Source organism: Rhizobium sp. P1_E6 (genome assembly GCF_056405875.1).
In genome coordinates this window covers 1-40,398 of the sequence record NZ_JBFUBG010000057.1, presented here as the reverse complement: position 1 = coordinate 40,398, position 40,398 = coordinate 1, and the positions used below count along the sequence as shown (strand labels likewise).

Genomic DNA, 40,398 nt, shown 5'->3' with positions numbered 1-40,398 from the left:
GTTTAAGCCTTTATCCGTTTCATTTCGGGGTCATAAAGCGGCTTCAACGAGATCTTGCAGGGCACCCGTTTGCGGGCGACATCCAGCTCATAAGTGCCGGACAGGACGAAATCCTCCGTCACCCCGTCAGGGTTACGGACATAGCCGTAACCGATCGGCTTGCCGATGGTGTAGCCAAAGCCGCCGCTGGAGAGCCAGCCAACGCGCTTGTCGTCGCGATAGATGGTTTCACGTCCGAGCAGGACGATATCAGGGTCATCGGGTACGAAGCAGGCAAGTATCTTCTTCACGCCACCTTCAAGCTGACGTTCGATCGCTTCACGACCCTTGAAGGGCATGTTCTTCCGCGTCTTCACCGCCCAACCGAGACCAGCTTCAACAGGCGTGTGATCGGGGCCGATGTCGGAACCCCAGGCGCGATAACCCTTTTCCAGGCGGCAGCTCTCGATGGCGCGGTAACCAGCGTTGACGAGGCCGAACTGTCCGTCCGTCGCCATCAGTGCGTCATAGACTGTGGTCGCATACTCGATCGGCACATGCAGTTCGTAACCGAGTTCGCCGACATAAGTGATGCGCAGCGCCCGGACGGGGCAGCCGGCAATGCCGATAGTCTTGACGCGACCGAAGGGGAAGGCGGCGTTTGAGACGTCGCTGGTCGTGACCTTCTCCAGAATGGAACGGGAATTCGGCCCCATCAGCGAGAGCACGGTATAGGCGGAGGTAACGTCAACGAGTTCGGCGTGGAGACCGTCGGGGATGTTGCGCGAGATCCAGTCGAAATCATGCGTGGCAAAACCGGTGCCTGTGACGATGTAATATTCGTTTTCGGCGATGCGGGCGCAGGTGAGGTCGCATTCGATGCCGCCCTTGTCGTTCAGCATCTGCGTGTAGATCAGCGAACCGACGGGCTTTGCAACATCGTTGGCGGCAAGCCAAGACAGCGCCGCTTCGGCATCCCTGCCCTTCAGCACGAATTTGGCAAAGGAGGTCTGGTCGAAAATGACGGCCGCCTCGCGCACCGCCTTGTGTTCGCGGCCGACGGCATCGAACCAGTTCTGGCGGCCATAGGTATAGATATCCCGGGGCTCTTCGTTGGCGAAAAGATCGGCAAACCAGTTCGGCCGCTCCCAGCCAAGTTTCTCGCCGAAGCACGCGCCCTGCGCCTTCAGCCTCTCGTAAAGCGGCGACTTCCGGCAAGGGCGGCCGCTTGCATATTCCTCAAAGGGGAATGCCGGCGTGTAGTGTTTGCCATAGGCCTCGAGCGTGCGGGTGCGGACCCAGTCCGTATCGAAGTGCGGGCGGCCGAAGCGGCGGATATCGACCGGCCAGAGATCATAGGGCGGCTCGCCCTTCGTGACCCATTCGGCGAGCGCCATACCGGCACCACCGGCCGATGCGATGCCGAATGCATTGAAGCCGGCACCGACGAAGAAGTTCTTCAATTCCGGTGCCTCGCCGAGGATGAAATTGCCGTCGGGTGTGAAACTCTCCGGCCCGTTCAGAAGCTGCTTGATGCCGGCATTTTCGAGCGCCGGCACACGGCCGAGCGCCTGTTCCATGATCTGCTCGAAATGGTCGAAATTACTGTCAAGGAGGGTGTAGTGGAAACCCTCAGGAATGCCGTCCAGGGCCCAGCCAATCGGATTCGGCTCATAACCGCCCATGACGATGCCGCCGACCTCCTCCTTGTAGTAGGTCAGGCGATCGGGATCGCGCAGCGTCGGCAGATTGGAGGGCACGCCGAAGGATTCGGTGATGATGTATTGATGCTCGACTGACACCAACGGCACGTTGACGCCGAAGCGGCTGGCGAAGCTGCGCGTCCATTGGCCGGCGCAGACCACGACGCGCTCGCATTCGATGCGGCCTTGCGCGGTAATGACGGCGCGGATCCTGCCCTTGTCGATTTCGAGATCGAGAACTTCGGTATCCTCGAAGATCGTCGCGCCAGCCATGCGGGCGCCCCTGGCGAGAGCTTGTGTGATGTCAGACGGATTGGCCTGGCCATCCGTCGGCAAGTAAGCAGCACCAACGAGATCGTCTGTTGTCATCAGTGGCCACAGATCGAAAGCTTCCTGCGGGCTCAGGATATGCATTTCGAGGCCGAAGGATTGGGCAGTCGTCGCCTGGCGTTTGACCTCTGTCCAACGCTCCTGATTGCAGGCCAGCCGCAAGCCGCCATTCATCTTCCAGCCTGTGCCGAGGCCTGTCTCGGCTTCCAGCTTCTTGTAGAGATCGACGGAGTACCCGAGAAGCTGGGTGATATTGGCGCTGGTGCGCAACTGGCCGACGAGGCCCGCGGCGTGGAACGTGGTGCCTGATGTCAGCTTCTTGCGTTCCAGGAGCACTGTATCGGTCCAGCCGAGTTTTGCCAGATGATAGGCGGTGGAGCAGCCGATGATGCCGCCGCCGATGACCACGGCCTTTGCCGTCTTCGGTAATTCCTTCGTCATTCAATGATCCTGTTCAAATGCCCGATAGGCGCGCTCAAAACGGCTAAGATTTTCGGCCGTATAGGTTGCGTAGTCGAAATCGATGGCCGAATGGATTTCGGAAATCATGCTCCAAAGCGTCTCGCGCAGCAGCGAGGCGCATTTCATAGCCTGGTAGCGGCGGCGCAGATCATCCGTCAGCGGTCGCTCGAAATAGGTCTCCAGCATGAGCCACTCCGCCTCCCCGGAAAACTCGCTGTTGGAGGCGAGACCACCGAGATCGAAGAGCGGCGTGTTGAAGCCGGCATAGTCCCAGTCAATCAGCCAGAGCCGTTTGCCATCATCCAGGAAATTGGCAGCGAGCAGGTCGTTATGACCGAAGGTGATCTCGAAAGGCCCCGCAGCTTCTTCGAGATACTCAGCTTTCCCCAGCAAGCCATCCAGCAATGGCGCATAAATGCTGTTTGCTGCCTTCAGGTTTGCGACATAGTCGCGGATCACGTGGAAGACCCAGAAGATCATCGCCTGACCGCGAAAATGGCGGGCCATGTCGTAGTGGCAGGTGCGGATCAACGGAATGAGACGAGCAAGCGTTTCCGGCTTGCTTACATCGCCGGGCGATAGCGGCGCGGCGTCGATGAAATCAAGAACCAGCACACCCGGCACGTGATGGATAACGGCAGGCGAGATGCCGGCCGCATGTGCGGCGCGGCTTGCGGCAAGCTCGTTCTGCCTGTTGATATGATGGACCGGAATATCGTTGCCCAGGCGGACGACCCGCCGCAGCGCACCATCTCTCACCAGGTAGTTCCGGTTGGTGAGGCCGCCGGTGATCGGGACTATGTCGATCGGGCCCTGCCAGATGCCAAGCGCATGAATCCTCTCTTCAGGCGTCACGCATATCCCCCTCGTAGCCCTCAAGGATGATGGGCTTGAGAGGGATCAGCTGTCAAGCTGCGGCCATTTCAGATCGTCTTGCCACTCGCGTCGAAAACGTGACAGCGGGCGGGATCGAAGGAGGCTTTCACGTTTGTGCCGCGCTCGACCTTCTGCTGGCCATCGAGCGCGATGGTCAGCGGCTGGTTGTCCGGCGTCGTGGCGTACAGCATCGTGGCGCCGCCGAGGTTTTCGACGAGATCGACATTGACGGTCGAAAGGGCAGTGCCGCCTTCCATCAGGGAGAGATGTTCCGGCCGGACGCCGAAGGTGACGTCCTGGCCCGGCTGACCTGCAAGCCGGCGGCCGAGTTCGATGGAGTTGCCGCAGACATTGATGGTCGAGCCGGCATCGCCAATGCGCTCGATTTTGGCGCTGAGAAAATTCATCTTCGGGCTGCCGATAAAGCCGGCGACAAAGCGGTTGGCAGGATTGTTGTAAAGATCGAGCGGGGCGCCGACCTGTTCGATGCGGCCTGAATTCAGCACGACGATCTTGTCGGCCATAGTCATGGCCTCCACCTGGTCGTGGGTGACGTAGATCATCGTGTTTCCAAGGCTGCGGTGCAGGCGGGAAATCTCCACGCGCATCTGTACTCGCAGTTCGGCATCAAGGTTGGACAGCGGCTCGTCGAAGAGGAAGATACGCGGCTCGCGCACGATGGCGCGGCCGATCGCAACGCGCTGGCGCTGGCCGCCTGATAGCGCTTTCGGCTTGCGTTCGAGMAGCTTCTCGATCTGCAGGATCTGTGCGGCGCGGCGCACTTTCGGCTCGATCTCGGCTTTCTTGTAGCCCGCGGTTTCCAGGCCGAAGGCAAGGTTCTTATAGACCGACATATGCGGATAAAGCGCATAGGACTGGAAGACCATGGCAATGCCGCGCTTTGCCGGCGCCACCTCGTTCATCCGTTCGTTGTCCAGGATCAGCGCACCGCCGGAAATCTCCTCGAGACCGGCGATCATGCGCAGCAGCGTGGACTTGCCGCAACCCGAAGGGCCGACGAAAACGGCGAATTCACCGGGCTCGATCGTCAGGTCGATGCCGTGGATGACATCCAGCTGGCCGTAACGCTTCTCGACCTTCTGAAGAACGACACTCGTTGCCATGTTCCGAAATCCCCTCTTATTTGGTTCTTGCACGCCAGTCGGCGTATTTCGGGCTGTCTGGACCGATCGGCAAGGCGACATCGGCGCCGCTATCGGAGGATTGATAGATGGCCGTGACCAGTTCCAGCGCGCGCCTTGCATCGGCGCTCGTCACCGGAAGCGACCCCTTGCCCATCAGGTAATCATGGAAACGCAGCATCTGCGTATTGAAGCGGAGCGGCACAGGTTGCCAATCGGCGATGACGGCATCAATCCTTGCCTGTACTTCGTCATCGGCAGCGATGATCTGCCAGGGGTCCTGGCCGGGCGCATAGGCTTCATGATTGCTTTCGAAGGTGATGTTCTCGAAGTGCAGCCTCAGCCGACTGATCTCGTTCTGCGAGCCGAGCGTGCAGGAGAGCGAAACAAAGGCGCCATTCTGCATCTGCAGGCTGACCGAGGCGCAATCTTCGACCTCGATCTCGTTGACGCGGGTCGCGACACGGCCGAAGACACGGGTGGCGGGACCGGCGAGATAAAAGAGCATGTCATGCAGATGGAGCGCGTGAGTGACGAGCACGCCGCCGAGTTCGGATGCCCATTTGCCGCGCCAGGGAACGGCGTAATATTCCGGCTTCCTGCGCCAGAAGGTTTCGACCGAACCCATGTAGAACTTGCCGGCGAGACCGGCATCGATGATGCGCTTGGCCTTTTCGACGCCATCGCCATACCGATACTGAAAGATCGGCATCAGCGTGCCCTTGGCGGTCTTTTCGGCCTCGATGATTTCGTCGGCGCCGGCGAGCGAGCCGGTAAGCGGCTTTTCGCAGACGACGTGCTTGCCGGCAGCCAAGGCCGCGATGACCTGCTCCTTGTGGATACCGGGGGGCGTGCAGATATCGATGATGTCGATACTGTCGTCGGCGAGCAGCTCAGCGAAGGAGGTGGTGCGCCGTTCGATGCCGAATTCGTCGCCGATCGACTTCAGGCGCTCCTCGTTCAGGTCGCAGATCGCTGCGACCTTGAACTTGTCCGGATGCGGCAGATAACCCTCGACGATGTGGGAGCGGCCGATACCGCAGCCGATGATCGCGACTGTCTTGATGCTCATGTCATTCTTTCCTGTCTGGCTTTCCTGTCCGATCCATCAACGCTTCATACCGGTCGTGGCGATGCCCTCGATCAGCAGGCGCTGGAAGAACAGGAAGAAGAAGAACACGGGCACGAGTGTCAGAGTCGACATGGCAAACAGTCCGCCCCAATCGGATGCGCTGGTGGAGTCCACGAAGGTGCGCAGGCCGAGCTGGATCGTGTAGGTGTTCATGTCGTTGAGGTAGATCAGCGGACCGAAGAAATCGTCCCAGGTCCAGATGAAGGAGAAGATGGCGGCCGTGGCCAGAACCGGCAGCGACAGCGGCAGCATGATCTTCCAGTAGATGCGCCAGGCACTGCAGCCGTCCATCATCGCGGCTTCATCGAGTTCGCGCGGGATGCCCCGGAAGAACTGCACCATGAGGAAGATGAAGAAGGCGTCGCTGGCCAGGAACTTTGGCACGACCAGCGGCAGGATGGTGTTGACCCAGCCGAGGTCGAGGAAGAGCACATATTGCGGGATCAGCGTCACGTGATAGGGGATCATCAGCGTGCCGAGCATGATCGCGAACCAGAAATTCCGGCCGGCAAAACGTAGCCGCGCGAAGGCGAAAGCCGTCAGCGAACAGGCAATGACATTGCCTGCCACGACCAGCAGCGAGATGACGAGCGAATTCCAGAAGAAACGGCCGAAGCTAATGTCGAGGCCGGTCCAGCCGCGCACATAGGAGGAGAAATCGACCGACGACGGGATGAGCGAGGTCGAGGAGAAGATCTCGTTCTCCGGCCTGACCGACGCCGATACCATCCATAGCAGCGGATAGAGCATCAGCAGAGAGGCGGCGATCAGCAGCGCATGGATGACGAGCGTTGCCGGCAGGCTGCGCTTGGTGATGTCAGATGGCGGCCTGGCCGCAGTGACGGAAGCGGTCATCTCAGTCATCGTAATGCACCCAGTAGCGCGAGGTCAGGAAGGAGAAGGCGGTGAAAATTGCAATGATCACCACGAGGATCCAGGCGAGTGCCGAGGCATAGCCCATGCGGAAATTGCCGAAGGCTTCCTGATAGAGATAGAGCGTGTAGAACAGCGTCGAATTGATCGGGCCGCCTGTGCCGCCGGAGATGATGAAGGCTGGCGTGAAGGCCTTGAAGGCATCGATCGTCTGGACGACGGCGTTGAAGAAGATCACCGGTGTCAGAAGCGGCAGGGTGATCTTGTAGAACTGGCGGAATTTCGAGGCGCCGTCGAGGCTGGCGGCCTCATACATATCCTGCGGGACCTGCCGCAGGCCGGCAAGGAAGATAATCATCGGCGAACCGAACTGCCAGACGGAGAGCGCGACCAGCGTGTAGATCGAATAGCTCGGATGCGAGATCCAGCTCGGGCCGACGATGCCAAAATGAGAGAGTGCAGCATTGACGAGGCCGTCGCTTGCAAAAAGCTGGCGCCACAACACAGCAATCGCCACGCTGCCGCCGAGAAGCGACGGAAGGTAGAAGATCGCACGGTAGACCGGCAGCCCGCGGATGCCCCGGTTCAGTGCGAGTGCGACGAGCAGTGCAAAGGTGAGCTTGAAAGGAACCGACAGCACGACGTAAGTCAGCGTGACGGTCATGGCCGAGGCGAATTTCGGATCGGCCGTGGCGATGCGCACGTAATTTGCCGCTCCTACCCATCCAGGCGCCCTCAACATGTCGAAGTCGGTGAAGGAGAGATAGAGCGAGATCAGGGCCGGGCCGAGCGTCAGGCCGAAGAAACCTACCAGCCAGGGGAGCAGAAAGAGATAGCCGGGAGCATTGGCATTCCACAGCCGCCGGAAGCGTCCGTCAGCCCGTACTCCCTGATATCTTTCAACAGTTACCGTCCCTGCGGACGTGCGCATCGCATTTGTCATATAAGATCAACCCCGCGCGAGAAGTCGCGTGATTTCGTCCACGAGCTGCTTGCCGGCATCGGCCGGAGTAAGCTGGCCGAAAGCGACCTGTTCAGAGATGGTGCGCAACACGACCTGGCCTTCACCAGCGCCGGTCGGCGGCGGGGGCGGAAGCGGGCCTGCGAGATCGCCAAGACCGCTGACATATTCGAGCGGGACCTTGCCGGTTTCATCGAGCGTGCCGGCAACGACGTCACGCATCGCCTTCGATTCCGGAATGCCCCGTTCGACATCGAGAATCTTGGCAGCATCAGGGTTCTTGACGAAAAAGTTGACGTAGTCGACAGCCTGATCGATCACCTTCGACTGGGCGGAGACCGAGAAGAACATCGAAGGCTTGCGGTAGTGGCCGCCCTTCGAGTCCGGCTTGATCCTCATGTAGTTGCTGAGCATCAGCTTGTCCTTGACCATCGCCTGATAGCCAACGAACTGGTTGGAGTGGGCGTAGTCGCAGGCAGCCTTGCCGACGGTCAGCGGGCTGGTGTCGATCGTATCCTTGTAGAGCGCCTGAATGTCGGGCGTTACGCAGGCTTTAGCTTCACGGAACTTGGCCCACATGTCGAACCATTCGGAAGCATCCTCGGCACCGAAAGCGATCTTCGAATCGGCCGTATACAGCGCCTTGCCGCGCTGGCGCAGGTAGTTTTCCAAGAGCGGCTCGCCGCCGCTGCCATCGGCAAAGCCGAAATAGCCCTTGCGCTTGCCGGCCTTGGTGATTTCGGCACCGATCTTGCCGAATTCTTCCCAAGTCGTCTTGTTGGTTGGTACGTCGATGCCGGCTTCCTGGAAGGCGACGGTATTGATGACTGTCGCTGCCGAATTTGCACCAAGGCTGACGCCGTAAAAGTGGCCGTCGACCTTGCCGCCTTCGATCTGTGCCGGATCGAAATCATCGATCTGCAGTTTCGATGGCATATAGGATTCCAGCGGGGCAAGCGCGCCGCGCCGAGCGTATTCGACGATGTAGCGATAATCCATCTGGATGATGTCGGGCGCGTTGCGGCCAGCCACCTGCGTGGCAAGGCGCGGCCAGTAATCGGCCCATCCGAGGAATTCGCCGGTAATCGAAACGCCGCTATTCTTGGCTTTGAAAAGGTCCGAGACCTTGTTGGTGCGGTCAGCGCGCGGCTGAGAGCCCCACCATATGAGGCGCAGGCGGTTTTCCTGCGCAAAAGCGCTGTTTCCGAGCGCTGACAGCGAAAGGAGCGTGGCTCCGCCCGCCATGAAATTACGTCTGTTTACACGAAAAGTCATATTGGTTTTCCTCCTCCCAACAAGAAGCGCCTCCACACGCTTCCGAATTAGCTATCTTGCAACAAATAACTAATTGGTTACAAGTTATGTTCAAAGCCTCCGGGCTGTCAAGCGGTGTTGGTGGTCCGGTTGCGCCTGCCAATTTGAGTTTTTACATTGTCCCGCTTTAGCCATATGAGCGCAACATGGGGAAAATAGGGGGAATCCAATGAACGACACCGGGGAGAGCGCAAAAAAGAAAATCAGGCGCCCATCCACCGAGCGCACCGCCCAACGCGATCCGGAGCGCACCCGCGCGGCCATTCTGGAAGCCGCTACGCGGGAATTTGCCGAAAACGGCATGGGGGGAGCACGTGTCGATGCCATCGCCGAGCGGGCCGGCACCAACAAGCGGATGCTTTACCACTATTTCGGCGACAAGGAGCAGCTCTATCTGCGCGTTCTCGAGGAGGCCTATGTCGGCATCCGCACCGCCGAGCGAGCGCTGAATATCGGCACCCGCAGCCCGGAGGAAGGCATTGGAGAGCTTGCGCTCTTTACCTGGCGCTACTTCCTGCAGCATCCGGAGTTTCTAAGCCTGCTTGGCACGGAAAACCTGCACCGCGCACGCTGGCTGCGCCAATCCGTTCGGCTCAAGGAGCTGCATTCGCATCTGATCGGCGAACTTTCGCAGGTGCTGGAAGAAGGCAAGAAGGCCGGTGTCTTCATCGAGAGCGCCGATCCGCTGCATGTCTATCTGACAATTGCCTCGCTCGGTTATTTCTATCTCTCCAATCAGTATACGCTTTCGACGATCTTCGGTCGGGACATCATGACGTCAGCCAATCTCGACGCCTGGGAACAGCAAATAGTCCACGTCACGCTCGCCTCGATAAAGCGCTGATTTTCAAAAAACCGAAATGGCTATTGACAGCAATATTCCACTTCTGCCATCAAGTAACTGTTTAGTTACCGGCACGGGAGGGCCGGGCTGACTGCCCACTCCCGACGCGGAAGAGCTCGCAGGGAGAGAACAAATGGCACGCTTGGGGATCATTTTGCACGGCGTCACCGGCCGTATGGGCTATAATCAGCACCTCGTTCGTTCGATCCTTGCCTTTCGCGATCAGGGCGGCATCACGCTGAAATCGGGCGAAAAACTGGAAATCGACCCCATTATCGTCGGCCGCAACGGCGCGAAGATGGAGGAGCTTGCCAAGAAGCATAACATCAAGCGCTGGTCGACGGACATCGACGCCGCGCTTGCCAATCCCGACGATACCGTCTTCTTTGATGCCGGCACGACGCTGATGCGCGCCGAGCTGCTGTCGAAGGCGCTCGACGCCGGCAAGCATGTCTACTGCGAAAAGCCGATTTCCGATGACCTGCAGGTGGCGCTCGACCTCGCCCGCAAGGCGCGCGCCTCCGGTCTGAAACATGGCGTGGTGCAGGACAAGCTCTTCCTGCCAGGCCTGCGCAAGCTGGCGCTGCTGCGCGATTCAGGCTTCTTCGGCAAGATCCTCTCCGTGCGCGGCGAATTCGGCTACTGGGTCTTCGAAGGTGACTGGGGCGTTCCGGCCCAGCGCCCCTCCTGGAATTACCGCAAGGCCGATGGCGGCGGCATCATCCTCGATATGCTGTGCCACTGGCGCTATGTGCTCGACAATCTCTTCGGCGAAGTGAAGTCCGTTTCCTGCCTGGGCGCTACGCATATTCCAAGCCGTATCGACGAACAGGGCAAGCCCTACGACTGCGACACCGACGATGCAGCCTATGCGACTTTCGAGCTGGAAGGCGGCGCGATCGCGCAGATCAACTCGTCCTGGGCGGTTCGCGTTCGCCGCGACGATCTCGTGACCTTCCAGGTCGACGGCACGCATGGTTCTGCCGTTGCCGGCCTGACGAAATGCTGGAGCCAACATCGCGTCAATACGCCGAAGCCGGTCTGGAACCCGGACCAGCCGCAGACGATCGACTTCTACAAGACCTGGGACGAAGTGYCGGATACGCAGGCCTTCGACAACGGCTTCAAGGCGCAGTGGGAAATGTTCATTCGCCACGTCGTCGAGGATGCTCCGTGGCCCTACGGCCTGGAAGCCGGCGCCAAGGGCGTGCAGCTTGCCGAACTCGGCCTGAAATCCTGGGCCGAGCGCCGCTGGCTCGATGTTCCCACGCTGGAGTTCTAAGCCGTGACGACGATCAATCTTCCCCTCGACGGCAAGATCGCTCCTTATACGCTGACCGGTGCGCCGATCGAGCTTAAGAAGCGGGACGCCAAGAGCTTCCCGCGCATCGCTTTCGCCGCCGCTCATGTGGTGGCCGATCCACTTGCCGACAATGATCCGTGGCTGACGCCGGCGATCGACTGGGAACGGACACTCGCTTTCCGCCATCGCCTGTGGGATCTCGGCCTTGGCGTCGCCGAAGCGATGGATACGGCCCAGCGCGGCATGGGCCTCGGCTGGCCGGAAGCCCGCGAGCTGATCCGTCGCGCGCTTGCCGAAGCGGCCGGCCGCAAGGACGCGCTGATTGCCTGTGGCGCCGGCACCGACCATCTGGCACCTGGCCCCGACGTGACAATCGACACGATCATCAGGGCTTACGAAGAGCAGATCGAGACGGTGGAAGCCGCCGGTGGTCGGATCATCCTGATGGCAAGCCGCGCGCTTGCCGCCGCCGCCAAGGGGCCCGACGACTATGTCAAGGTCTATGACCGGATCCTTCGCCAGGTAAAGGAACCTGTCGTCATCCACTGGCTCGGCGAAATGTTCGACCCGGCGCTTGCCGGATACTGGGGCAATGGCGACCATCTGAAGGCAATGGAAACCTGCCTGCAGGTGATCGAAGCCAATGCAACGAAGGTCGATGGCATCAAGATCTCGCTCCTGTCGAAGGAGAAGGAAGTGACGATGCGCCGGCAACTGCCGAAGAGCGTGCGCATGTATACCGGCGACGACTTCAACTACGCCGAACTGATCGCCGGCGACGAGCAGGGCCATTCGGATGCACTGCTCGGCATCTTCGACGCCATCGCGCCGGCAGCTTCCGCTGCGCTCGACGCACTCGGCCGCAAGAGTAACCACGAGTTCTTCGACCTGCTCGAGCCGACCGTTCCGCTGTCGCGCCATATCTTCAAGGCGCCCACCCGTTTCTACAAGACCGGTGTCGTTTTCCTCGCCTATCTCAATGGGTTGCAGGATCATTTCACGATGATCGGCGGCCAGCAGAGCACGCGTTCCCTGACACATCTGTCGGAGCTTTTCCGCCTGGCCGACAAGGCTCGGGTTCTTGCCGATCCGGAACTCGCAACCGCGCGCATGAAACAGGTGCTTGCCATCAACGGCGTTCACTGATCACCGGCACGGCAATGGGAGGGGAATGACATGCAGGTCGAGGGACTTTCGATCAACCTTGCGACGATCCGCGAGCAATGCGGCTTTGCCGAAGCCGTCGATATCTGCCTGAAACACGGCATCACTTCGATCGCGCCGTGGCGCGATCAGGTTGCCAAGGCAGGCCTCGACGAGGCGGTGAGGATCGTCAAGTCGAACGGTATCAAGCTGACGGGGCTCTGCCGTGGCGGCTTCTTTCCGGCCGCAAACGATGCCGACTGGCAGAAGAACCTCGACGACAACAGGCGCGCCATCGATGAGACGGCAGCGTTTTCTGCTGATTGCCTGGTGCTCGTCGTCGGCGGATTGCCAGGCAGCTCAAAGGATATCGTCGCGGCCCGTCAGATGGTGTTCGACGGCATTGCCGCCGTGCTGCCGCATGCGCAGGCTGCCGGTGTGAAGCTCGCCATCGAGCCGTTGCATCCGATGTATGCCGCCGATCGTGCCTGCGTGAATACGCTCGGCCAGGCGCTTGATATGTGCGAAGAGCTCGGCGAGGATGTCGGCGTCGCCGTCGATGTCTATCACGTCTGGTGGGATCCCGATCTTACCAATCAGATTGCCCGCGCCGGACGCTTGAAGCGTATCTTTGCCCATCACATCTGCGACTGGCTGGTGCCGACCAAGGACATGCTGCTTGACCGCGGCATGATGGGCGATGGCGTCATCGATCTCAAAGGCATAAGACGGATGGTGGAGGCTGCCGGCTTCTTCGGCGCGCAGGAGGTTGAAATCTTCTCGGCTGAGAATTGGTGGAAGCGCCCTGCCGACGAGGTGATTGCCACCTGCGTCGAGCGCTTCAGGAACTGCTGCCAGGTTTAATTTTAAAGTCCAATCGTTTCATCACGTATGAAGGAGGAATCATTCGATGGAGAAACGCCGTTTTGCCCTGATCGGCACCGGTAACCGCGGCACCACGATGTGGGGCAAGGATCTCTTGGCGGGCTGGCGCGAGCATGTCGACCTGACCGCAATCGTCGAGACGAATTCGCTGCGCGGCGAGCGTGCCCGCACCATGATCGGCAGTAATGCGCCGCTCTACGAAAACATCGATTCGATGCTGACAGAGCAAAAGCCGGATCTGGTCATCGTCTGCACGCCCGACCATACGCATGACGACATCGTCGTGCGTGCCTTGGAATCGGGCATCGACGTCATCACCGAAAAGCCGATGACCACTTCGGTGGAAAAGATTCGCCGGATTCTGGATGCCGAAAAGCGCACTGGCCGCCGGGTCGACGTCTCATTCAACTATCGCTATGCGCCGACGGCCGCCAAGATCAAGGAACTCTTGAATTCGGGGGAGATCGGCCGCGTCACCTCAGTCGATTTCCACTGGTATCTCAACACCAAGCATGGCGCCGATTATTTCCGCCGCTGGCATGCCTATACGGAAAATTCCGGCAGCCTCTTCGTTCATAAGGCGACACATCATTTCGACCTTCTGAACTGGTATCTCGACAGCGATCCTGATGCCGTGACCTCTTTTGCCGACCTGCAGAATTACGGCCGCAAGGGGCCTTTCCGCGGCCCGCGCTGCAAGCTCTGTCCGCATACGCAGGAATGCGACTACTATCTCGATCTCGAAAAGGATCCCTTCCTCGATACGCTCTATGAGGACCCCTCGAAGATCGATGGCTATTTCCGCGACGGCTGTGTCTTCCGTGAAGATATCGACATTCCCGATACGATGGTCGTTTCGCTCCGCTACCGAAACAATGTCCACGTCTCCTATTCGCTGAACACGTTCCAGCCGATCGAGGGACACCACCTGGCCTTCAACGGCACCAAGGGCCGCATCGAGATCCGCCAGTATGAGGCGCAGCCCTGGGAGGAGCCGCGGGAGGATACGATCCTGCTGATCCGCAACTTCCCGCATGGCAAGGAGGCGGTGGAGCGCATCACAGTGCCGCATTTCTCCGGCGGCCATTACGGCGGCGACGACCGAATGCGCAACATGATCTTCAAGCCCGACATGCAAGACAAGCTCGCGCAGCGGGCCGGCACGCGCGCCGGCGCCATGTCCGTGCTTTGCGGCATCGCGGCCCTGACAAGCTCGCGCACTGGCAAAGTCGTCAATATTTCCGACCTTATGCCGGAACTTGCCAATGACGGCTCGCCCAACTCGCTGAAGGCGTCATAAGACGCCTCAGGCGATGTTTTCGAGACTTTCGAGGGTGAGCCGGTAAAGCAGGGGTTCGCCCTGGATGAAGCGTTCAGCTTCGTCTGCCGCCATTTCACCGAGGCGGGTGCGCTCCAGGCCGACTGCGCCAGCAATATGCGGCGTCAGGAAGACATTCGGCAGATCGTAAAACGCCGATTCCGGTCCCGGTATCTCGGGATCGGTCACATCGATGATGGCGTCGATTCGTCCGGTTTTCAGCACATCAAGCAAGGCATCCTCATCGATCAGCACGCCACGCGCGGTATTGATCAGTGTTGCCCCATCCTTCATCAGCACCAGCTTTGCGGCATCGATCATATGCCGGGTGGAGGGTAGCGACGGGGCGTGAATGGAGACGATATCCGACTGGCGCAGGAGATCGTCGAGTTCGACCTTCCGGGTGCCCATGGCACGTGCCTGGTCCGGATCGACGGTCGGATCGAACAGCAGCACCTGATAGTCGAAGGGCATCAGCAGATCGATCACGCGGCGGCCGATGCGCGAAGCGCCGATGATGCCGACCGTGCGGCGATAATTGCCGATAGCCTGGCTCTGCATCGGATGCGTACGGTCGCGATTGCGATCACCGACATAGAGGTCACGGAAGCGGAAGACATGTTTGCCGGCAAAGATGATAGCGGCGAGCGTAAATTCGGCGACCGGTGCGGCATTGGCCTCAGCCGCGTGGCTGACGGCGATGCCGGCATCGAAAATCTCGGCATCGATAAGGCCTTTTACCGTCCCAGCCGCATGAACGACAAGTTTCAATTTCGGGGCAAGGGCCAGAACCTCACGGCCGACATAGGGCGCGCCCCATCCCGTGATCAGGATTTCCGCCTCGGAAAGCAGCCGTTTCGCCCGCTCGTCATCGAAGCGCTGGAGCGGTTCGGCATCAAGCAGGCGCCCAATACCATCCAGCCGGCGAAGAACCTCCTCGGGCAGCACATGCTCCGTGCGGGAAGGCTGCATGGCGAGGACGATGGCAGGACGGTTCATCGCATATGTCCCGGCGCTTCGATGGCGCTGACAGTGATGCCCTTTTCGCTGACCAGCTTTTGAAGGGTGGCGATATCAGGCGCTTTCGGCGGCGTGGTCCATGCCCCCGATACGGCAGCCGGATCGTTCAACGCCAATACGGCCGTGACCAGAACCGTTTCGCCCGCCGGAATCTCACCACGGAGTTGAGGCACGAGCGTCTTGGAAACGATCAAGTTGGTATTCGGCAGTGCCTTCTGGACAAGGCCGTTTCGCTTGATCGAAGAACCGAGGTCAACGATGCCGGTGAAATCCATTTCGCCGATCGCATGAGCAGAGCCTTCGGTCCCCGAAAGCGTGTCTGCATCGAGATCGCGCTTGGCAATCGCGAAGCCGCCTTCTGCCGTCTGCAGCGGGCGTGGTGTTGTGATGCGGTGAACGCGGATATGCCACGGGGCCGATGGCACGAGCCAGGTTTCGACCTTCACGTCCCTGAAAGCCGACCATCTGGAGTAAAGGATGTTGCCGGCGATCTTCGCTTCTTCATTGGTTTCGCGGACGCGGTAATGCAGGCCGTCATCACTGAAGGCGAGCGCGGAATCGAAGGCGCCAAGTGCGAAGGCTCGCTCGTCGGCCTCGACGCTAAACCCATAGCGGGCAGAATAGGCGAATTTTGCGTATTTCTCCGTGCCAAACCGCATCTGCAGGTTCTCCTGGCCGGAAGACAGCGCCACGACATCATCGCCGGCGCGCATGAGCACCATGCCCGGATGACGCTGCGGAACGACCTCGGGGGCTTGCTCAGGCGCCTTTTCTTCTGCCGTCCAGAAAGGGTGATCCTCGGCAATGGCAAGCGGCAGGAATGCCTTGAAGGCCCAGTAGGGAGAGCCGGCGGAATTATAGCTCTCCGACATCAGGAGGTTCGGATAGCCGAAGCCGATGGAGAGCACGCCGTCGTGGCTGGCAATCGGCTTGTCCCGCCACCAGCGCAGATGCTCGAGGCAGAGATGTTTGATCTCTCCCCAGGGCAGCGCCTCCAGATCGGCAAAGGCGAGCGCCGACCAGAACCCTGCGCATGCGAAACGATAGGTCAGGCTGCGGCCGAAGGGAATGGTGGCGCCGTCAGGCGCAAACCAGTGACGGAAATCCTTGGCGAACAGGACGGCGCGCTCGCGGTAGCGCTTGGCGTATTCATCGTCGACCAGCTTGGAATAGATCAGGCCATAGAAATGCATGGCAAAGGGAATGTAGTGGTCGATACGGCGAATATTGCCGTCGCGATACCAGCCGTCGCCGATGTAGAAGCCTTCCAGCTCTTCGAGATATTGCTTCGTCAGGCTACGGTCGAAATCGGCGCCGAGGCGGTCGAGGGCAATATCTACGAAGATGCGGAAGAATTTCCAGTTGTTGTCGGCATAGTCGAACTGCCGGACATGCTTGAAGTAAGCGACGATGTTCCCGCGGGCGCGTTTGTCGAGCGGCTCCCAGATCTTCTCTGGCACCAGCGCCAATGCAAAACCGAGGGCTGCCAGTTCCACCATACGCTGGTCGCGAGCGTTGACCGTACCCCAATATTCCGGATGGGACGGATCGCAGCCATTCGCGAGACCCTCGGCAAAGCGGTGCCAATGGGCGAAATCATTCTTGCCGGCGCCGAGCGGCGCAAGCCCCCAGAGCGGCCGCGCAAAACCTTCGAGATCGGCAGCGGCCCGGTCGAAATGAGCGCCGGCGCCGTCGAGCCGGACGCGAGCATTGCCATCCGAGAAGAAGGGAAGCAGCGGATCGAAGAGATCGTTGACGGCGCGGATCATATCAGACCGCGTCTTCAGCGGATTGCCTGCAAGCGGGTTGGCGCTGGCGGGATCATAGGTCATCGGCATCACTCACAGCTTGTCGGTATTGGGAACGGTGCCCCCAACGACAGGAATGACCGCCTGGCAGATGTGCCGGGCGGGAGCAGTCCTGTCGCGGTAGCGGGACATCATCAGGGAAACGGCCTCGCGGCCAAGCGCTGCGCGGTCGACGCGCATGGTGGAAAGCCGGGGATTGGTCATGACGGCGCAGGGAAGATCATCGAAGCCGACAATCGCAAAATCCTCGGGAACCCGAAGGCCCGCTTCCGTGACGGCTTCCAGCACGCCGACGGCGATGAAATCATTCATGCAAAAGGCCGCCGTATAACCCGGATCCTCCGCGAGCATTGCGACCGTTCGCTCATGTGCCTCGCGGCTGGCGCTGCCCTGGAAGGTCAATGGAACGAGGCGACCCTCGGCCCCGGGAACCGCGGCAATGGCCGCTTCGAAGCCGCGCACGCGTTCGCGGATCGTGTGGCGGTGCGAGCCGGTCAGATGCAGGATGCGGCGATGGCCGGCTTTCGTTAGCCGACTCGTCGCCTCGTAAGCGCCGAAGAAATTGGAAGGTGAAACGCCGTCGAGGCGCAGTCGCGGATCGGTGCCGTTGACGAGAACGGTGGGCATTCCGGTCTCTTCCAGCCACGCCCGTAACGTATCACTAGGATCGATGCCGACGAGGAAAAGCCCTTCGGCTTCAGCCGTCTGCATATATTCGCTGACCACGTCGGGCGTGGTGCGGTCCTCCCGCACGAGACGCACCTCAAAGGGCATGCCGGCTTCGGCCGCACCGGCGCGGAGGCCTTCCACAATGGACTCGTAGAAGACGCTCAGACCGCCCGTCGCCCCATCGCTCGCAATCAGGGCAAGCCCGCCGGCAACATTTTCCGACGTGACCTTCACCGGATAGCCGTGTTCGGCAGCGACTTTCAAAATATGCCGGCGCACACTTTCGCTGATGCCGGGCTCATTGGCGAGCACCCGCGAGACCGTTGAAACGGACACGCCAGCCAGGCTGGCAATATCGGCCTGGCGCGGCCGCCTGGTCTTGCTCTCATTCATTCTGATTTCATTCATGCGGCAAATATTATGCAAATTACGCAAATTTGCAAGATAATCATAATTTCTTGCAAAGAGAAATTTTTTGCGTACTCTAGCCGCCGGAACGCCTGGAAAGACCATTGGAGGATGGCACCGGGCATCAGACACAGGAGGAAATCATGCAGGTCAATCGCCGTTCATTCTTGATGGGAACCGCAGGCGCCGCGGCCGGCCTCGCCTTCGGCGCCGGCAGCTCGATCCCCGCATTCGCCGAGGATGCTTCGCTCCGCGCCATGTGGTGGGGCTCGAACGACCGCGCCAAACGCACGCTCGATGTCGCCAAGCTCTACCAGTCGAAGACGCCGGGCGTCAGCATCGTCGGTGAATCGCTGGCCGGTGATGGCTACTGGACGAAACTCGCAACGCAAATGGCCGGTCGCGCGATCGCCGACGTCTTCCAGCTTGAGCCGGGCACGATCTCGGACTATTCCAAGCGCGGCGCCTGCCTGGCGCTCGATGAGTTCGTGCCTTCGACGCTGAAGGTCGATAGCTTCGGCGCAGACATGCTGAAACTGACAACCGTCGACGGCAAGCTCTATGGCGTGGGCCTCGGCCTCAACTCCTTCGCGATGTTCTACGACACCGTGGAATTCGAAAAGGCCGGCATTCCGCTGCCGACACCCGATCTCACCTGGGATGAGTATGCCAAGCTCGCCGTAGAGCTCGGCAAATCCTCCAGCAAGAGCGGCCCCTACGCGGCACGTTACACCTATGTCTTCGACGCCTGGCTGCGCCAGCGTGGCAAGAGCCTCTATGACAAGGAAAGCCCAACCCTCGGCTTCACGGTCGATGACGCCAAGGAATGGTTCGATTACTGGGAGAAGCTGCGCAAGGCCGGCGGCACCGTTGCTGCCGACGTGCAGACACTGGACCAGAACAATATCGACACGAACTGCCTCACCCTCGGCAAATCGGCCATCAGCATGGCCTATTCCAACCAGATGGTCGGCTACCAGCTGATCATCAAGAACAAGCTCGGCATCGCCATGCTGCCACGCGAGAAGAAGGGTGGTCCGTCGGGTCATTATTATCGTCCGGGATTGATCTGGAGCGTCGGTGCCACGACGAAGCAGGGCGAGGCAGCTGCAAAATTCATCAGCTTCTTCGTCAACGATCCGGAAGCCGGCAAGATCCTCGGCGTGGAGCGCGGCGTGCCAATGTCGCCGGTGGTGCGGGAAGCCATTCTGCCGCAGCTCAACCCGACGGAGCAGGAAACCGTCAAATACATCAACCTGCTCAAGGACCAGGTTGGTGACTATCCCCGGCCGGCACCAATGGGTTCCACCGAATTCGACCAGCGCGTCCTTCGCCCGACCTGCGACGAACTCGCTTTCGAGCGCATCACGGTTGCCGATGCCGCGCAGCAGCTTGTCGAAACCGGCAAGGCCACCATCAAGGGCTAATCATAGCCCATATGAACGCGCGAGAAGGCCCGCCACCGGCGGGCCTTTCTTTTGGATTATACCGGCTCAGTTGCTCGCATCCTCTATAACGCGCCAGTTGGGTCTGCCGAGATTGAACGGCCAGGCGTGCACCTCGCGGTCATTGAAATAGACGACCTCCTGAAGCTCAGGAAAGTCGCTCTGTTTCATCGTCGCGGTCTCCATCCACGGCTTGATGTAGACGTCACCGCCCTCATAGCCGAGCTCGGCAACCCAGATGGGCTTGTGATACAAGGCGACAAGGTCGTAGCCAGGCTTCAATGCCTCGGTGAAGGTTCGCGGGCCGTTGTGAGCGATCTTGTCGTAGGCCTCCAGTCCGAAGACCGAGAGACCCACGAAATCCACGTAGGTGTCGCCGGGGTAGTAGGCATTGAGGCCGGGCTCTCCCTTGGGCGACCACATGAGCCTCGTACCGGGCGCTTCTTGCCGCACGATATCCATCATGCGCCTGTAGGCAGCGATATAGTCCGGAGGATTCCAGCCGGACCAGGAAAAGCGGCCGGATTTGTCTTCCATTTCCTGCCCCCAACGGACGATAACCGGGCTCTTCAACTCGGCGATCATTTTGGCAATCGCGCGCATGTTCGCATCGAAATCGCCGCGGAGCAGCTTTGCGCGAAGCTCCGTCGAGGTCAGCCGCCAGCCCACATCCCACGACCAGGGTTCCACCGTGATCAGCAGGTTGCGACCTCTCGCCAGCGCATAGGCATCCGCCAAGCGCAGCGTTTCGAGATCGACGTCTTCCCACGGAAGGAACAGGTGCTCCGTCGTTACGCTCTGCTGCGCGCCGAAATCGCCATGCGGATCGTAGGCACCGAACTTGATACCATCGGCGTGAATAGTGGGCCGCTTGTCGGTGATCGTCTGCGCACCCGCATTCATGACGGCGGTGGCGTTCTGCGCCTCGCTTCGATGCGAAAGATCGGCAACTCCAACCAGCAGCATTGCTATCGCTGCAGTCGAAATTCTCTTCGCCGGGGTTTTCATGATCCTATCCTCCGCCCTCCGGCTATTTGCCGGTCGCAAGAACCTGTTTCAGCTCCTTGGCTTTCAGGCTCACCGTATCTGCCGGAACCAGCTTCCGGAACTCATCGTCGGGTTTTGCGGAAGCGTGCCGGAACACGTACCAGTCCCCGTTCGGCTGACGCCGCTGATAGATCGTGTCGCCGATCTTGCGGTGGCCGAAGCAGGTACTGGCACGTGCCGCCCCCTCATTATTGGTCCAGGTAGCCCGCATGCACATCTGACCGAAATCGTCGACGAACCAGCGGCCTTCGGCGAAAGACTGCTTGCCGCCATCGTTGACCCAGGCGACGAAACGCCTGCCCTCGCCGATGAAACGGCCACCACCGGTATCCCAGGTCCAGGTCCTGTCGGCGTAGATCGCGTAGAGCTCGCCGGCGTTAAGCGGCGCCGGTGCTTTTTTCTGTTCCACTGCGAGTGCGCTCATCGGGAAGACAAGGCCGAGGCACAGAGCCAGCGCTCCTCCCGTCAATCGTGTTGCCATGCTCATTTTTTACCCTCCTCACGCATTTCTGCTCTCCCAAATACCCCTTCCCGTGCGGTCGGCTTCGGCAAGGCCGTGCCATTTGAGACGGAATTTCACGATCCTGGTTTTGCCGCCGCCAAGCCCCGCACCCGCCACGGCAAATTGTGACTGGGTGAAGGTAACGAAGGGCTGGCCGTGCGAAAGCGCTTCAAGGGCGTTCAGCCCATGATTGCCAAGCTGTGCGCCGCCGACAAGGCAGGCAACGAGACCACCGGCGGCGGCAAGCCTGAGCCCCTGCGACTGCGGCAAGAGCGGCTGGTTGTTCTCGATGGCGTGGCGGGCGACAATCAGAATTGCGAGCGACACGTAGATCAGCAGATTGATCGCCGCGAAGATCTGGAAGCCCCGTGCCCTGTCGCCGTCGACGGCAAAAGCCATGGCGGCAGCGCAGATGCCTGTCAGCGCGATGTAAGGTGCGATGATGCGCGCCGGTAGTTTGCGTTGTCCCTGATCACCCTTCGGGGTGATGCGGAAATCCACGAAGGAGCCGCTCATATGATCGCGCGCGGCAGCGAGGCTACCGGCAAGCGACCAGGGCCAGCGCAGGAGGACGAAGACCACCCCTTCCCAGCCGAAGAGTTTCGCATCGTATGGCCGGAATGTGCCTGACGCGCGCCAGAATATGGCGAATGCCGTCAGCAAGGTCGAAAGCGGCAACGAATGCAGCAGAAATTCCGGGTAGGTGACATTGACGAAGACATGACCCGTGAGCAGAGCTGCGACCGGCAGCAGGAACATCGCGGCCATGAAGGTCGAAAAGAGCGGATACCAGAGTTGCGAAAACACAAACTGGAACTTCAGCTTCAACGGCAGGCGGGCGACATGCCTGCGGGAATATTTCAGAAAAATAGTGACCAGGCTGCGCGACCACTGGAACTCCTGAACCACCAGATCGGTAAAGGTCGCCGGCCCGTCGCCATGGGCAATAGCATTGACCGCATGGACCCCGCGCCAGCCGCCGGCATTCATCATCAGCGTGGTCGAATGGTCTTCCGCAAGTTCGGGGCCGAGCCCACCGATCTCTCGCAGGGCAGCCGTGCGGACGGCATAATGGGAACCGATGCAGAGCGGCGCCCAACCATTGTTATAACCTGCCTGCAGCGAACCATGCAGGCTTGCTTCGGCGTAAAGCCTGCCGCGGGCAGCCCAGCTTTCCGCCGCGTTGGCATCGCAAATGCTAGGTGCGGAGACATAGCCGACTTCGGGATCGCAAAAGGGCCGCAGGACTTCGCGAAGATAGGTCGGCGTCGGCACATGATCGGCATCGAACTGGGCGACGAAATCATAGCGCTCATAGCCGAAGCGATCATAAAAATAGGCAAGATTGCCTTCCTTGCAGCGCGTGCGGCGCGGCCAGATGGGGCGATGATATTCGTTCACGCCCTTGCGGGTGGAGATCATGACGCCATGCTGCCCGCACCACCTCTTGGTCTCCTCGGAAGGGTCTTCGTCGGCGAGCCAGATATCGAATTCGACGCCCTTCTGATCGAGCATCGCAACAAGCGTCTTGCGCAGGACGGAGAAAGGTTCTGATGGAGCCTTGGTGACCACCATGGCGACGCGGCCCTTCGGCAGGTCGCCGGACGATTTGACCTGCCTTGCATCCAGGAAGATCAGGATGAAATAGGCCGGTATCAGGGTGACCCAGGCAAGGATGAGGGTGACGAGCAGGAATGCCGGCCATGAAACGATATGAGTGGGCTGAGCCCACCAGAGCCAGAAATAACCGAGCGCCGCCAGCCAGAAAACTATGCCAATACCATAGGCAGCTCGATTCCAGCCGGTAAAGACGGGCTCGAACATCCCGGATTTGGAGGCTGAAGACTGATGCGTACGGTCGATTCCGGCTCTGGTGCTCATGCGATCACCTCCAGTCCGAAAGTCGGGCCGGCCGTGCGGATGATCGTATCGATATCCGAAAGCGCCGGCATGAAGTCCAGTTCCAGGCGAGCCCTTTTCGTATCGGCGAAAAGCGCAGGCGGATCGCCGGCGCGGCGCGGCTGACAACGGACCGGCACCCTGTGGCCTGTCTTTCGTTTGACGGCATTGAGAATCTCGCCGATCGATGTGCCGCGGCCGGAGCCGAGATTGACGCTCAAGGAGTCGCCGTCAACCAGGAGATGGCGAACGGCAGCAAGATGCGCCGCGGCGAGATCGCTGACATGGATGTAATCCCTGACGCAGGTGCCGTCTTCGGTCTCATAGTCGGTGCCGAAAATATCGAGGCTGTCGATACGGCCGCTGGCGGCAAGAAGGGCGCGCGGGATCAGATGGGTTTCAGGATAGTGCCGCTCGGCAAGCTGACCCTCCGGATCGGCGCCGGCAGCGTTGAAGTAACGAAGCGCGGCGAAGCGAATGCCATAGGCGGCCGCATAATCCTCCAGAGCCATCTCAAAGATCAGCTTGGTCCGACCATAGGGATTGACCGGGTGTTGCGGCGTTTTCTCGCCGATCGGCAGCATCTCCGGGATGCCGTAGGTCGCGCAGCTGCTGGAAAAGACGATTCTGTCGATATTGCAATCGAGGCAGGCGTCCAACAGCGACAAGCTGCCGACGACATTGTTGCGATAATAGAGGCTTGGCTTTTCGACGGATTCACCGACATAGGCATTGCCACCGCAATGGATGACACAATCCGGCGAATACTCCGCCATGACCTGCCGCAGCCTTGCGCCATCGGCGATATCCGCCCGGATCAGCGGCCCCCACCGGACACAATCGATGTGTCCGGTTGAAAAATTGTCGTAGGTGACCGGAACCATGCCGGCGCGCGCAAGCGCCTTGCAAATGTGGCTGCCGATGAAGCCGGCGCCACCTGTAACCAGGATGTAGCGGGGCATCTCATACGGCCTCCGCCACTTCCTTGCGGGTCAGCAGTGCATCGAAATAGGCTATCGTGCGCTTCAGCCCGGTCTTCAGCTCCGTCGTCGGCCACCAGTTCAGCTCTTCCCTGGCTCGGGAAATATCCGGCCGACGCTGCTGCGGATCATCCGCGACGGCCGGCAGGTAAATGATGCGCGAGTGTGAATTGGTCAGATCGAGAACGATTTCGGCAAGATCCCGCACGGTGATCTCCGCCGGGTTGCCAAGATTGATCGGGCCGACGCAGCTCGGATCGGTATCGGCGAAACGCAGAAAACCATCGACGAGATCGTCGACATAGCAGAAGGAACGGGTCTGCCGACCATCACCATAAATCGTTATGTCGGTGTTGGAGAGCGCCTGGACGATGAAGTTGGACACGACCCGTCCGTCATCCGGGCGCATTCGCGGGCCGTAGGTATTGAAGATCCGGCCAACCTTGATATCGACGCCATACTTTCGGTGATAATCGAAGAACAGGGTTTCGGCAGACCGCTTGCCCTCGTCGTAGCAGCCGCGCGGGCCGATCGGGTTGACGTTGCCGAAATAGGTTTCGCGCTGCGGACTCTGATGCGGATCCCCGTAGACTTCCGAGGTCGAGGACTGGACGACCGTTGCACCGCCGCGGCGTGCCGCATCCAGCGTATTGACGGCTCCAAGCACGTTGGTCAGCAAGGTGCCGACGGGATCGCGCTGATAATCCGGCGGCGATGCCGGCGAAGCGAAGTTGAAGATGACGGAAGCTTCGACATCGTAGGGCTGGCGAACATCATGTTCCAGAAGCCGGAAACGGGAATGCCGCAGCAGAGGCTCGATATTGGCGCGGCGGCCCGTGTAGAAATTGTCGAGACAGATGACCTGATGGCCGCGCTCGAGAAGCCGCGTGCAAAGGTGGGAACCCAGAAAACCAGCGCCTCCGTTGACCAGCACGGTTTTTGACCGCTGTCGTGGCGATGAGGGTACAGATTCTGAATGGCCTTCGGTGGGAATGAAACTACGCACTACAAACTCCTTCCCATGTCGTGGGGTCTTTAGACCCTTCTATACTTTCAGCTCTCCCTCATCCGCTTCGATAGCCTCAACATAAAGTAGCATCGATGGAATAACAAACTTGGTTATTCTTCGGACAATTGTATAAGCGTCTAAAACGATAAGAGAATATTATTGAAGGTCAACTTCAAAACACGGGCGCAATTCTAAATAGCTACAGTATTAAATGCCCGAATTCGCTTGATTAATCCCTCTTAAGGATTAAGGTATTTAGAGCGCCGTGCGTTCATTCGGACGCACAAAGAACGCTCCAACTCGTTGAATCTACGCATCGGGCCTTCCGAAAAATCGATTCCGATTTTCAGGTCGATGCGGTCGCTTTCCGTCCGGCCGCTCCAGCTTCAATCAATGAAGCTAATATAAGGAGTGGCCAGACACTGGGTGTGCAGGGGCGCGTCGCTACTGCCCTGATGATAGAGGGGGTCCTTCAATGAAGGCTCGTGATCGCATGCATGGCAGAGCGACATGCAGTTTCAGCTCTCTGGCTTTGGCTGTGACCATTGTTTTCTCGGCCGTCGGACCGCTGTCATGTGCGGTCGTCGACACGGCGATCGTAGGAAGCACGGAGAAGAATGTCGTGGTGGCAAGTGTGCCACATGCCGCGAAGGACTTCGCCTATGCTGCCGGAGCGAAGACCGCCCCGACTAGTGTCGGCGCCGCGGTCTATCCCGGCTCTGCCCCTTACATCTGCTCGCCGAGCGGTTTCGGCCAGAAATCGCGCTGCTTTGCCCGCTCGTCCCGGATGGATTGATGACCTAGTGCGGCCACTTGCCGGAGAGATCGCCGTTGTCCGAAGTATCGTTGAAGAAACGTGAGGCCGCTTCCGTGCGATTTCTCACATTCATCTTCTTATAGATATTGCGAACATGGACCTTCACCGTGTTTTCGGACAGGTGAAGCTTGTCAGCGATGATCTTGTTCTGGGTGCCCTTGCAGATGAGGTCGAGAATCTGCACCTCGCGCGTGGTCAGAGTCGCCATGCTGTTGCGGCGAAGCTTCAGCGCATTGGCGCGCGCCGCGTCGACCGACTTCGTCTGGTACAGCGAGGGCTCGAGCTGTGCCGTCGCCCGGTTGGACAAACGACCGAGAAGCGCGGATGGAAAATGCTCCCCGCCCTTCATCAGCAGATCGATCGCCGCCATGAAGACATCCAGACGCAGATTGAGCGGCAGGACGCCATCGATGACGCGCGCCTCGACGAGGCGACTGATATAGGGCTCCATCATGTCGATAGCTTCGACGACGAGGCCTATCGATGCATCCGGACGGTTTTCACGAACGGTCTGCATCGCATCATGCAACTCGGCGCCGGCGACATGATAGAACAGGACAAGCCGCATGTCGTGAATATCCTTCTCGGATATGGACTGCGCGCTCGGTACGCTTACAACATCGAAATTCGGGAATTTCTTCGCCAGTGCCTCAACCATGCACTCGGAGAACAAGTCCGCCTTGGCGATTACCAGGACTGTTTCTCCATTCGGACCCAGTCTTCTTGCCTGATCCGAATCTCCTACTTCCGACCCAACCATGAACATATACGCCTCCCCTAGCGCTACACTATACTCAAACACGGAGCTTCTACTCCCATTGGCGCGATGGCGGGTATTACATGCCGACGAACATTGCCCCTAGGCATGTGGCCGCCTTATCTTTTAGGCATTTCTTAATTATGGTAATATGGATTTCAAAGGAAAGAAATGGCCCAAATGGGTTAGTTGTCGCGAAGTTATATTTATTTTTTGCCACTTTATGGTTGCATTTCGGACAAGAAACATACTGGTGGGCGGTATTTCAACTAGATCACGGTATAAAGCACCATGTATTAGTTCGAGACATACGAAAGCAAAGCGGTAAAGGGCAGACGATATTTCAAAATAAGACGGAGAACCTTTCGGGCTTAACTTCGCGATACCGCAATCAGTCGAATCCGGCGGATTCCGAGGTATGGGACGCCGTCCCGAATTCATACACAGGTTTCCGGGCCTGCCGCCCGGCACAGGCTTAACCAGAGTATTGAACCGGCTTTCAACTACCTTAGCCCGAATTGATATCTATCGGGACCCACTTTTTTCCATCAGTCTGTGATGGTCGCCAAAGCGGCGACGTGAAAACCGAGTATCGGCATGTGTTTTTGATACTTGGTCTTCTTTCGAGGGAACTCAAAAAGAAGTTCGACTGCCTTGCTCGCGCTCATATCGAGTCCGGGACCGGATTTGTGCGTCTTTGTACTGCATAGGCACAATCCCAATACAGAATTTGGCCAACAAATCACTATGAAGCTGCAGGTGAAAAGGTACCGAGTCCATCTGCCGATATTAACGCATTGGAGCAAGCGCGAGCAAAGATCCCATTTGAGATGAGAGGGACTTCGAAAGCTGCTCCAGTTTTTTTTCTGGAGGAAAACTGAAATGCCTTATGATCCCAAGCCCGGTCCACAGGGCTCCGACGACGACACCGTTAAGGTGGGTGCCTTGGCCGACGGCCTTTCCAGCGCTATCAACTCGACCGAAATCGATGACGATTCTACGGGTTACGTCGGCGGCATCGCCAACGGCGACAATCGCAACAACACCGACAACAGCACAGATGTTGATGTCAAGGCCAACGTCGATGTCGATGTGAAGACTGACAACGGCGACAACCGCGACAACGAATACGACTGGAGCTACAAGTCGGACGACGATACCAATATCAAGACCACCAATATCAACGACAACGATACGACAACAACCACGAAGTCGGACTACGACTGGAGCTACGATTCCAAATCCTACAGCGACGACGACACCAAGACGATCAACGATAACGACACGACCACAACCACGAAAACGGATATCGACACCGACATCAAGACGGTTAGCGATAACGACACAAGGACGGAATCGACCAGCAACAGCCACAACACCAGCGACAGCTTCAACAAGACGGACACGGATTTCGCCGTCATTGACGATGTCAAGGACTTCGGAAACCTCGGCGTTGCCGGTCATGACCTCACCTTCGACATCGGGGACGACTTCTCCTTCACTCTCGATATCGACAACATCCTCAACGGTTCGCTGGCCGGCGGAGGCGCCGACTCAGTCTTCAACACTGTCCAGGCGAACCATCTGGCGGACCAGGATCACGCCTGGAACGTTGCGCAGAACAACAACGATGCTCAGAACCACTTGAATGCAAACGCTGGCACCGCCCATGGTGCTGACGGCGTCGATATGGACGGCAAAGGCTGGGACCTCAAGGCAGGCGACGACGTCGCAGGTACATCGACGGCAGATGCTTCCGCAATTCTCGCCAACTCGGGCTTCCATCTGGAGCTCGTTCAGGGCGCGAACATGCTCAGCAATGCTGTGGACTCCAGTGTCATCGGCGGCAACTCGCACGTCTCCGATGTCGGCGAAGATACCAGCGGACACTAACCTCCAAGACCAAGAAAGGGCTGCACCGGCTTCGGTCGGTGCAGTTTGAATGCTTGCGTGCGAATTGACGAACAGCGCGGCCCCCGCAGAAGGATGCCGCATGGCCGGTTGTCTTTTCGAAGGGGAGGGCCAAGGCAATGCAAATTGAGAAATTCTCGGAAATCATCGCCCATTTCGTCGGCATATTCGAAACGACGACCGAAGAGATGAGGCTGCGCGCGGAGCTGGCGGAGGGTAGAGGCCCTGCCGAAAATAATCCGGCGCTTGACGATCTGGTCGCCAACACGCCCACTTTCGCCTCCGATCTCGCGCTCCAGGACTACGATCCTGATGTCAACTACAGAAGCGTCAGCTATGAGATCGTTTATGGCGGCGCCCGCCGGTTCGGCCGCCCCTTTGAGGAAAGCATCGAAAAGCTCTCCGAGATCGCCCACCGCGACGTATCGCTGCCCCGGTTCGGCAGCCCACAAGACATCGACATCGGTATCGAAACCGAAGAAGAGCTGCAGGTTTTCGACGGGCCCGGCTCGGCAATCCGCTTCACCACACAGGTCAACGTTCTCTACGACGACGATTACCTCGATATGACCGGTGGCAATCACGCCCCGCGCGATACGAGTTTCGTCGTCGAAAAACTGACGGAATTCAGCGCCGAGGCCGAGATTTTCTCTCCGTTTGCCAACTTGCAGCGGACGGACACGCTCGAGGGCGTCAAGCAGATCGCCGGGGATATGGAAACCTATATCCAGGAGATAAAGGATTCCGGCCAGACATCGCTCGGAACGGACGAACCGCCGGCAGACAATCCAAATGATCAGGTCCATGATTTCGTGCTGACCGGTGACGAGATCACCGCCGGACCCTATATAAACGGCAAGCTCGCTTCCGAAATTCCTGTTCTCGACGACCTGCTGCCGGACCGGGGCCTAGCCAAGTTGGCTGAGGAACCCGACGAAACCCAGACATCCGTCGAACAGCATGACCCGGCTGGAAGCAGCCTGGAGGTCACCGCGGGCGCAAACCTCGTCGCCAACATTGCTTCCGTCGTCAATACCGCTGTGATCTCTTCCGTGACGGCTGTCATGGGTGACTATCACCAAGTCGATGCGATCACGCAGGTCTATGTCTACAGCGACAATGACAGCATCTCCTCGGTATTCCATTCCTCAGCTGATGCAGCCGAAAACGCGGGCGTCACCGCCTACAACATTGCAAGCTTCGAACGGGACAGTTTCCAGTCGACGCAACCGCAGACGACGGTCGATGCACATGGCGACCCGATCTTTCCGATGGCCTGGCGTGTCAGCGTCATCGAGGGCGATGTTTCCTTCGTGAACTGGATCGAGCAGTATCATTTCGTGACCGACAACGACACCATGACCGTGATGACGAGCGGGTCGGAAACGACGGTGCTGACGGGCGGCAATACGACGCTGAATTTCTCATCCTACTTCCAGATGGGCCTGCAGTACGACCTGGTGATCGTTGGCGGAAATGTTTACGATATCAATAGTATAACGCAGATTTCACTTCTTTACGACAATGACTGGGCCCGCGCCGAGGATGGTGTCGACGATAGTGCCGCCATCCAGTCCGGCAATAATCTCATCTGGAATCTCGCGGCGATCCACAATKTCGGCGCCAATGACCGGTTCGAGGCCATGCCTGACTATATGTCCCAGGCAGAGAAGGGGATCCAGGAGCGCGATCCGACAATGCCCGAGGGCTTGTCTACCGATTCCAATTTCCAAGGCTATGTCGGCCTGAATGTTCTCTACATCACCGGCAATCTCTTCGACATGACGATCATCAAGCAGGTCGCGGTGCTCGGAGATTCCGATGACGTGACCCTGGCTGCAGCCGCGATTCTGAAGAACAACCCGGACGCTGTGGTCACGATTGATACGGGCAGCAATACCGTCGCCAATATCGCTGAGATCGTCGATTACGACAGCTTCGGCAACACCACCTACGTTGCCGGTCAGCTCTATTCCGACGCCATTCTCATCCAGGGCGGCATCATAGACCATGATGTCAGCCAGCCCGAGACGGCAGGCGAAAGACTTGCCAATGAAGTCATCGCCTTTCTCGACGACGATAGCCTCCAAGGCGGGGACAGCGGCGATGGCGTCATCAACGGCGGGCATGACCTTTCATGGTCCTCCGCTCACCCCTCAGATGTAATGCAAGCCGTGGTCGCGTGACCTGCGTATATTGGGAGAGACCGCGATGAACCAAATCTCAAAACAGATTTTTGCCAATGGCAGCGCACTCGATCTGCGTGGTGACAAACCATCCCCGACCGCCGCAAATCCTCAGGATTTTCTGACGCAGGCCTGCGTTTCGGCGATCGACGATGCRGTGGACCATCTTCGCCAACTGACGCGCAAGGCGCCTTCCTATCCCCACGAAGTCGAGGCTGTCGAGGCTGTCGAGGCTGTCGAGGCTGTCGAGGCTGTCGAGGCTGTCGAGGCTGTCGAGGCTGTCGCTGAAGAGAAAGTGGATGACGTGCAAACCGTAATGCCGACCGAACGATCTGAAAGGCAGCTTTCCGGCCACGACCTGCCCGTCGTCGATGCTATAGAGCCGAAAACAAAGCCGCAGCCGGCTGAAGAACTTTGGGCGACGCCCAATATCGAGGCGCGGCGGGCACCCGATGAAATCAACGAACTCAAGGCCAAGCCGGATATTCCTTTCGCCAAGACGATCGACGGCGACACCGGGCCGGTGAAAGATAATGAGCGCCGCCTGCGTGCAGGCGGCGGTGGTGGGGGCGGCAAGGAACCGGATTTCGGTGGCGGCGGCGGTGGTGGCGGCGGAAACAACGGCTTCCACAAGCGCAGCGAGCCGGTGAATTTCGCTTTGAGCCTTGCGAGAGGCGTCGCGGTCATCAGGCGCAACCTCGCAATCGTGATGGTCTTCACAATCGCGATCAATGTGCTCCTGCTGGCGATCCCGCTCTACCTCTTCCAGATTTCCGACCGCGTCCTGACCAGCCGCTCCATCGACACGCTGGTAATGCTTTCCATCGTGGTGGTCGGCGCCGTCCTCTTGCAGGCCTTCATGGATTCCATCCGTCGCTTCATCCTGATGCGGACTGCCGTGGAACTGGAAGTCCAGCTGGGTGCACCCATCCTCAGTGCCGCCGCTCGCGCCTCGCTGCATGGAAGCGGCAAGGATTACCAGATTCTGCAGGACCTACAGTCTCTCCGCAGCTTTTTGACTTCAGGAACGCTGATTGCTTTCCTCGACGCGCCGCTGATGCCGCTGTTCGTGGTCGTGGTCTATCTGGTGCATCCGCATCTCGGCATCATCATCATGGTCTGCTGCGCGGTGCTGTTTCTGATCGCCTTCCTGAACCAGAAGTTCACGGCCAAACAGTTCGCCGAATCCAACAGCTATCTCAGCCGCGCGAATTTCCATCTCGATTCCATGTCGCGCAATTCGCAGATCATCAACGCACTCGCGATGATCCCCGAGGCRGTGAAGATGTGGGGTCGGGAAACCGCCGGCTCGCTGAAATCCCACGTCCAGGCGCAAGACCGCAATATCATCTTCACCGGCGTTTCCAAGGCCTGCCGCATGATCACCCAGGTCGGGCTTCTCGGCTGGGGCGCACATCTGTCGCTGTCTGGAGAATTGACGGGCGGCATGGTCATCGCAGCCTCGATCATTTCCGGCCGCGCGCTGGCGCCGATCGAAGGAGCAATCGAAGGCTGGCATCAATTCAACCGATCGGCTGCTGCCTATGGCCGCATCAAGAACCTGCTTCTCACCTCGCCGCTCAACTTCCCGCGCCTGCGCCTTCCCAATCCGGAAGGCAGGCTCGATGTGGAACGGCTCCTCTTCGTTCCGCCGCCGCAGAAGAAGGTGATCCTGAACGGCATTTCCTTCTCGCTGAAGAAAGGTGAATCGCTGGCGATCATCGGCAATTCCGGTTCCGGCAAGACGACACTTGGCAAAATGCTGGTGGGCTCCATCCTGCCAACCTCCGGCAATGTGCGCCTCGACCTCATGGATCTGCGCAACTGGGACCAGCGGCAGTTCGGCGAAAGCATCGGCTATCTGCCCCAGGACGTGCAGCTCTTCCCGGGAACGATCAAGGCCAATATCTGCCGCATGCGCGATGACATCGAAGACCGGCAGATCTATGAGGCCGCCGTTCTTGCCGACGTGCATGAGCTGATCGCTGGCTTCCCACAGGGCTATGAGACCGTTGTCGCGTCCGATGGCTCGCCGCTTTCGGGCGGCCAGAAGCAGCGCATCGCGCTCGCACGCGCCTTCTTCGGCGATCCCAAATTCGTCGTGCTCGACGAGCCCAACTCCAACCTCGACACGCAAGGTGAAGCCGCTCTCGCAAAAGCGCTGATCCACGCCAAGAAACAGGGCATCACGACAGTTACGATCACGCAACGCCCCGCCCTTCTACAGTGCGTAGACAAGATCATGGTGCTCAAGGACGGCACGGTCGCCATGTTCGGCGAGCGAATGGAAGTCTTGCAGGCAATATCAAAGGGCAATGGCCGAGCTGGCCAACAGTCACCGCGTATCGAAGGATGAAGGCCATGGAAAAGAAGAAGCAGGAATCCACCGGCCCGGTGCAGCTCGAATGGTATGGCGACGTGCCGCGCTCCATCCGTTTGCACAGCTTTGTCGGCCTGACTGTCCTTTTCTGCTCGTTCGGCGGTTTCGGATACTGGGGGGCAACCGCGCCGCTTGCCTCCGCCATCATCGCCCAGGGCAGCTTCGTGGCAACCGGCAACAACAAGGTCGTCCAGCACCTTGAAGGCGGCATCATCAAGGAAATGCTCGTCAGCGAAGGCGAGAGCGTCAAGGAGGGCGACGTCCTGGTCACTCTCGATCAAACAGCCGCCTTGACCAACGAGCGAATGCTGACGCTGAGGCGGCTGCGCCTGGAGGCAGTCGTCGGACGCCTCAGGGCCGAAGCACAGGGATCGCGCGAGTTCAAGCTTCCCGACATCGTCATGGCAGAGGCGAGCGACCCCGACATCAACGCCATCATCCAGAGCCAGAACGTCGTCTTCCACAGCAAGCAGGTCAAGCTCGAGGAGCAGCTCAACCTCATCGAGAAGAACATCAAATCGCTGGAATACCGCTTCGAAGGTTACAAGGGCCAGCGCGAGTCCTTCGAACGGCAACTGGCACTGCTTACGGATGAGCGAGATTCCAAGGCACGGCTGGTCAAAGTCGGCTACATGCGCAGGACCGACCTTCTGGCCATCGAGCGCGCCATTKCCGACGCGATGGGCGATATTTCACGACTGAACGGCGAACTGAACGAGAGCGAGGCGGAAATAGCCAAGTTCCGCCAGGAAGCTGTCATCGCCGTCAATTCCAACAAGCAGGCAGCGCTCGATGCACTGGAAACCGCCGAATCCGACCTCGACAGCGTACGTCAACAGATGCACGAAGCTGCCGGCGTTCTGGAGCGCACAGTCATCCGTTCGCCGGTGACAGGTACCGTTGTGCGCTCCTACTATCACACCGCCGGCGGCGTCATCACCACCGGAAAACCGATCATGGAAATCCTGCCGGCCCATGTGCCGCTGATCCTGGAGGCGCAGGTATTGCGTACCTCCATCGATCAGCTTCATGAGGGGCAGACGGCGGCAATCCGCCTGACCGCCCTCAACAGGCGCACCACGCCGGTTCTGGAAGGGAAGGTCTTCTATGTTTCGGCCGATTCCATCGAGGAAAATTCCGGCTTGTCCGTGAAGGACGTGTACATCGTACGCGTACAGATCCCGGACTCGGAAATTGCCCGCGTTCACAACTTCCATCCGGTTCCCGGCATGCCTGCTGAAGTGCTGATCCAGAGTTCGGAGCGCACCTTCTTCGAGTATCTGAGCAAGCCGATCGCCGACAGCATGTCGCGTGCGTTCAAGGAGCGCTGAGCGCAGGAAATCGCGACGCGCTGACGGAATGATCTGATATAGTCCATGTATCGTTAGCGTTGAAGCGGAGGAGTCCAGCATGCCGGCCATGTCTGATGTCTTATTGAGTGTTGGCCGGTTAAACTATGTCTGGACGAATACGGAAAGCCTGCTGATCTATATTATCGCCCATCTTCTCAAGGTGGAGAAGGAGGCGGCGATCGTGGTCTTCCTGACGCTTAATACGACGCGCGCGCGCATAGATCTCGTCGAGCGTCTCGCAAAGCTCACTTCGACGCCTGCTGCGGACCGCAAGGCGGTTCTCTCGGCCATGTCGCGCCTGAAGAAGGAATCGAAGATGCGCAACAAATACAATCACTGCATCTATTCCTTCGACGAAAAGGGCGAGATCTCCAGCACGCAGCTCATGCGGCTTGTCGAGGACGACAAGGAAATCCGCTACGGCAAGATCGAACAGATGGATGACCGGGAAATGGAGCTTCTGGATAAATCGATCGGCGAGATCGTCAATATCAGCAAGGCGCTCTGGGCTTTCATCCATGCGAGCCCGCGGATTGTGGCACTCTAGCATTGCAGGCCGAAAGCGCGGCTGCGGACTAATCCCATTTCGCGCCGATGAATCACCCGGACGGTTTATTTGAAGATCGATATTCCCCATTAGACTGAAATATCCCGAATTGCGTACGGAGTATTGGGAGGGGGCATGCGCATCGATATCATTGATACCGTAGCCGGCTACGAGGCCGTTCGCGACAACTGGGATCAGGTCTATCGGGACGATCCGGATGCCCAACATTTCCTCTCCTGGACATGGCTTAGAGACTTTCTTGGGCATCGCGGCCGTTGGTTCGTCCTGGCGCTGCGCGAGCGGCAGCCGGATGCTCCCTATGTCGCCTTTTTGCCGCTGAGATTGCTCACGAAACTCGATGAGCAGAGCGGGCTTTTCTACGATGAAATCGTCATGGGCGGAAATTATTCGGCCGACTATACCGGCCTCATCGTCATGCCCGGCTACGAACAAAAAGCTATCGACGGCTTTGCCGCCTACCTCAAACAGCAGAACTGGACGCATCTCCGGCTGGAGCATTTCAGCGGGCCACCGGAACGGCGCGAGAAGATGATCCTTGCACTCCAGGGGCCGCTCGTCATGTTCCGTGACAACGTCCCAACTGGCCATGATAATATCGACAATACGATCTGCCCGGTGGTCATTCTGCCTGCAAGTTGGGACGACTATCTGGAGCGGAAGATGAGCAGCCAGACGCGCCAGAAGCTGCGCCGCTTCCTGCGCAAGCTCGACGGCGACGAAGGCTACCGGATCACGATGGCAACGCCCGAGACCATTGACCGCGACCTCACCATTCTCTTTGATTTCTGGCGCATGCGATGGACGGAGCGCAAAGGACCGGAACGGACGGAGCGGCTCATCAATTCTACCCGCGAAATGCTGATGGACTGCTTCAGGAACGGCACACTGGACGTTCCGGTCTTCTGGTTCGGCGAGCAGCCGCTCGGCGCGCTCGCCAATATCATCGACCGCCCGAAAAAGACGATCCTTTTCTATATCACCGGTCGTGACGAGAACTGGAAAACGCCGTCTCCCGGTCTCGTGCTGCATGGATATTGCATCCGCCGTGCGATCGAAGGCGGCTTCCGATTCTATGATTTCCTGCGCGGAAACGAACCTTACAAATATGTCTTCGGCGCTGACGAGCGACGGATCAGCTATACGCTCTTCAGGACCCGCGATGGGCGYAATCTCGGCGGCGTTCTGCATCCGCGCAGCGTCAACTATGTCTACGAGCAAGCACTCGAAATGTATCGAAAGGGGGAGAAGGGAAAAGCCGAGATCGTCTTCGCCCAGGTTCTGCAATCCTCGCCGGGCCATGTCGGTGCCGAATTTGGCCTTGCCAACCTGCTCTTCGATCGGGGAAAGCTGACCGAAGCCCTTGCCGCCTATCAGTCGCTGCTGGAGCGCACGGCCGAGCCACTGCCGATTGCGCTTCGCCTTGGAGATACGCAACTGGCGCTGAAACTCTATGAGGATGCAGCCGTAACCTTCCGTCGCATCGGCGAGCAGGCGCCCCATGTGGTGCAGGCCCGCTACAAGGAAGGCATCGCCCTCATCGCAACACGCCGCCTTACGCAAGCCGAGACGGTCCTTGCAGCGATCCAGGATATCCATACCGACGATCCGGCTACTATTCCCTATACCGAGCTTGCTTCCGTGGCGCTTGAGCGTCTACGCCAGCATAATGCGGCATTGGCTGCCGATGAACAGATCCCTCAAGGCATGATGGGGTTGCCTGGAAGGCGCGGCGGCGAGAAACGCCGTCCCCGCATGCACTAAATATGCATGTTGTTACCGCAAGACCCTGCACACTTTGCGCAACATGCTTTCGGCATGACAGAGTTCAGACGCCGGTTTCGGTCTGGTGCCTGATATCATCGGCGAGAGGATGCAAGGTATCGGCCGGCAGGACGCCGACCAGGCTGTAACCCATGCCGCCGGACGCCCAGCTCCAGCCCTCAACATTGCCCTGCGCATGCGGCGCCATGGGTTTGTTCTGATCGGCGAGCATTGGCCGCGTCAGCATAACGAGACGCGTTCCCCGGTCATCATCATACATCAGCATCAACCCGGCGCCATGAGACGTCGCGATCATCCTGCCGCCCATCAGACGATAGCCCGACTTGGAAAGATCCGGCAGCACCGGCTTACGGCCCATTCGTTCGGTCGCCCAGTCAACAAGCTCGACCATCTTGTCGGCGCGAAGCTCGACCGGCCTCGTCCTGTCGGACGCATAAGTAGCAAAGCTGTCGGCTGCTTCATCGGCCAGCGCAACCATGCCCTCGCTCGATTGCCTGTACATGCCATGCAACATCCAGCCACCCGAACCGCCAGCAATCAGAAGAAACGCGGCGGCGGCGGCCATGCGCCAGAAGGGTAGCCGGCTTTGCTTACGCATATCCACCAGGTGGCTCAGGTTCAGTCGGCTTGGAACCGGTTCTTCCGCCACCGGGTTGAGCACGGCCCGCAGATCCAGCCGTTGCCTGCCGTAGCTGTCGATTCGCGCAGCGATTTCGGGATGGGTTTCAAGGTAGACAGCAACCTCGACTTCACGCACCTCGTCGAGGGCGCCGTCCACAAAGCCGTGAAGATCATCCTCGGTTATTGGTTTTACGCTCATTTTACTCTCCGAAGATGGGCGGATGGCCCCTGCACTGTCTGCCCCGGATTCTCCAATATCTGACGCAGCCGCTCACGCGCCCGCGACAGGCGCGACATGACGGTGCCAATCGGAATAGACAGGACTTCCGCTGCTTGCGAATAGGACAGATCCTCGACCGACACCAGCAGCAGAACGCTTCGCTGCTCCTCGGGAAGCTGCTCCAGCGCCTGAATTACATCGCGACGTATCAGATTGTCTTCCTGTGTCGGTTGCCTGGCAAAGGCGCTTTCGTCCACCTTTTCAAAGGGCAGATGTTCGCCACGGCGTGCGGTCTGTTTCAACCGGTTGACCGCCAGATTGTGAAGAATGGCGAAGACCCAGGTGCGCGGATCGTCGTTTCGGCGATGATGCCAATGGGCGATAACCCGCTCCAGGCAATCCTGGACGAGATCGTCGGCTGCCGTCGCATCCCGCAGCAGTCCACGGGCATAGCGRCGGAGTGCCGGGATCATTGGTTCGACGAGCTGCAGAATGTCACTCATGAGAGGCTTACCTTCAGAAGCTTCCGCCCGCCACCCTATCACAGCCGGCGGGCTGAACGGATTTACTTCGCTTGGATCTGGACGACGTCACCCGGCCCTTTATCCCCTGCCGCAGCGACAACGAGATAGCGGCGCTCAGCCTTCTCGCTGCTCTGGATGATTTGTCGGATGGGGCCAACCGCGTTGACGATGGCCGAGCCGGCCGGATTCGTCATGAAGGAAGCCAGAGGCTGAAGATCACCCGTACCGTCGGCCCGCGTGGAGAGCGCAAGAATGTAGGGCTTCTTTGGTTCCAGACCCGTCACGGACGCCTGCAACACCTGCGACAGGCCTTGATCGAAAAGAGAGACACTGGTTGGAGCAATGCCATCCTGCTTTGACTTGGGCGCCTGCAGGGCAAGATGCGCCACCTGGCCGGCAATACCGAGCGGCTGGAGGTTCTGCATGCCGTCGCCCTCAGGGACTGCGTCTGGGACATAGTTGACGGCCTGTGGCGCCTGGCCGATCGGTATCATGGCAATCACCTTGTTCGTCAGCGTGTCGATCACTGCGAGCGCGTCGGCGTTTTCGAGGCCTACATAGACGCGCGTGCCATCGCCTGATGGCCACACACCGTGCGGAAGATTACCGACCGGGATCGTCGCGACCTGTTCGAAATTATCCGTCCGGTAGACCTTCACCTGGTTGAGGCCACCAACGGTGATGTAGGCAAAGTCGCCATTGGTGTTGTGAACGATGTTGACGTGATTGGTGATCGGCCCGGTATCGATCGTCTTGATGAGATCAAAAGGCGCGTCAGCGTCGAAGACCTGCGTTTTGCCGATATCCTTCAGAGTGAACCAAACCTGCTTGCCATCAGGCGTCGCCGCAATGTTGGGGCAAAAGGGGCTTTCCTGCTTGATGTGGCCAACGATCTGATGATCGGCGACGGAAACGACGACGGTCTCCGGATTGAACGAGGAACAGATATAGCCGTATCTTCCATCCGGCGAGAATATCTGCATGCCCGGTCCGGCCGGCACCTTGATCTGCAGCTTCTCCCTGTAGGTATGCGCGTCGATGACCGAAATGTAATCCTCTCCGCGAACGGTGACCCAGACTTCGTTGCCATCGGGCGTAAAAAATGCCTCATGCGGCGAGCGGCCCACATAGGTGGTGTGCTTCACGGCGTTGGTCGCCGTATCGATGAACGTCACCGAATTCGAGCCGATCGAAACGACAGCCAATGTCTTGTGATCGGGCGAAAAGCCCATGCCGTGGACCAGGACCTGTCCCCGGTAGAGCGGACTCAAATTGCCCGGCTGCGGATCGCCGAGACGGATAACGCCGAGCAACTTATTGGTGGATGGATCGGTGACTGAAACCGTATTGGAGAATTGTTCGGCCGCATAGACGCGATCCCTGCCGCTGATCGGGATATCCGGATCGGAGGCCGCACTCGGCGCCTGTCCGGCAAAGCTCGCTGATGGCGCCAGCATCGTGCCGGCGAAAAGGCTGAGGGCGAGAAGGCTAGACTTCATAACGGGGTCCTTTCAATTGCCCATTTTCATGTTCGGATCCATAGCCGGCATCATCGACATGCCGGCTCCAGAAGAGAGGGAGTTCTGCGGGGAAACTTGTGTCGGTGCCGGCTCCGAAGGCGGAAGAGGATCGCCGAGAGCCAGCCGCATCGCGGCGATTTCCTGCTGCTGATCGACGATGATTTCCTGGGCTATGCGCTTAAGTTGCTCATTGCTGCCATAACGCAGATAGGTCTGCGCCATATCGATCGCGCCCTGATGGTGAGGGATCATCATCTCGACGAAATCCCTGCTGACGTCGCCTGTTGGCTTGACCGCCATGTCGTTCATCATCCTCACCATGGCTGCATCGTTTTCCGCCAGGAACGGCGTCTCGTCGGTAACCGGGGAGGTAGTGTGTTCATGCGATACTGCATCGTCCGCAAACGCGGAAACGGACAAGATCACCAAGATCGATGCCGCTAGGGGAAGGGATGTTTTTCGAGGAAAGACGTTCATGCGGGCTCCTTGTTATGCAGAGCGGTTTCATGGACGTAGACAACGGAGCTGGCGATTTATTCCGCCCAGCTACAGTTTTTCGAGGATCAGATAAATTTTGGCGTGTGGCAGGCTGCGGTAGCTCAGACGATGGCGTGGTTGCCTCCCGCGACAGTAATAAGCCCGCGATGTGGCGGCCCGAACGTCACTTGTTGAGCTTTGGTTTCTTGGGGATGGCCTGCTCGGTTAGGC

General features: G+C 59.1%; 34 protein-coding genes. 14 read left to right on the top strand and 20 right to left on the bottom strand.

Annotation, left to right across the window (positions count from 1 at the left end):
• Positions 1–2: 2 nt before the first annotated feature.
• The 7 genes from AC1D35_RS23245 to AC1D35_RS23215 form a co-directional block, all read right to left on the bottom strand.
• Positions 3–2,453 (bottom strand): GcvT family protein, encoded by a 2,451-nt coding sequence (locus tag AC1D35_RS23245; protein ID WP_477940223.1) that lies wholly within the window; start codon positions 2,451–2,453, stop codon positions 3–5.
• Positions 2,454–3,329: a choline kinase family protein gene (locus tag AC1D35_RS23240; RefSeq protein WP_113298059.1), complete on the bottom strand. Its 876-nt coding sequence runs from the start codon at positions 3,327–3,329 to the stop codon at positions 2,454–2,456. It lies immediately after the preceding gene.
• A gap of 68 nt (positions 3,330–3,397) precedes the next feature.
• Positions 3,398–4,474, bottom strand: coding sequence for a sn-glycerol-3-phosphate ABC transporter ATP-binding protein UgpC (locus AC1D35_RS23235; protein WP_113298058.1), 1,077 nt, complete (start codon positions 4,472–4,474; stop codon positions 3,398–3,400).
• Positions 4,475–4,490: 16 nt separating this feature from the next.
• Positions 4,491–5,564, bottom strand: coding sequence for a Gfo/Idh/MocA family protein (locus AC1D35_RS23230; protein WP_113307158.1), 1,074 nt, complete (start codon positions 5,562–5,564; stop codon positions 4,491–4,493).
• A gap of 36 nt (positions 5,565–5,600) precedes the next feature.
• Positions 5,601–6,479: a carbohydrate ABC transporter permease gene (locus tag AC1D35_RS23225; protein ID WP_018114858.1), complete on the bottom strand. Its 879-nt coding sequence runs from the start codon at positions 6,477–6,479 to the stop codon at positions 5,601–5,603.
• Between the two features lies 1 nt (position 6,480).
• On the bottom strand, positions 6,481–7,440 hold the full coding sequence (locus AC1D35_RS23220; protein WP_162748416.1) for a carbohydrate ABC transporter permease: 960 nt from the start codon (positions 7,438–7,440) through the stop codon (positions 6,481–6,483).
• Between the two features lie 6 nt (positions 7,441–7,446).
• Positions 7,447–8,733, bottom strand: coding sequence for an ABC transporter substrate-binding protein (locus tag AC1D35_RS23215; protein WP_113307157.1), 1,287 nt, complete (start codon positions 8,731–8,733; stop codon positions 7,447–7,449).
• 208 nt (positions 8,734–8,941) lie between these two features.
• Here AC1D35_RS23215 and AC1D35_RS23210 point away from each other — a divergent pair, with 208 nt between their 5' ends.
• From AC1D35_RS23210 to AC1D35_RS23190, 5 genes are all read left to right on the top strand, one after another.
• A complete protein-coding gene (locus tag AC1D35_RS23210) occupies positions 8,942–9,616 on the top strand; it encodes a TetR/AcrR family transcriptional regulator (RefSeq protein ID WP_113298055.1) in 675 nt (224 codons plus the stop codon).
• Between the two features lie 133 nt (positions 9,617–9,749).
• On the top strand, positions 9,750–10,898 hold the full coding sequence (locus AC1D35_RS23205) for a Gfo/Idh/MocA family protein (protein WP_477940217.1): 1,149 nt from the start codon (positions 9,750–9,752) through the stop codon (positions 10,896–10,898).
• Positions 10,899–10,901: 3 nt separating this feature from the next.
• Positions 10,902–12,065 (top strand): dihydrodipicolinate synthase family protein, encoded by a 1,164-nt coding sequence (locus tag AC1D35_RS23200; RefSeq protein WP_113307155.1) that lies wholly within the window; start codon positions 10,902–10,904, stop codon positions 12,063–12,065.
• A gap of 30 nt (positions 12,066–12,095) precedes the next feature.
• Positions 12,096–12,926, top strand: coding sequence for a sugar phosphate isomerase/epimerase family protein (locus tag AC1D35_RS23195; protein WP_113307154.1), 831 nt, complete (start codon positions 12,096–12,098; stop codon positions 12,924–12,926).
• Positions 12,927–12,972: 46 nt separating this feature from the next.
• A complete protein-coding gene (locus AC1D35_RS23190; RefSeq protein WP_113298051.1) occupies positions 12,973–14,247 on the top strand; it encodes a Gfo/Idh/MocA family protein in 1,275 nt (424 codons plus the stop codon).
• A gap of 6 nt (positions 14,248–14,253) precedes the next feature.
• Here AC1D35_RS23190 and AC1D35_RS23185 read toward each other — a convergent pair whose 3' ends face one another.
• The 3 genes from AC1D35_RS23185 to AC1D35_RS23175 are packed head-to-tail and all read right to left on the bottom strand — an operon-like array spanning position 14,254 to position 18,155.
• Positions 14,254–15,264 (bottom strand): hydroxyacid dehydrogenase, encoded by a 1,011-nt coding sequence (locus AC1D35_RS23185; RefSeq protein ID WP_113307153.1) that lies wholly within the window; start codon positions 15,262–15,264, stop codon positions 14,254–14,256.
• Positions 15,261–17,117 (bottom strand): DUF2264 domain-containing protein, encoded by a 1,857-nt coding sequence (locus AC1D35_RS23180; protein ID WP_113307152.1) that lies wholly within the window; start codon positions 17,115–17,117, stop codon positions 15,261–15,263. Before AC1D35_RS23180 ends, AC1D35_RS23185 begins: the two co-directional genes overlap by 4 nt.
• A gap of 9 nt (positions 17,118–17,126) precedes the next feature.
• Positions 17,127–18,155, bottom strand: a complete 1,029-nt coding sequence (locus AC1D35_RS23175) for a LacI family DNA-binding transcriptional regulator (protein WP_113307151.1) — start codon at positions 18,153–18,155, stop codon at positions 17,127–17,129.
• 158 nt (positions 18,156–18,313) lie between these two features.
• Here AC1D35_RS23175 and AC1D35_RS23170 point away from each other — a divergent pair, with 158 nt between their 5' ends.
• The gene (locus AC1D35_RS23170; protein ID WP_113298574.1) at positions 18,314–19,597 is read left to right on the top strand and encodes an ABC transporter substrate-binding protein; all 1,284 of its coding nucleotides are present in this window, start codon (positions 18,314–18,316) and stop codon (positions 19,595–19,597) included.
• A gap of 66 nt (positions 19,598–19,663) precedes the next feature.
• Here the strand turns inward: AC1D35_RS23170 and AC1D35_RS23165 are convergent, their stop codons facing one another.
• From AC1D35_RS23165 to AC1D35_RS23145, 5 genes are read right to left on the bottom strand one after another with little or no spacing between them, the layout of a single operon-like run.
• On the bottom strand, positions 19,664–20,623 hold the full coding sequence (locus tag AC1D35_RS23165; RefSeq protein ID WP_113307150.1) for a glycosyl hydrolase: 960 nt from the start codon (positions 20,621–20,623) through the stop codon (positions 19,664–19,666).
• Positions 20,624–20,645: 22 nt separating this feature from the next.
• A complete protein-coding gene (locus tag AC1D35_RS23160; RefSeq protein WP_113307149.1) occupies positions 20,646–21,149 on the bottom strand; it encodes a DUF995 domain-containing protein in 504 nt (167 codons plus the stop codon).
• A gap of 12 nt (positions 21,150–21,161) precedes the next feature.
• Positions 21,162–23,045: a glycosyltransferase family 2 protein gene (locus tag AC1D35_RS23155; RefSeq protein WP_477940212.1), complete on the bottom strand. Its 1,884-nt coding sequence runs from the start codon at positions 23,043–23,045 to the stop codon at positions 21,162–21,164.
• Positions 23,042–24,025, bottom strand: coding sequence for a UDP-glucose 4-epimerase GalE (gene galE / locus AC1D35_RS23150; protein WP_113307148.1), 984 nt, complete (start codon positions 24,023–24,025; stop codon positions 23,042–23,044). The genes AC1D35_RS23155 and galE overlap by 4 nt, the downstream gene beginning before the upstream one ends.
• A gap of 1 nt (position 24,026) precedes the next feature.
• Complete coding sequence (locus AC1D35_RS23145; RefSeq protein ID WP_113307147.1) at positions 24,027–25,049, bottom strand: UDP-glucuronic acid decarboxylase family protein; 1,023 nt, start codon at positions 25,047–25,049, stop codon at positions 24,027–24,029.
• A gap of 541 nt (positions 25,050–25,590) precedes the next feature.
• Here AC1D35_RS23145 and AC1D35_RS23140 point away from each other — a divergent pair.
• Positions 25,591–25,848: a hypothetical protein gene (locus AC1D35_RS23140; protein ID WP_477855361.1), complete on the top strand. Its 258-nt coding sequence runs from the start codon at positions 25,591–25,593 to the stop codon at positions 25,846–25,848.
• Between the two features lie 4 nt (positions 25,849–25,852).
• Here the strand turns inward: AC1D35_RS23140 and AC1D35_RS23135 are convergent, their stop codons facing one another.
• Complete coding sequence (locus AC1D35_RS23135; protein WP_113298043.1) at positions 25,853–26,635, bottom strand: response regulator transcription factor; 783 nt, start codon at positions 26,633–26,635, stop codon at positions 25,853–25,855.
• A gap of 873 nt (positions 26,636–27,508) precedes the next feature.
• Here AC1D35_RS23135 and AC1D35_RS23130 point away from each other — a divergent pair.
• From AC1D35_RS23130 to AC1D35_RS23105, 6 genes are all read left to right on the top strand, one after another.
• Positions 27,509–28,519 carry an MSCRAMM family protein gene (locus AC1D35_RS23130; RefSeq protein ID WP_113307145.1) on the top strand — a complete coding sequence of 337 codons (1,011 nt, stop codon included), beginning with the start codon at positions 27,509–27,511 and terminating at the stop codon, positions 28,517–28,519.
• Positions 28,520–28,656: 137 nt separating this feature from the next.
• Positions 28,657–30,723 (top strand): hypothetical protein, encoded by a 2,067-nt coding sequence (locus tag AC1D35_RS23125; RefSeq protein WP_477940208.1) that lies wholly within the window; start codon positions 28,657–28,659, stop codon positions 30,721–30,723.
• 25 nt (positions 30,724–30,748) lie between these two features.
• Positions 30,749–33,079 (top strand): type I secretion system permease/ATPase, encoded by a 2,331-nt coding sequence (locus AC1D35_RS23120; RefSeq protein ID WP_477940207.1) that lies wholly within the window; start codon positions 30,749–30,751, stop codon positions 33,077–33,079.
• 5 nt (positions 33,080–33,084) lie between these two features.
• Positions 33,085–34,434, top strand: coding sequence for an HlyD family type I secretion periplasmic adaptor subunit (locus AC1D35_RS23115; protein ID WP_477940205.1), 1,350 nt, complete (start codon positions 33,085–33,087; stop codon positions 34,432–34,434).
• A gap of 79 nt (positions 34,435–34,513) precedes the next feature.
• Positions 34,514–35,002 (top strand): hypothetical protein, encoded by a 489-nt coding sequence (locus tag AC1D35_RS23110; RefSeq protein WP_113298038.1) that lies wholly within the window; start codon positions 34,514–34,516, stop codon positions 35,000–35,002.
• A 135-nt stretch (positions 35,003–35,137) separates the two neighbouring features.
• Positions 35,138–36,784: a GNAT family N-acetyltransferase gene (locus AC1D35_RS23105; RefSeq protein WP_113311406.1), complete on the top strand. Its 1,647-nt coding sequence runs from the start codon at positions 35,138–35,140 to the stop codon at positions 36,782–36,784.
• Positions 36,785–36,848: 64 nt separating this feature from the next.
• Here the strand turns inward: AC1D35_RS23105 and AC1D35_RS23100 are convergent, their stop codons facing one another.
• From AC1D35_RS23100 to AC1D35_RS23085, 4 genes are all read right to left on the bottom strand, one after another.
• Positions 36,849–37,625 carry an anti-sigma factor family protein gene (locus tag AC1D35_RS23100; protein ID WP_113311407.1) on the bottom strand — a complete coding sequence of 259 codons (777 nt, stop codon included), beginning with the start codon at positions 37,623–37,625 and terminating at the stop codon, positions 36,849–36,851.
• The gene (locus AC1D35_RS23095; protein WP_113311408.1) at positions 37,622–38,149 is read right to left on the bottom strand and encodes an RNA polymerase sigma factor; all 528 of its coding nucleotides are present in this window, start codon (positions 38,147–38,149) and stop codon (positions 37,622–37,624) included. The genes AC1D35_RS23100 and AC1D35_RS23095 overlap by 4 nt, the downstream gene beginning before the upstream one ends.
• A 62-nt stretch (positions 38,150–38,211) precedes the next feature.
• Complete coding sequence (locus AC1D35_RS23090; RefSeq protein ID WP_113311409.1) at positions 38,212–39,669, bottom strand: YncE family protein; 1,458 nt, start codon at positions 39,667–39,669, stop codon at positions 38,212–38,214.
• A gap of 12 nt (positions 39,670–39,681) precedes the next feature.
• Positions 39,682–40,167 carry a DUF305 domain-containing protein gene (locus tag AC1D35_RS23085; RefSeq protein ID WP_113311410.1) on the bottom strand — a complete coding sequence of 162 codons (486 nt, stop codon included), beginning with the start codon at positions 40,165–40,167 and terminating at the stop codon, positions 39,682–39,684.
• 29 nt (positions 40,168–40,196) lie between these two features.
• Between AC1D35_RS23085 and AC1D35_RS23080 the strand changes: the two genes are divergently transcribed.
• Positions 40,197–40,398 (top strand): hypothetical protein (locus tag AC1D35_RS23080; protein WP_477940202.1); only part of this gene is annotated, 202 nt, incomplete at its 3' end.

Bases quoted from the DNA above. Each gene is read 5' to 3' on its own strand.
- AC1D35_RS23090 (WP_113311409.1), bottom strand. From the start codon at position 39,669: ATGAAGTCTAGCCTTCTCGCCCTCAGCCTTTTCGCCGGCACGATGCTG.
- AC1D35_RS23225 (WP_018114858.1), bottom strand. From the start codon at position 6,479: ATGACCGCTTCCGTCACTGCGGCCAGGCCGCCATCTGACATCACCAAG.
- AC1D35_RS23220 (WP_162748416.1), bottom strand. From the start codon at position 7,440: ATGACAAATGCGATGCGCACGTCCGCAGGGACGGTAACTGTTGAAAGA.
- AC1D35_RS23195 (WP_113307154.1), top strand. From the start codon at position 12,096: ATGCAGGTCGAGGGACTTTCGATCAACCTTGCGACGATCCGCGAGCAA.
- AC1D35_RS23215 (WP_113307157.1), bottom strand. From the start codon at position 8,733: ATGACTTTTCGTGTAAACAGACGTAATTTCATGGCGGGCGGAGCCACG.
- AC1D35_RS23085 (WP_113311410.1), bottom strand. From the start codon at position 40,167: ATGAACGTCTTTCCTCGAAAAACATCCCTTCCCCTAGCGGCATCGATC.
- AC1D35_RS23245 (WP_477940223.1), bottom strand. From the start codon at position 2,453: ATGACGAAGGAATTACCGAAGACGGCAAAGGCCGTGGTCATCGGCGGC.
- AC1D35_RS23110 (WP_113298038.1), top strand. From the start codon at position 34,514: ATGCCGGCCATGTCTGATGTCTTATTGAGTGTTGGCCGGTTAAACTAT.
- AC1D35_RS23190 (WP_113298051.1), top strand. From the start codon at position 12,973: ATGGAGAAACGCCGTTTTGCCCTGATCGGCACCGGTAACCGCGGCACC.
- AC1D35_RS23175 (WP_113307151.1), bottom strand. From the start codon at position 18,155: ATGAATGAGAGCAAGACCAGGCGGCCGCGCCAGGCCGATATTGCCAGC.
- AC1D35_RS23180 (WP_113307152.1), bottom strand. From the start codon at position 17,117: ATGACCTATGATCCCGCCAGCGCCAACCCGCTTGCAGGCAATCCGCTG.
- AC1D35_RS23210 (WP_113298055.1), top strand. From the start codon at position 8,942: ATGAACGACACCGGGGAGAGCGCAAAAAAGAAAATCAGGCGCCCATCC.
- AC1D35_RS23130 (WP_113307145.1), top strand. From the start codon at position 27,509: ATGCCTTATGATCCCAAGCCCGGTCCACAGGGCTCCGACGACGACACC.
- galE (WP_113307148.1), bottom strand. From the start codon at position 24,025: ATGCCCCGCTACATCCTGGTTACAGGTGGCGCCGGCTTCATCGGCAGC.
- AC1D35_RS23230 (WP_113307158.1), bottom strand. From the start codon at position 5,564: ATGAGCATCAAGACAGTCGCGATCATCGGCTGCGGTATCGGCCGCTCC.
- AC1D35_RS23165 (WP_113307150.1), bottom strand. From the start codon at position 20,623: ATGAAAACCCCGGCGAAGAGAATTTCGACTGCAGCGATAGCAATGCTG.
- AC1D35_RS23155 (WP_477940212.1), bottom strand. From the start codon at position 23,045: ATGAGCACCAGAGCCGGAATCGACCGTACGCATCAGTCTTCAGCCTCC.
- AC1D35_RS23170 (WP_113298574.1), top strand. From the start codon at position 18,314: ATGCAGGTCAATCGCCGTTCATTCTTGATGGGAACCGCAGGCGCCGCG.
- AC1D35_RS23100 (WP_113311407.1), bottom strand. From the start codon at position 37,625: ATGAGCGTAAAACCAATAACCGAGGATGATCTTCACGGCTTTGTGGAC.
- AC1D35_RS23135 (WP_113298043.1), bottom strand. From the start codon at position 26,635: ATGTTCATGGTTGGGTCGGAAGTAGGAGATTCGGATCAGGCAAGAAGA.
- AC1D35_RS23185 (WP_113307153.1), bottom strand. From the start codon at position 15,264: ATGAACCGTCCTGCCATCGTCCTCGCCATGCAGCCTTCCCGCACGGAG.
- AC1D35_RS23160 (WP_113307149.1), bottom strand. From the start codon at position 21,149: ATGAGCATGGCAACACGATTGACGGGAGGAGCGCTGGCTCTGTGCCTC.